The organism is Flavobacterium limnosediminis JC2902, assembly GCF_000498535.1.
Taxonomy (GTDB): domain Bacteria; phylum Bacteroidota; class Bacteroidia; order Flavobacteriales; family Flavobacteriaceae; genus Flavobacterium; species Flavobacterium limnosediminis.
In genome coordinates, this window is sequence record NZ_AVGG01000002.1 from 173,015 (window position 1) to 230,685 (window position 57,671).

Consider the following 57,671-nt stretch of genomic DNA (forward strand, 5'->3'; position numbering starts at 1 on the left):
GGATTAACGGAATGCTGAAACTTGAAGTAGTCGAATTTTGCTCCGATATTTTCAGCAAAACAAGAACCCAAAGACACTATTCTTGAAGTATAATCTATTGGAGAATTACTTTTGGGAATAGGTATTTGGGTTCTGAAGTGCATACTAAGCTTGTTTATTCATACAAACTTAGTGATTATTTTATTTAATAAGTGTATTGGAATACTACTGATCCTCTGCTGGCACTTATTGGATAGTTACCTGAATTATAAGTATACTGAATAACATCATTAACCGAATTTGCTGCCGAAACTCCTGTAGTTGCAATTGTCGTAACATTATTCCTGTTTCCGTTTAAAGCTACGTCATAATACGCTAATTTATCAAAACCGAGTATCCCATTGTATGGAGAATTCTTGGTATCATAAGTATAATTATGGGTTTCTGTAACTGTGCTTCCGTTCACGGTTCTATAGGCTTCCATACGAGTCACTTTTCCATTTGTAAAGAAAACTTTTCTGTTTACCAACTGTGCACTTTGACTCACAACATCTCCTCGGTATCCGTTAACAGAAACCGTTCCGTCACTGTTATAACTGAAAACAGCTCTGTAGGTTACCGCATTAGAAGCATTCACTCTGCGATAATTAATCAGCTGGTTATTTTCATTATACTCGAATAGCTCCTTGGAAGATAACACATTACTTGTATAATAGTCTCTTTGCGTAATTAGATTACCTGTGTATTTATAAATAACATGTCTGCCGTCTGAAGAGTTGACTCTGGTCAGTTTGCTGCCGCTATAAACATAATCGTCCGTAGAAACCGAGGCGCCTGAATTAGTGGTAGCCACTATTCTTTTTACCAATACGGCATACGGATTCAATTTTGAATCGATTTCTGAATCTGAATCAATAGTATCAACAAATTCTTCATTAGAACACGAAGCCAAAAGCGCTATCGCAATCATCCCCAAAACAATACTAAGTCTTTTCATAAATTTTAAGTATTTGATTAAACTTTGGCAAAGGAAGAAAAAAAACTGATGTAAAAGTACTTTTTAACGATTTTTTTTGACTTTAATCGATTAATTATCAATTAGTTATATAAAAATCTTATTAAAAAACAAGCCCCATGCAATCACCCTTACCAAACGGATGCAAATATACCTATCGATTACAAACCAAAGTGATAATGAAAACTTAAATTATTGGTTTTCATACATTTAAAACAAAAAACCCAAAACCGGGCTGGATTTGGGTTTTTGAAATCATTTATTATAAAGTGTTATTCGTAGAAATATTGCGTTGTATATGTTGAGCTGCTATTAGTAGCAGTCGTGGTCATGGAAATAGGAAAGTCGTCGGAATTGTATACGTACTGATTCGAAAAACCAGAAACCAACGTATTAGTCGAGTCATAATAATGGCTCGTTAGAATATTATTAAACATTCCGCCTTCGAATGTCAGCAGTTTACCAAAACCTATAATATTTATAAAAATGTTGTTTTTTGAATCATAAGTATATTCTTGTCTAAAACTCAAATTTCCTTGATAAAACTCCTCCTTTTTAAACACCTCACCGTTAGCATTCATATGATAAACACCATTTCTTCCCACAATGTTTTGATTTGTGAAATCACCGGAGTAATTTTGATACGAAATCGTGCGATCTGAATTGTGTGTAAAAATCTTTTTTGTGGCAGTTAAATCAAGATGATTAAAACTGGTTTCCTCTATCAATCTTTGATAAGTATCATAGACATATTTTACTTCATAATCAATTTGGGGATTATTATTCTGGGAAATATACATTTTGGTAATCAAATTTCCAGTATAGGCAAATGCCCGCAATTGATTTAAAGCTTTTATACTTACAATTTTATTCCCGCTGTAACTATACTCAAATGTATTCCCATTCGCAACGGCTCGCTTCACAAGACTCCCACCATTGGGAACAGATGAACCCGAATCTCCGTCACTTTCACTAGAACAAGAAGCAAACAAAAGCGCCAACGCACTAAAAGCATAAATAAGTTTTCTCATAAAGATTTATTATAAATATTTTTTTACAAAAAAAAGAATTATTTCCGTTATAAAAAAACAAACAGAAACTGTTTTTTTATCTAATAAAAAAGCCCAAATCACTAACGATTTGGGCTTCAAATAAATATAATTAAAAATTTTATTTAACAAATTCAACCGCCTTTTCCAAAGCTTCGGTAATTCCGCCAACATTCTTCCCTCCCGCTGTTGCGAAGAACGGTTGACCTCCCCCGCCACCTTGGATGTATTTCCCTAATTCGCGAACGACCTGTCCGGCGTTTAGGTTTTTCTCCGCCACCAATTCTTTGGAAATGTAGCAAGTTAACATTGGTTTTCCTTCTTCGGCAGTAGCCAATAACAAGAATAGGTTGGTTTCGTCGTTTCCTAATTCGTATGCTAAATCCTTAGCGCCTTCCGGATTCAAATCGACTTGTTTTGCTAAGAATTTCACGCCGTTGATTTCCTGCACTTCCGAAGCCAGTTCCCCCTTCAGGTTTTTCGCTTTTTCTTTCAATAGTTGCTCCAACTGCTTTTTCAGTTTGGCATTTTCATCCTGCAATGAAACAACAGATTTTATTACATCCTGAGGATTTTTCAACGTCTCCTTAATTTCCTTCAGCGTATTTTCCTGAGATGCGTAGAAGTCTTTCACAGCATCATTGGTAATCGCTTCAATACGACGGATTCCGGCAGCAACCGCGCCTTCACTCGTGATTTTGAAATGCCAGATCTCCGCGGTATTCTTCACGTGGATTCCTCCGCACAATTCCATACTCTCTCCGAATTTAATCGCACGCACATTATCACCGTATTTCTCTCCGAATAACGCCATCGCACCTTCTTCAATAGCCTGCGCAAACGGTATGCTTCTTCTTTCGATAAGTGGCAATTGTTCTTGGATTCTTGCATTTACGAAATCTTCTACCTGCTGTAATTCTTCCTCCGTAACTTTTGCGAAATGCGAGAAGTCAAAACGAAGGTAATTTGGCGACACCAACGACCCTTTTTGCTCCACATGCGTTCCCAAAACCGAACGCAATGCCTGATGCAATAAGTGGGTAGCCGAGTGATTGCTCGCACAATTACTTCTTAAATCGGTATTTACTTTTGCAACGAAAGCACCGTTTACGTTTTCCGGTAAGCTTTTCGCAAAATGCAATATCAGGTTGTTTTCTTTTTTCGTATCGACGATTTCGATGGTTTCGTTTGCAGAAACTAAGATTCCTTTGTCTCCCACCTGACCTCCGCCTTCCGGATAGAACGGCGTGTTGTCTAATACAATTTGATATAGTTTACCGTCTTTTTTGGAATCCACTTTCCTGAAACGGGTGATTTTTACATCGTTTTCTGTTTGATCGTAGCCTACGAAAGTTTCCACATTTCCAGGAACCAAAACGGTCCAGTCTTCTGTTGAAACTTCCGAAGCGGCGCGGGAACGTGTTTTTTGCTCCAACATCGCAGCATCAAAACCGGCTTCGTCCAAGCTATACCCTCTTTCTCTTAAAATCAAAGCGGTTAAATCGATTGGAAATCCGAACGTATCATACAATTCGAATGCTTTAGCACCTGATACTTCTTTTCCTTTCGTCTCAGCAACCACATTTTCCAATAACTGCAATCCTTGATCTAAAGTTCTTAAGAAAGACGCTTCTTCTTCTTTAATCACATTCGCCACTAAACTTTTCTGAGCAACAATCTCCGGGAAGAAAGTCCCCATCTGATTCGCCAGTACGTCCACCAATTGATAAATAAATGGCTCTTTGGTATTTAAAAACGTAAATCCGTAACGGATCGCACGGCGCAAAATACGACGGATTACATAACCCGCACCACCGTTTGACGGCAACTGACCGTCGGCAATAGCGAACGCTACCGCACGCACGTGATCTACAATTACACGAATCGCAATATTGGTTTTATTCTGCTCTTCGCTGATATTTTTTATTTCGTTGTTGGTATATTTTTTACCTGTGATTTGCTCTACTTTTTCGATTAGTGGCGTGAACACATCCGTATCGTAATTGGATGTTACACCTTGCATTGCCATACACAGACGCTCGAAGCCCATTCCGGTATCTACGTGTTGTGCCGGTAATTTTTCCAGAGAACCATCAGCCTTACGGTTGAATTCCATGAATACGTTATTCCAGATTTCCACCACCTGCGGATGATCGGCGTTAACCAAATCACGACCGGAAACAGCTGCTCTTTCTTCGGCAGTACGCAAATCGATGTGGATTTCAGAACATGGTCCACATGGTCCTTGGTCACCCATTTCCCAGAAATTGTCTTTCTTGTTCCCAAGGATGATACGGTCTTCTGAAACGTATTGCTTCCAGATATCGAAAGCTTCCTGATCGAAAGGAACATTCTCCGCCGGGTTTCCTTCAAAAACGGAAACGTACAAACGGTCTTTCTCTAATTTTAAAACCTCAGTTAAGAACTCCCAAGCCCAAGCCAAGGCTTCTTTTTTGAAATAATCACCAAACGACCAGTTCCCTAACATTTCGAACATGGTGTGGTGGTAGGTATCAAAACCTACATCCTCCAAGTCGTTGTGCTTTCCTGACACGCGAAGACATTTTTGTGTATCGGCAATTCGGGCGCTTTTTGGTGTTCCGTTTCCTAAGAAAAACTCTTTGAACTGAGCCATTCCGGAATTGTTAAACATCAAAGTCGGGTCGTCTTTTAAAACGATGGGCGCCGAAGGAACGATCAAATGTCCTTTGCTCTCAAAAAAATCAAGGTAAGCCTTACGAATGTCTTGTGATTTCATTTTTATTTTATTTTGCCACGAATTGTACTAACTCGCACTAATTTTCTATTACGATTCCAAAAATCAAAATGGCTTTTCCCCTAGCCCTGATGGGAGAGGAAATCCTGACATTGAGAGATTGCCCTGCAAGCTCTCAATGGCAGATTGGAACGGATAGCAGGAACACGATCCCGATAGCTATCGGGACAAATTGGCCAAATGTTTCGCTTCAAAAAACACTTTGCTTTGAAACATTTTTTAAATTTGTTCGTATAACCCCTACAAGCGGTTAGCCAACACCATTTTATAAGCTGCAAAAATAGTATATTTTAGAACATGTCGAAGGTAAAATATGTTTATGATCCTGAAAAATTAGCCTATCGGAAAATCAAGCCGAAGAAAGGGCGAAAGTTCGGCTATTTTGCTTTGTTTCTGGTGGCTTCGGCGTTATTTGGCTTTTTGTGTTTTGTGGTTTTACTGAACACTTCTTATTTTGAAACACCAAAGGATCGAATCCAGGCGCGTGAGATTGAGAACATGAAAATCAATTACGAAATCCTCAATAAAAAGATTGACCAGCTGAATGAAACCATGGCCAATCTGGAAGATCGGGACAACAACGTGTACCGTGCGTATTTTAACAGTTCGCCGGTAGATCCTGAAAAACGGAAAGGAGAAGGCGAAAATGTACTGAGCTACAAACAACTTCAGGGCTATAACAATTCGGATTTGGTGATTAACACCACGAAACGTTTGGACGTTATTGCGAATCAGTTGGTTTTTCAATCGAAATCATTAGATGAAATCATTACATTAGCCAAAGGAAAAGAAAAATTACTGGCTGCGATTCCGGCGATACAACCGGTAAAAAATGAGCAACTTAAACAAATGGCTTCCGGTTTCGGTTATCGAAGCGATCCTTTTACCAAAGTAAGGAAGTTTCATAAGGGGATGGATTTTTCCGCACGTACGGGAACTCCGATTTTTGCCACCGGCGACGGTGTGGTGGAAAAAGCCGATGCTTCGCTTTCGGGATACGGGAATCACATTGAAATCCGTCATGGTTATGGTTATAAAACGCTTTATGCCCATTTAAGCAAATACAAAACACGACCTGGACAACGTGTAAAACGTGGTGACATCATTGGTTATGTTGGAAGTACCGGCCGAAGTGAAGCGCCACACTTACATTACGAAGTGTACCAGAACGGGAAAGTGGTGAATCCGCTGAATTTTTATTACGGGTCGATTTCGGCCAAAGAATATGTTTTGATTTCACAAATTGCCAACCAAGAGAACCAGTCGTTGGATTAATCTTTTGGATAAAAACAGATTATAGAGAATAGAAAATAGAGAATAGAAAAATAGACGTTGAAACTTTTGACTTTTGACTTTTGACTTTTGACTTTCGACTTTTGACTAAAAAATATGCATTTAGATTTACCTGAAAAAAGATACTACAGCATTGGTGAACTGGCCAAGGCTTTTGATGTAAACGCTTCCCTGATTCGGTTTTGGGATAAAGAATTCGATATTCTGCAACCCAAAAAAAACGCGAAAGGGAATCGTATGTTTACACCCGAAGACGTAAAAAACCTGCAATTGATTTATCATCTGGTGAAAGAACGCGGTTTTACTCTTGATGGTGCTAAAGTACACCTGAAAGAAGGGCAGAAAAAAACGCTGGACAAGTTCGAAATCATTCGCAAACTGGAAGGAATCAAAGTTCAGCTGACAAATATCAAAAATGAGTTATAAGTAACAATTCACAAAACAATCGACTAATACAAAAATCAACTTTAAATTTAAAAAAAATGAGAAAATTTGCACCAATATTAATTATTGTAGCTATTCTGGCCGTTATCGGATTTTGGTACATCGGAATCAAAAACGGTGCTATCCGTGAAAATCAGGCGGTGGGTAAAGAATGGGGTAATGTGGAAACCGCTTACCAAAGAAGAAACGACCTTATCGGAAACTTGGTTAAAACCGTAAAAGGCGCTGCTGATTTCGAAAAAGGAACCTTAACAGCGGTTATCGAAGCAAGAGCGAAAGCGACACAGGTAACCATTGATCCATCGAATGTTACTCCGGAGCAATTGGCGCAATTCAACCAGGCACAAGGCGGTGTTTCATCGGCTTTATCAAGATTATTGGTAACTGTTGAACAATATCCTGATCTGAAAGCGAATGCAAATTTCCTGAAATTACAGGACGAGTTGGCCAGTACGGAAAACCAGATTTTAACTGCGAGAACGCGTTTTAACGAATCGGTTCAGAGTTACAACAACTATATCCTAAAAATCCCGAACAACTGGTTCTTGGGCGAATACAAAGAGAAGCCATTCTTTGATGCAGTGGCTGGCGCTGAAAAACCGGTGGATGTTGAATTTAACTTTGACAAATAAACGATGTCTTTAACTGAAGATTTTCTAACCCCGGAAGACGAAAAGGAAATTGTACACGCGATTTCTTTGGCGGAAAAAAACACATCCGGCGAGATTAGAGTTCATATAGAAGCACATGCAGAAAAACCTCCTATCGAAAGAGCTAAGGAGGTTTTTCACGCATTAGGCATGGACAAAACCGAAGCCAAAAACGGCGTTTTATTTTACGTAGGTGTTCAGGATCATTCTTTTGCCATCCTTGGCGATAAGGGGATTGACGATTTGGTGGAAGATGATTTCTGGGATTGCACCAAAGATTTGGTCATTGGGCATTTTAAAAACAAACAGTTCAGAACAGGCTTGGTAGAAGGAATTCTAAGAGCCGGTGAACGTTTGAAAAAACATTTCCCATACAAAGACGATGACGCCAACGAATTATCAAACGAAATATCCAAAGGTTAAATGACGAACTTCCTATTTAAAACGATGAAAATTCTGGTTGCTGTAACATTTTTGCTACTGCACCAATTAGGGTTTGCTCAATTTGACATTCCTAAAAAACCCGATTTTCAAACCAGTGTATATGATTATGCCAACATTTTGGAAGCGGGACAGAAAAAACAACTGGAAGAGAAACTGGTTCGTTACTCCGATTCAACCACGACACAAATAGTAGTCATCACTATAGAAGACTTAAAAGGTGAAGACATTGGCATTTTAACTCCGAAATGGGCACACGAATGGGGCATTGGTCAGGCTAAGGAAGATAATGGTGTTTTGATTTTACTTTCCAAGAACGACCGCAAAATATGGATTTCACCCGGTTATGGTGTGGAAGACCGATTAACGGCGGGTATTACCGGGGAATTGGTCCGTAACATCATCATTCCCGAATTTAAAGCCGGAAGCTATTACAACGGTTTAGACAAAGGTGCCGATGCCATTTTTGATGTTTTAAAAGGGAAATACAAAGGCGAACGAAAAGCAAACAAGTCTCCTGGTGGCGGAAAAATAATTTTCTTCATCATTATATTCATAATTATCATTGTGATTCTTTCCAAAAACAAACGTGGCGGCGGTGGAAACGGCGGGCGTTTTTCCGGTCCGGATCTGGGCGACATCATCATCCTGAGCAGCTTGGGTCGTGGTGGTTTTGGCGGTTTTGGCGGCGGAAGTTCCGGTGGTGGTTTTGGAGGCGGAGGCTTCGGAGGTGGTTTTGGCGGAGGCGGTTTCTCCGGTGGAGGATCCGGCGGAAGCTGGTAACTTCAGACAGCAGGTTTCAGACTAAACAAACAGATAAAAAAGAGATTGCCTTCCGCAATCTCTTTTTTGTTTCATCCTACTTACCGTACTAAATGTCTTTAAGAACCTATTGTATTATCATTAACACGACACTTCAGCCAATCAGCGTACCTTTAAGAAAAGCTAAAGGTCATGAAAAATTTCGCAATCAAATTGGTGTGGTTTACTACGATTTTCGTGCTCGTCTTTACCGGTTTGTGCCAGACAAATGTACCGTTGCCTTTCATCAGCAGCTTATTTATTTTAGGAAGTGCCCTTTTTTTATACACAGTTTACAAAGTACTTACCGATAAATATGAAACCACAAAAACATTTAAGGATTGGTATGGGGATTTCCCCGAAAAACATTGAGTGACAAAAACCACGCTTATATAAAATTAAATTTCCAAAATTTCACAAATACATTTTAACCCTTAAAAAAAGAGGCTGCCTTTTCAGACAGCCTCTTGTATTTTTAATGGTTCCAATTTCGTGAAGGCTTTTCTTTACCTCCAAATTTTTCAATCTTATAGGTTAAAGAAAACATAGCGTAGCGTTTCAGCACCGTATTTTCCTCATCCCGAATCGTTGTTGCAGATATGGTTCGTACAGCACTTTGATTCTGGTTCAACATATCGTAAACCTTAACTTTTGCCGTGAATTTCTTATTATAAAAACTATAAGACAAACTGGTATTCCATAAATAGAAATCCTTTTTAAAACCATCCGAGATATTCGAATTGTAAGTATATCCGAAATCATTTCCGAAAACCCAGTTCTTAGGCCAGTAATTCGTCGTTTGTATATTAAAACGGTGGATCCTGTTAACCGTCGAGCTAATGGAATAATTAGTATAATTCGTTTCGTTATAGGTAAAATTATACGACGGGGCAATGGTTAGCAATTCACCGTAGTCATAGTTAAAAAACACTCTTGGTGTTAAACGCAAGGCTTTTGCATCATACATTTCAGTATCAGTAAATCCTTTTGAGAACCCTAAATTAGAACTGATTCCGGCTCCAAATCGGTATTTATGCGCTTCCTTTTTAATACTTTTACTCCAATTCGCGCCAAACCAAGAGGAATAAGTATCAGAAACATTCGCATAGGTCGTGGCACGCTGACCTCCTTGACCGTATACAGTTGAAGAAACAATCTGACTTTCATAAAAATTCCCCCCTGCATAAATATAATATCCGGTACGACTAGGATAATCATAGTCGTTAAAATTGAAATACACGCGATGGCTTTTATTCAGATTCAAATCAGGATTACCAAAAAAAGTATTGAGCGGATTGGCCATATCCAAAACCGGCAACACTTGACTCGCAGTTGGGAAATCGTATTCGAAGTTATAATTCATCCAAATCTGTTTCGACTTATTCAGCTTATAATTTAAATGCATACTCCCGTAAGGAATCATGTATTTCTTATTCAAATCGGTAGTACTCCCAAGGTAGAAAGAATGATTGTCAAACTGAGAAATGGCAGTCCCTCCCGATAAATTAAAATTAAAATTCTTCTTTCCAATCGCAATTCCGGCATTGGGACGAGCCGTTTTTATAAACGAGGACATGAAGTTTGTCAGCTCCGCATTAGGATCCGAATACGACCCGGAAACCGAATCAAAATCATAAGCTTTACGGTCTTCGGACGATTTTTTCCATTCGTACCCCAGCCCTAAATTTATACTTAACGAATCAGCCACCGGCTCTGAATAGCTAATGTCAAAATTATAATTATCCCTTAAATTCCGGTTATCTTTTTGCTGATCGCGAATATCATCAGGTTCAATTCCTACATGGTAAATGGTAGAAGATATGTTAGTGGAAAGGATTTCATCTTTATTATTTTCATTATCAAAAGAAGCATTTATATAGCGTCCTTTTCGTTTGAACGATTTATTAAAATTGATGGAATTATTAAAACTGTTTCCGTCGCTTTCATTAAAAATATTCGAAGAACTTTCGTTTAAAAGTGTATTAGCCTCGTCTGTTGAAAACTGAAATGAATTGTTTCGGTCTTTTCCGTGTGATTTCGAAAACCGGGGAATAAAAACCAAAGAGGCTGTCGAATCGATTTTATATTCAAATTCAAAATTTAAATTATGACCGAAACGATCGGAAGTTGTCTGCGAAGTTGCATCCGTAATAATTCCACCGGAAGGCAGGAAATTCGCTTGCTTGACACGGCTGTTATTTTTGGTGTGCTGATCGGAAAAAAAGTAGTTCCCGGAAGATTCAAAATTTTTAACCAATTCGTCTGAATAATTAATCCCAACTAAATCGGATTGTGTGATTCCGTTCCCCCCTCCAAAACTCATTCCGTTCACACCGAAAGAACCATTATCGTTATAGTACATGGAGCGGCTGCGGCCCCCTCCCATATTATCAAAGATCTCATCCATGGAAAACCCGATGGAATTAATATTATTGGAAGATGCCAAAACACTTATTTTTCGTTTATCCTTAAAATAATTGACTAATCCACTGGCCTCATAACGGTCATCCGTCCCGTATCCGCCCATGAATTTACCAAAAAGTCCTTTGTTCTTATCTTCGTCTATGGTTAAGTTTATAGTGGCCTTATCGGAACTGGAGGCTTGACCGGAAAGTTCTTCCTTTTTGGTTTTGAGATCCGATACCTGTATTTTATTGATGATATCCGACGGAAGATTCTGCAAAGCTACTTTTCCGTCCTTGTCAAAAAACGGTTTCCCGTTTACCATAATCTGGGTCACTTCCTTTCCGTTCACGGTGATTTTGCCTTCCGGATCTATCTCCACGCCGGGCAATTGTTTCAGCAATGTTTCCACATTGGTATCGGGCCGAACCTTAAAAGAAGCCGCATTAAACTCCAACGTATCTTTTTTAATACGAATAGGTGGTGCTTCGGCCTTAATAACAACCTCATTCAGCATTTTGGATTGTTCTTTTAAAGTAATCACTCCAAAATCGGTTGCTTTTAAAAGCTCGTTCAGGCTTTGTTTATGCGCCTCAAAACCTTCCATAGAAACTTTTAGAAAAACAGGCTGTGTAATCTTTTTAACGGCTAAAGAGAAGTTCCCGTTTTTATCGGTAATCGTATAATCCACCAGTGTTGAATCTTTGGCCTGCGAAAGATAAACCGTAACGGATTCCATAGGAAGTTTGGTAGCTTCTTCAATAATTTTTCCTTTGATATGAAAGGAATTCTGAGAAAAAGAACACACTGAAAACAGTGCAAGAACGAAAGTAAAAAAATGTTTAGGCATCAATAAAAAAATTGCGGTTAAAATGATTTCTCATTATAACCGCAAATTAAAGTTTTTATTATGTAAGAATTTTATTTGTTATGTAAATTTTAACACTCTATTTCTGTCTGAAGTAAATATCGATCGGCACTCCGGTAAAATTGTAGATCTGACGCAATTGGTTTTCAATAAAACGTTTGTACGGATCTTTCACATACTGCGGCAGGTTAGCAAAAAACACGAACTGAGGCGTTGGTGTCGGCAACTGCATACAATACTTAATTTTCACATATTTTCCTTTCAGTGCCGGTGGCGGTGTACGCTCGATAATCGGCAACATGGTCTCGTTGAATTTTGATGTGGAAATACGCTGTTTTCTGTTTTCAAAAACTTCAACTGCCGTTTCCAAAGCTTTCAATAAACGTTGTTTGGTTAAAGCAGATACGAAAAGAATCGGCACATCGGTAAACGGCTGCAATTCTTCACGGATTTTTGCCTCATAATCACGGGTTGACATGGTATCTTTTTCCACTAAATCCCACTTGTTCACCAAAATCACGATTCCTTTACGGTTTTTCTCGGCTAACCAGAAAATGCTCTGATCCTGTCCTTCAAAACCACGGGTTGCGTCAATCATAAGGATACACACATCCGAATGCTCAATGGCACGCACCGAACGCATTACGGAATAAAATTCTAAATCCTCTTTCACTTTCGCTTTTCTTCGGATTCCGGCGGTATCCACCAAATTGAATTCGAATCCGAAACGGTTGTATTTCGTATCAATCGCGTCACGCGTAGTTCCGGCAATATCGGTAACCACGAAACGGTCTTCACCAATTAAGGCATTAATGAATGATGATTTTCCGGCATTAGGACGACCTACCACACAAAAACGCGGTAACGGATTTTCCTCTTCCACCGCATCCGGCATTTCCGGCAAAGCTTCAACCAAAGCATCTAAAAGTTCTCCTGTTCCGCTTCCGTTCATTCCGGCAATGGTGAAATATTCCCCTAAACCTAAATTATAGAATTCGATTGCGTCTTTTTCACGCATCGCATTATCCACTTTGTTTACCGCCAATAAAATCGGCTTGGTCACTTTTCGAAGCAATTTGGCTACTTCCTCATCCATCGGCGTAATGCCTTCTTCCACATCCACCACAAAAATGATGGCATCGGCTTCATCAATGGCCAATTCTACCTGACGACGGATTTCGCCTTCAAAAATATCATCCGAACCTTTAACATAACCGCCGGTATCGATAACCGAAAACTCCTTTCCGTTCCATTCGCTTTTTCCGTAATTACGGTCACGGGTTACACCGCTCACCGAGTCAACGATAGCTTCTCTTCTTTGGATTAACCTGTTAAAAAAGGTTGATTTCCCTACATTCGGACGTCCTACAATGGCTACGATATTATTCATTTTCTGCTAATTTGGTGCAAAGTTAGATTATTTATTTGATATGAAGCTTGTTCCCGCTATCCGCTGTATCTTTTTGCCACTCGCCACCCTGCTTAAAACGGGTTCGGCTAAGGCAAAAAGGATGCCGCTTCTCCCGATAGCTATCGGGACGGGGCTATTTCAGCTTTTCAGCTCCAGTTTATTTTTGATTGTATCCGAAACGACGCAATTGAAACGCATTGCTTCTCCAGTCTTTGTTGACTTTCACGAACATTTCGATGTGAATCTGTTTTCCGAAGAATTTCTCCAGATCCTGACGGGCTTCTACTCCCACTCTTTTAATTGCCGATCCTTTGTGTCCGATGATGATTCCTTTCTGCGTATCACGTTCCACCATGATTACCGATTTAATTCGGATGATATCCTCGTCTTCGATAAATTCTTCGGTTTCGATTTCTACGGCATACGGAATTTCCTTGTCGTAATGCAAAAGGATTTTTTCGCGGATGGTTTCATTTACGAAGAAACGTTCCGGTTTATCGGTTAAAGCATCTTTCGGATAATACGCCGGCGATTCCGGAAGCAGTTCCAGGATTCGGTTAAAAACTTCTTTCACGTTGAAGTTCTCTAAAGCGGAAATCGGGAAAAGTTCGGCATTCGGCACTTTTTCTTTCCACAAGTTCACTTGCTCTTCCAATTGTTCCTGATTGGATTTGTCGATTTTATTCAACAATAACAACACCGGAATTTTGGAATGGATTATTTTATTAAAAAAAGCTTCGTCTTTCAGTTCTTTTTCGCCAACCTCTACCATATATATCAACACATCGGCATCTTCAAACGCTGATTTTACAAAATCCATCATCGAATTTTGCAATTCATAAGCGGGTTTGATGATACCCGGAGTATCTGAAAACAAGACCTGAAAATCCTCTCCGTTCACAATTCCGAGGATACGGTGACGGGTGGTTTGCGCTTTAGAAGTAATGATCGACAGGCGTTCCCCGACGAAAGCATTCATTAAAGTCGACTTCCCAACATTTGGATTTCCGATGATGTTTACAAAACCTGCTTTGTGTGACATAGTAAATAATTTAGCCTACAAAGGTAGTCATATCAGGTGAATATGCAGAAATAAAAAAAGTTTTTGTTGTTTTTGTTGCACGAACGGAATTTCGGTGTACCTTTGCACTCGAAACATCGCGGGATAGAGCAGTAGGCAGCTCGTCGGGCTCATAACCCGAAGGTCACAGGTTCGAGTCCTGTTCCCGCTACTAAGAATTTATTGAAATTACAACCGTACATCGCGGGATAGAGCAGTAGGCAGCTCGTCGGGCTCATAACCCGAAGGTCACAGGTTCGAGTCCTGTTCCCGCTACTAAGAAGAGAATCATTTTGGTTCTCTTTTTTTTTAAATAAACCGAAGTGACGTATTTCTTGCATTTCAAGATTTATCCCACTGTTAATCAAAACGTTTCACTAAAGAATTGCTTTAATTTTTTAATTATGAACACAAAAAAAATTGCTGAATACCGAAAATTATTGGATGTTACAAAAACTGCAACATTAAAAGAACTGAAAACGATTTACAGAAATAGCATGAAGGAAGACCATCCGGATACTATTGCCGATCCTGTTGAGCGTTTGGCAGCGGAAGAAAGAAGCAAACAAATCATTGAAGCATACCACTTTTTAGTAAGCATCGCACCGGAAACTCAAGAAAAGGACAAAGACGAATACATCAAAACCACAACAACTTCCAACATTTTAGAATTCTATATGGACAATGGGGTTTTGTATATCAGTTTCTTGGACGGAAATCAGTTTGAGTATTTTGGTGTTCCTAAAAACACTTATATCAAAATGATCAATGCGGAATCACCGAACCGTTTTGCAAAACGTCATATATTTAATGAATTCACTTACCGCAGCGCCAGTAAATTAGTGGCTGCAGAATAACGATTTTCAATTACAATATAAAAACCATCAACGAAAGTTGGTGGTTTTTTTATAGTCGTTTATTTCCGAAAAACTTAAAGTTTTCAACCTTTTAAAGACCGGAAACTTTAAAAAACCGTAGTTGAATTTTATTCATTTCTCCCCTTCACGAACGCTGGTTACATATCGGTATCATTAATTCTTCAGAAATCCGTCATTATTCCCGCCACAACCTAACAACCAAGCGCTAATTACACTATCTTCGAAAAAAATGACAATGTCGATAGAACGCAGGGTGAAATTGGTTGAAGAATTATTCGACAAACTGGAACTCGAAATCACCGAGTTTAAAACACAAACCAAATTAGGGTGCAATGCCGGCTGCGGAAAATGCTGCAACAACCCCACTATTGAAGCATCCCCGACAGAGTTCTTGCCCTACGCCTTTCATCTTTTTTTAAACGGCAAAGCCGAAAAGGTCCTGAACGAAATCAACAATCTGGAAACCGCCATCTGCTACAACTATACGCCTCTTTCTGTTTTAGATTCCAGCAAAGGCAATTGCAGCAGTTACCCACACCGCGCCTTAATCTGTCGCCTTTTTGGTTTCGGAGCGAGCAGTGATAAATACGGACAACTTCGGCTAGCTACCTGCAAAATAATCAAGGAAGAGCAGCAAACGAATTACGATAATTCTACAAACGCCATCAATAATGGGCTCTATGTTCCGGTTTTCACCGATTACTACATGAATCTTTCCCAAATCGATTTCCGGCTGGGAAACATCATTGTCCCCATCAACAAAGCAATGCAACTTGCCATCGAAGAAGTTTTGCAGTATTACGCATACCGACCGATGCCGACTGGTTTTGATCATTGTGCTTAACGAAATCCCCTTTTAAAAAAACGCATCATTTTTCAATGGTTTTCACTGGAAAAACCAATGCTTTTTTGTTCCGTGTATTTTTGTTAAATTTGAAAACAACCAAAAACAAAATATTTTATGGAATTCAACTTCGTAGCAGTATTGGTGGCCGCTCTGGTTACTTTGCTTGTCGGGTTTGTATGGTACAACCCTAAAGTTTTCGGAACCATCTGGATGAACGAATCCGGAATGACCGAAGAAAAAGCCAAACAAGGAAATATGTTGAAAATTTTCGGCTTAACCATTTTCTACTCCTTCATGCTTGCCTTTATAATGCCAGCTCTTACGGTTCATCAAATGGGCGCATTAGGTATGATTGGCGGACCGGAATTTGTTAACAAAGCACTTCCTTCTTATGCTGCATTTATGGCCGATTACGGGGATACTTTCCGCACCTACCAGCACGGGGCCCTTCACGGATTCATGTCCGGTGTTTTCTTAGCATTACCAATTACCTGTATTAACGGTTTATTTGAACAAAAATCATGGAAATACATGCTGATCAATGCCGGTTACTGGATAGTCTCAATGACGATTATGGGCGCTGTCGTTTGCCGATGGATCTAAAAATTAACATTTTATTATATCGTAATCGCTCTACATTTGTGGAGCGATTTTTTTCTTTGTGAAACAGTCTTACCATTATAAAATCTATTCTTCCGTTGCAGAACTCCCTGAATCATGGGACACCTTGTCTGTTTCCAACATTTTCCTTTCGGGAGATTATTTGAAAGTGATGGATAATTCGGCACCAAAGAACATGATTTGCCATTACATCGGATTATTTAAAGACGATGAACTGACAGGCATTGCGCTTTCCCAATTTCTGGACCTGAATCTGGTGAGTTCTTTTGGGGAACGCGACACGTGCATTAAAACATCAGTCCGCAATTTCGTATTCCGAAACTTCACTTCACATGTTTTATTTGTGGGCAACAACATGCTCACAGGTCAGAACGCCTATATTTTTTCAGAAAATTTACCCGCAAAAGAAGGCATTTCACTGCTGCATAAGGCGGTAAAAGAACTCCAAACCAACTTTAAAAAGCAGGGTAAAAAAATCCACCTTACCACTTTTAAGGATTTCTTTACCGATGAAAAAGTTGTTTTAGAGGCTTCCGAATTCCATTCGTTTTACAAATTCTCGACCCAGCCCAACATGATTTTCCCGATAGCAGAAAACTGGAAATCCGAAGACGATTATGTGGCAGCGCTGAGTAAAAAATACCGCGATCAATACAAAAGAGCACATAAGAAACTGGACGGTATTGAAAAGCGGAAAATGCCCTTAGCGGAAATTGAGCAACACAACGCAACGATTCACAACTTATACATGAATGTGGCCCGAAATGCGCCGTTCAACACTTTCTTCTTAGCGGAGAACCATTTTTACGAACTAAAAAAACAACTGGGACACAACTTCCTTTTTTACGGCTATTTCCTCGAAGACAAACTCATCGGTTTTAACACCCTTATTAAAAACGGAGCCACCATTGATACTTATTTTCTTGGGTATGACGACGAACACCAGCGCGAAATGATGGTGTACCTGAACATGCTGTACGATATGATTAAGTATTCGATCAAGAAACAATACAAGGAAATTATTTTTGCCCGAACGGCTTTGGAAATCAAAAGTTCTGTGGGCGCCAAACCTCATGAAATGGTAGGCTTCATACAACATTCCAATCCGTTGATTAACCGGTTTGCTGGGAAAATTTTCAAATCGCTTGAGCCGGAAACGGTATGGCAGGAACGGAATCCTTTTAAGTAGTAGTCAGTTTACAGTCGCGGTCTCAGTTTACAGTCTCAATCACAGCCACAGCGCATAACTAAAAAACCTCGATGAAAACCTAAAGCGGTTAACTCGCCCTGATTCATCGGCATCTTTCAGACCTGACAGGTTTTTAAAACCTGTCAGGTCTGAACAAAAACCTTCAAAGAATGCCTAAAGTGATTAACTAGCCCCGATGGGAGAGGAAATCCTTTTTATTGGGAGATTGCTTCGCAAGCTCCCAATAAAAAGATTGGAACGGACAGCGGGAAAAGGGTTTATTCTCCTCCCGAACGTTTCGCTTCAAAAATCATTAAAGGGCATCAATTTCACCCTGTACTTTTTCCCAGTCTTCCAACAACTGGTCTAAATCTTTCTTTTTCTTCTCGTAGGCCGCAAAAAACTTTGCGTCTTCAATATGTTTGTCGTAATTCGACGCCAAGGCTTTATCGTCGTTCTGAATGTCTTTTTCCAATTGCTGGATCTGACTTTCTATTTTACTTAATCGGTTTTGAAGCGACTTGTTTCTTTTCTGCTCTTCGTAAGACAGTGACTTGTCCTGTTTTTGGGTTTCCTTCACCACATCTTTCTTCTCTACTTCTCGCATGTTTTCCATTTTGCGTTGTTCCAAGAAGAAATTGATATCGCCCAGATATTCTTTGATCTTCTGATCTTTGAATTCGTATACGATATTTGACATACCCTGAAGGAAGTCACGGTCGTGAGACACCAGCAGCAAAGTCCCTTCATATTGCTGTAAAGCAGCTTTTAAGACGTTTTTAGACTTAATATCCAAGTGATTCGTCGGCTCATCCATCACAAGCACATTGATGGGCTGTAACAACAATTTACACAACGCCAAACGGTTTCTTTCGCCTCCGGAAAGCACTTTTACCTTTTTCTCAACATCGTCTCCTCGGAACAGGAACGAGCCTAACATGTCGCGCACTTTCGAACGATTGGAGTCGGTTGCGGCTTCCACCATGGTTTCCAATAACGTGATTTCGCCGTCAAGATATTCCGCCTGATTTTGGGCAAAGTAACCCAATTGGACATTGTGCCCTAATTTTATGTTTCCGCCGTATTCGAATTCGTTTACGATAGCTTTCATAAAAGTAGACTTCCCTTGTCCGTTCTGACCTACGAAAGCGATTTTGCTTCCGCGTTCCACCAACAGGTTGATATCTTTTAAAATCGTTTTCTCACCATAAGCTTTGGTTACCTGTTCGGCTTCCACCACCACACGTCCGGGCGTAACGGAAACCGGGAACGAAATGTTCATTACCGAGTTATCATCTTCGTCCACTTCGATACGCTCGACCTTATCCAATTTCTTGATTAAGGATTGCGCCATGGAAGCCTTGGAAGCTTTGGCACGGAATTTCTCGATTAACTTTTCGGTTTCTTCGATTTTCTTAGCCTGATTTTTTTGTGTCGCCAATTGCTTTTCACGGATTTCCTGACGCAAGACCAAATATTGTGAATACGGTTTATTGAAATCGTATGCCTTACCCAAAGAAATTTCAATAGTTCGGTTAGTTACATTGTCCAGGAACATTTTATCGTGGGAAACAATCACCACAACTCCGGGGAACGTGCGCAGAAAACCTTCCAACCAGATGATACTTTCAATATCCAGGTGGTTCGTTGGCTCATCCAGCAATAATATATCGTTACTTTGAAGTAATAATTTTGCCAATTCGATACGCATACGCCAACCTCCCGAAAACGTATCGGTCTGGTTGTTGAACTCTTCGCGTTTGAAACCTAATCCTAAAAGAATTTTTTCGGTTTCACCTACGTAATTGTATCCCCCTAAAATTTCATAATGATGAGTAACATCGCTTAATTGTTCGATCAGTTCTGAATAACTTTCACTTTCGTAATCGGTTCTTGTAGCCAGCTGATGGTTGATTTCATCGATTTTGAGTTCGGCGTGTTTGATTTCTTCGAAAGCCTGATAGGCTTCTTCCAAAACCGTTCTGCCTTTTACAAAATCGATATCCTGACGAAGAAAACCTATTTTCACTTCTTTCTCTGTGGCAATACTTCCGGAATCCGGCTGAATGTCACGCGAAAGAATTTTAAGCATAGTAGATTTTCCGGCTCCGTTTTTACCAACAAGACCAACTCTATCCCCTGCACCCAAACGAAATGTTACTTCTTCGAAAAGATAAGTACCACCAAAAGAAACCGATAAATTGTGTATATTAAGCATAATTGTGACGAATGTTACATAGGTAAATTCTTAAATGAATTACCTTTACATAAAATTTTATGCAAATGTTAAAAAAAGGATCCAAATTAAACAGCATTTTAACAGGAAGTTGTCCAAAATGCCAGGAAGAAAGCATGTATTTGGATAAAAATCCGTATCATTTATCAAATGCCCTCAAAATGCATGAAACCTGCGGTCATTGTGGTACCCGTTATAAAATAGAACCTTCCTTTTTTTATGGCGCCATGTATGTGAGTTACGGAGTTGGTATTGCCTTTGGAGTTGCTTCTTTTATAATTACACATTTGTTCCTTGGCGCTAATCTGAAAACTTCCTTTATCGCCATAATTGCCACCTTGATATCCCTCATGCCAGTGATTATGCGATTATCCCGAAATATCTGGATCAACATCTTCATCCATTACGACAAGAACTGGAAAAGCGACAAGTAATCACCTCTTCCTTTTATCGAATCGTTTGATGTCAATTTGAATATCCAGCGGAACATTATTCTCTATATTTTCGAAAAGGTCTTTCGCTAATGAAGGTCCGAGCATTACGCCTCGCGTTCCAAGTCCGTTAAGAATATGCAATCTACCGAATTCTGCATGCGTACCAACTAATGGGCGGCGATCTTTAACAGTAGGTCGAACGCCGGCAAAATGATTTACGATTTCGAAATCACAATCGATTAACTCTTTTAGGTTCTCTATCAGTTCATTTTTTCCTTCTTCTGTTGGCGTATCGGTTTTATCATCCCAGTTATAAGTTGCCCCTACTTTAAACAAATCGTTCCCGATAGGCAGGATGAAAATGCTTGATTTAAGAACCACGTCCAGATTTAAATCCGGCGCTTTAATAATAAGTAGCTCCCCTTTGGTACCATCTAACGGCAATTGATTAAAATACGGATTGTGCTGTAGCCCAAAACCTTCTGCAAAAATTACATGTTTCGCTTCAATGTTTTTATACATTACAGAATCAGCTAAAATTTCAAGCTGAGAATAATCAAAAGTCTCGTTTAAAATCAGATTATTGGATTGCAGATAATCACCATACGAACTTATAAAAACTGCTGTGTCCACATAACCGGTATGCAACACTTCACCAAAACCAAAATCGGAGGAAATGGATTGATATTTCTTTTGGATAATCCGTGTGGATAGGAACGGAGAAAGACTGGGTTTGTCGGCAGCCTGAAACCAATTGTTTTGCTCTTCGATGGAAGCGAATTTTCGATAGACCGGTATTTTATAATCGAAAGTTACGTTTAGACGTTTTTCAACATTAGCATAGAAAGGCAGACCATATTCCAATTGCTGCGTCGCTTGCCAGACCTGACTGAACCTTTTTAAGATAACAGGATTGTACAATCCTCCTGCCACCTTGGAAGACGACGAAGAAAAATCTTCTACCACAAGAAATGACTTTCCGTTTTGAAAAGCAGTTTCAGCAAAACAAATTCCGGCGATACCGGATCCAACAATTAAATAATCTATCATGGTACAAAAATAAAAAACTCCCACCGTAATGGTGAGAGTTTTTATATAATTAAAAAGATTTTACTACTAGTAGTTCCACATGTCCTGTTCGAAGTTGCGGATTTTCTCTTTTACACGCTCAGATTCCAATAACTGCATCTGAGAATTTTCTTTCATGTACTCTTCAATTTTTCTATCTCCATATACATTCTCTTCCTTGTAAATTACAGCGCTGAAGCGTCGTGCATTTAATAAGTGGTCGAAAGTAAGCGGCAAAGCTGAATTTTTGTCATTGAAAGCTTTTGCTTCATGTAACACATCTCTTATTGACGGGAAATAAATCCAGAACAATTCGATTACGTCGGCGTTTTCATTACCAATCTCTCTCGCTTCCGGAGCCACTGGACAGATACCCAACATTCTGTATTTCAATTCACCTTGTCTTTTATCAAAATACCAGTAACCTTTAATTTTATACCCTGAAATATCGATTCCCGTTAATTCTCTTTTGTCGATATACTGTAGATCCAAAACTTTCGTTGGAGTACCAGGAACAGTCTCTGTTACCCATTTCCCATCCACTTTTTTTCTTACAGTTTTAGGCTTTGGCATATAGTCATCATAATAAGTATTAATCTCATCACGACCTGCCTGTGTAGTATCGATGTAAGTAAAAGAAGAAGCCATATCTTTCAGAGTCTTCTTGGTATTAAAGTAGTCATCCGTATACACTTCAGTTATTCTACCGTTCTTAATACCTTTCAAAAGAACATCAAACAAAGAACGTCTGTCGCTACCTATGTTTACCGAATCAATTGGATAATACATCGGAAAGTTAACTCTTTCGTCAAGGTCAATGATTTCCCAAATTGCCTTACCCATTAAGATATCACGATCGTGCACATATCCATAAGGAAGCGGTTTATCATTATCGGCATTCATTTGCGCAGCAGTTTTCTTTCCGATTTCATCAGGAGTTTTAGCATTCAGCAAGTTAGACTGTGCGAATGATGTATAACTTCCTGCTACTGCAAAAAATACTACTAAAAGGTTTCTCAATTTCATGTTCTAAAATTAAAGTTATTTAAGTTATTGTACTTAAATTATTATTGAATTTCGTAAACTACTGGAGAAACTCTAGGAGGCATGATCCCAGAAACACCAATAATCTTAGTTTTAATATCAGAGATAGTTATAACATCACCTCTACCTGCTTTAGCCATAGCCGCTTTACACTGAGCGTTAACTCTATCACCATTTACAATAACTGCAGCCTGTCCAGGTGCTTTGAAAGTAAACTGTGTAACTTGATATGTCAAGTCATATGCAAAATCATCAAGTTTAGCGGAAATCTGAGACACTTCTAAACGTCCTTTTGCACCTTTTGCAGCTCCAGTTTGTCCACCAATTGCACCCATTGGAGCAGGAATATTCTTGATACGGAACGCCTTTTTGTCAGAAACTGTTTTACCATCAGGCAATTTACCAGTAACATTAACAACAACCTCAGTACCTGAACCAGGTGTCAAGTTGTACTGACCTGGTTTACCAGCTTTAGATAAACCTGGAGCCGAAGCATTTACTTTATCATCAGAAATACCAGCAAATGAAATTGTCATTGGATTAGCTAAACCTCTGTACACAACATTCATTTTATCAGCAGAAATGTTAGCTGAGTTTGGTCTTGGTACTACAACGTATTTTTCTTTGAACTCTACTGGAATAGATTTTCCATCCTCGATAAATGTAAATTTACCAGAGATTTCTTTTTCACCTACACCACCAGCAGTAGCATTGAATACTGCCTGACCGTTTTCGATTTTTGAACTAGCACCGTTAACGTTGAAAGAGTTTGGAACCGTTGATTCGTCATAACGACCTAATACTACTTTTCCTTTTACAGCCTCTCCTTGGAAAACAACCGATTTCTCGAAAACAACAATTGCTTTATAGTTTGACATCGAAGCAGCTTGTGCTGTAGTGTTACCGATTAAAGCATTGTAAATATCCTGCTCTGTTTTTTTGATATCACTTTGAATCGCTGATAACTTCGTTAAAGAAGCAACTGCCGGGAACCCTTTAAAGTGGTAATCCAAAAACAACTTAGTTACGTTTTCTTTGTCTTTTACATCAGCTGTGCTGAATTTAGCATTTACATCTTTAAGGATAGGCTGATATTTAACATCTTTTCCGATAACTCCAGCAATCCCACTTTTGAATTTATCAAAAGCAGCGATGATTTCTTTTCCTTTTTTAGAATAACCGTCTCCGCTAAACCAAGCTTCGTCAATCTTATCACCTTTATCCATTGATTCGTATGGCAATTTACCATCCGCTTCTTTTTCAATATCTTTGGTGATATCATTTTTCAACGCCTGAATGAAGTCGTTGAATTCTTTTACGATAGGTTTGATTTCTTTTGCTTTTGCAAACGGCGCACCGAACTGCGCAGCATTTTCTCCAGCTTTACTCTCCAACTGACCGTATAAACTTCCGTTATATTCGTCAGAGAATTTATTAACCCCTTCGAATTTTTCATTCATCAAACCGAAAGCCGTTAATACTTCTTTTGACATATTTAATGCCAACATCGCGATGAAAACCAAGTACATTAGGTTAATCATCTTCTGTCTAGGACTTAATTTTCCTCCTGCCATTTTCTAATTAGTTTTTAAAAAAGTTAATAATTTTGAAACTAATTAGCCTCTGTTACTCATTGCAGAAAGCATTCCGCCGTATACATTATTTAATGAAGATAAATTTGCAGTCAACGATTGCATTTGATCTTTTAATTTTAAGTTGTTCTCAGCAACTTCTTTATTGATTTCAGCGTTACGAGTAGCACTTTCCAACTGTACTTTATACATACCGTTTAAAGTTTCTAACTGCGTAGCAGCCATACCCATTTCTTCTGCATATTTCTTCTGAGAAGCGATTGCATCTACAGTAGGAGCCATGTTTTTAGCAGCACCTTCGAAGTTTTTAATGCTGTTACCTAAGCTAGCCATTAACTCACCGTCAATTTTAGCTTCTTTCAACATTGAATCTAATTTTTGAGATAATAAACCTTGAGCTTCAGTTGGGTTTTCAACTTTTTTAGCATCTCTCTTTTTAGCTTCACCACCTGCTAATTCAGGATAAACTAAAGTCCAGTCTAATTCTGTTTCAGTTTCGAAAGCTGATAAACCGAAGATAAGAGCCTCAGTTCCCAAACCGATGATAAGGAAAGTACCAGCACCTGGCCAGTGCATAATTTTGAATAATGCTCCGATAATTACTACTGCTGCCCCCATACCGTAGGCGAAACTCATCACTTTTTTTGGAATTAATGCCATAATAAATAAATTTTAGTTAGTTAAGTTAATATAAAAATTGGTTAATTTTTGAAGTTATTTTTGGTTTTTGGTATTACTTGTTCCCATGTAATCCTGAACCGTTCTGAAACCGATATACGATCTTGCAGAATCCGCATATTCATAATCACGTGTACTCACCTGCAAGAAATACGCAACATCTTTCCAAGAACCTCCACGAGTTACTTTACGCATATTAGATAGATCCGGCACATTCGGATTCATTGTAGAAACATACTCATAAGCTGCTGGATCATAAGATGAATCCGTCCACTCCGCTACGTTACCCGCCATGTTATACAAGTTATATTCGTTTGGCTCGTATGATTTTGCCTCTACAGTATACAATGCACCGTCGGCAGCATAATCTCCACGATTTGGTTTGAAGTTAGCCAAGAAACAACCTCTGTCATTTTTAGCATACGGACCTCCCCAAGGATATGTTCCAGACTCTAAACCACCTCTCGCAGAATACTCCCACTCAGCCTCTGTAGGCAAACGGAATGAATTCACCTGATCTCTTCCTTTTTTCTTTTTAATATAGGTATTCTTATTCATGGTTCTCCAAGCACAAAACGCTTTTGCCTGTTTCCATGAAACCCCAACTACAGGATAATCCCCGTAAGCCTGGTGCCAGAAATAGTCATTATGCATTGGCTCATTATAAGAATACGCAAAATCTTTGATCCAAACTGTAGTATCAGGATAAATCTCGATATTTTCAGTTTTCATATACTTACTTCTCTTAGTTCTGCTATTTCCTACAGACTTATCTTTAGCCGCCGCCTGAATATCCATCCAAGTATAACGGAATTTCAATTTAGAAACATCAAATGTTCTCAATCCGTTATATGACTCAGTAGCCGGCAAATACAATGAATCCATCACTTCTACATAGTGCTCATCCGGATATTTCTGAACGTCATTATGCAATTTCACCTTTCTGTTCAAACGTCTCCCTGCATAAGGATCTTCATCCGTACCTACACTATAGTAGTTTTCATACATATACTTATCATATGCTGACATTTTCGCAGGATCCTGATCTTTAAATGCAAAATCCCCAATACTTCCGCCTTTTCCACCGTCCCCGCCAGGTTTCTGACCTTGTTCATCGGCAAGAATAGCCAATCTTGTTCTGGTAGTTGAATCTTTTACCCATTCTACGAACTGACGGTATTCACTATTTGTAATTTCCGTTTCATCCATGTAGAATGAACGCACAGTAACAGTTTTAGTAGGCGCATCCTGAACATTAGCTAAATCATCATCTGATTTACCCATAATAAATGCACCACCTGGAACCAAAGTCATACCAAACGGCTTCTCTGGATGCCATTTTCTTCCTTTAACTCCTACTAGTTCACCTCTGTCGTTTTTATGACAACTACTAAAGAACAATGAAACAAGTGCTGTAAACGCTATGAACTTCTTCATATAAATCTGGGTTAATTATATTTACATTTTTAAGGGCGTAAACCTATCTATTTATTTTCTAAAAAACAATTTTTTCCCTAAAAAAAACTTAAAAAAATAAAATTGTTCCAAAATAAACAGGCTAATCGCCATCCATTTTGATTATACTAAATTTTTCTTCTGGGCTTTCCACCATCTTTCAGGTATTTCCTGATTGGTTGCCCCCAGATAATCTTCATAAGTACATGGTAATAACGTACTTCTTCTTAATTTATTGTTAAGCCCTGACAAAAAAGGTATCTCTATCCACCATCTTTCGGTTTTATCACTCTTGAAAAAAATTAATTCTTCATCTTCAAGAGGAACGATATACTTTAAATAATCTTCCTTAACACCAAACGGATATTCTTTCGAACGGTAATGAAACCCTTCTATAAAATACCATAAAACCTGTGCTGCTAACACAGATTCCGCCTCAGAACCTCCATGATTAAAAACTCCAAACGAAGTAACCTTATCACTGATACCGGAATAGCGCGAAAGTACACAAATTTCTTTTCCGTTGAATCCATTAGGGTTAAATTTTGCAAAATTTCCTGAATCGGCCGATTTTACTGAGGTTAAATCCACCGAAACCAGATCCGCATCCCTGAAAACCGGCTCTGCTATAGCCGGATTACTACAAATTTCACCTAAGCGAAATGCATCAAAATACAATTTTTCAATCAAATCAATTTCTTCCTGTGAATTGAAATACGTCTGATATCCAATATTACTATAATTAAACAGATTATTCGGCTCTTCCACAATCATGCTGGACAAAAAAGAATTCGCCGGCACACCGTCTTCCTTCGCAAAATCGAATTTACTGTCAACCGAAACAACATTTACCATCTGCTCCAACTGGTCGTAAGCACGATACATGGCATAGGTCAAATCCTGTGAACCTCCTATCACAACAGGTACCACCTTATTTTTAATTAAATATGCCACCGCATTTTTCAGTACATAATACGTATCGTCCAATGAATTTCCGGGAGCTATATTTCCCAAATCCACAATCTGCGCTTCCCAATTGCCCGGAAACAGACTGTAAAATTCTCTTCGGATATGCGCTAAATCAGCCTCATAAATTCCTTCACCCAACCCTCTGTTTTCCATCACGCCGATAATAGCTATTGACGCTTTTTCGATATTCGGAAAATCGGTCTCCGAGTGAAAAACAACCTTTTTACCCAAGGCCTGGGGTGTCAGTCCCTGAACGAACTCAAAAAAATCGGAATCCAGTGGTTGAAAAAAATCAAATACCATATCTATTTCTTTTTAGCCGGTGCTTTTTTAGTTGCCGTTTTTTTAGCTGCAGTTTTCTTTGCAGGCGCTTTTTTCTCAATCAACTCCTTCACTTGTTCCAATGTCATTGCTGCCGCATCCACATCCTTACTTAGCTCTATTTTTATTTTTCCTTTGGTGATTACCGAACGGCCCCAGCGTGCTTTTTCCACACGGATACCTTCTTCCTCCCAATTATGAATTACCTTATCAATCTCTTTCTGAAGCTTATCTTCAATCAGTTCCTCCACATCGGATTGTGAAAGATTATCGAAATTGTATTTTTTACTAACATTGATAAACAATCCGTTCCATTTGATGAAAGGACCGAAACGACCAACACCTTTTTGAACCGGCTCATTCTTATAAGTAGCGATCGGTGCATCAGCTTTCGCTTTCTCGTCAATCAGCTCCTGAGCTCTTTCCATGGTAACATCCAAAGGCTCCTCTCCTCTCGGCAGGGAAATAAAAACACTTCCGTGGCGTACATACGGACCGAAACGCCCGTTACTCACTTCCACTTCTTCTTCTTTATAGGTTCCTAATACTTTTGGTAGTAAAAACAGATTCAACGCTTCTTCCAAAGTAATGTTACCGATATTCTGTTCCGTACGCAAACTTGCGAATTGTTTGTTCTCGTCGTCGATATCACCAATTTGTGCCATCGGTCCGAATTTACCCAAACGAACACTCACCTGCTTTCCTGTTTTTGGATCTTTCCCTAAGATTCGTTCTCCGCTTTCTCTCTCGGCATTCTCCTCCACATTCTTAACTGTCGGATGAAAATGCTTGTAGAAATCGTTCATCATTTGCGCCCATTCAATATTTCCTTCGGCGATTTCATCAAAGTCCTGTTCTACTTTTGCCGTGAAGTTATAATCCAATATGCTGTCAAAATTCTTCACTAAGAAGTCGGTAACAATGGTTCCGATATCGGTCGGCACTAACTTCCCTTTATCCGAACCCGTATTTTCTTTCAGATGCTTCTCCTCAAGCTTCCCTGATTGAAGTACCAACTGTGTATATTTTCTTTCCTGACCTTCCAGATTCCCTTTCTCAACATAATTTCTGTTGATGATGGTAGAAATGGTTGGCGCATAGGTTGATGGACGGCCGATTCCTAACTCCTCCAACTTTTTAACCAAAGAAGCTTCGGTATAACGAGCGGCTGGACGTGTATATCTTTCCGTTGCCGTGATGTAATTGTTTTGCAATCTCTCGTTTATCTTCATTGCCGGTAACATTCCTTCCTGTTCGTCATCATCTTCATCATTCCCTTCCAAATACACTTTAAGGAAACCTTCGAATTTGATTACCTCACCTGTTGCCGCAAATAATTCGCTATGATTGTTTGCTTCGATTTTTACGTTGGTACGCTCCAATTCGGCATCGCTCATTTGGGATGCCACGGTTCTTTTCCAGATCAGATCGTACAAACGCGCCTGATCCCTGTCGATATTTACCGTGTGACGTGTCATATCTGTCGGACGGATTGCCTCGTGTGCTTCCTGCGCTCCTTTGCTTTTGTTGGTAAACGTTCTCGGTTTTGAAAACTCTTTACCGTAAGACGCAATGATTTCCGCCTGAGCCGCATCCATTGCTTCTTTAGAAAGATTCACACTGTCCGTTCTCATATACGTAATAAGTCCGGCCTCGTACAAACGTTGTGCTAACTGCATGGTGATTCCAACTGGCAAATACAATTTACGCGCCGCTTCCTGTTGTAAGGTTGACGTGGTAAAAGGCGCTGCGGGTGTTTTTTTGGTAGGTTTTGTTTCCAGATCCGCTACCTTATATATAGAACCGATATTTTGGTTTAAAAAATCTTCGGCTTCCTGCTTCGTATTGAAGTTCTTCGGTAATTTCGCTTTGAAGGCTCTTCCCGCTTCGTTTGTGAATTCTGCCACAACCGAATAAGAAGCTACCGGTTTAAAATTCTGGATTTCGCGTTCGCGTTCCACAATCAATCGCACCGCAACTGACTGCACACGACCGGCAGACAGTCCGCCTTTGATCTTGCGCCATAAAACCGGAGACAACTCGTAACCTACCAAACGATCCAATACCCTTCTCGCCTGTTGTGCGTTTACCAAGTTATAATCAATCCCTCGCGGGTTTTCGATGGCTTTCTGAATGGCGGTTTTCGTGATTTCGTGAAAAACGATACGTTTGGTTTTATTCGGATCCAATTTTAATTCTTCCGCCAAGTGCCATGAAATAGCCTCTCCCTCGCGGTCCTCATCGGAAGCCAACCAAACCATATCGGCAGCTTTAGATAACGTTTTCAGTTTACTCACCAAGGCTTTTTTATCCGGGGAAACTTCATATTTGGGTTTGAACCCATTCTCCACATCTACCCCAATTTCTTTCGAAGGCAGATCGGCGATGTGTCCGTAGCTTGATTCTACCTGATACTCGCTTCCCAAAAACTTCTCTATTGTTTTCGCCTTTGCCGGTGACTCAACGATCACTAAATTCTTTGCCATTTACTTTTTATTTATGTCGCAAAAGTATAGGATTTTTTTAAATATAGCGTTTTTGCACATTTTAAAAGTAAAATTTGTCGTTGAGCGGTCGCTTTCGAATTCTATTAATACGCTGACGGAATTATATATTACCGGAGTTTCGGCAATGTTTTATTCGCTTAAAAAAATATCAAAAAATCACACCTTATATATATAGGTGTAATTTTAAAATGCTTTCGGACTGCTTCGGAGTGGTTTACACGGACTGAAATGGAACCTGCACCGACTTTTTTCACACCTGACAGGTTTTAAAAACGCCAAGTGGATATGCAAATAAAAACTACAGTTTAAGTTAAGTGCCATTATTGCACATATATAATATCTGCATGTCCGGCAGAAATTCATTCTCTTTTATGAATACCAATAATAAACACCAAAAAAAACTTCTATTTCGTTGCACATCAAACAGCAAAGTTTAAATTTGTTAATAGCACAAAAAAATTGACCAGATTTCATTTAAAACCACGTAATGAATCGAGAAGAGCAGTTAACCAAATTAAAACAAAACCCTGAGTGGGACGTCATCATTATTGGTGGTGGCGCATCCGGATTGGGAATTGCGCTCGATTCCGCCAGCAGAGGCTACAAAACGGTTTTGGTTGAAGCAGTTGATTTTGCCAAAGGCACTTCCAGCAGAAGCACAAAATTAGCGCATGGAGGAATTCGTTATTTAGAACAACTGGACATTGCTCTGATACGCGAAGCTTTAAAAGAAAGAGAACTGATGTTAAAAAACGCCGGCCATCTTGTGAGAAGTCAGTCCTTCGTCATTCCCATATACAGCCGCCTGAAGGGTTATTATTTCTCCACAGGTTTAAAAATATATGACTTACTCGCCGGCAAAACCTGTTTCGGAAGTTCGCAATCAATATCCAAAGAGAAAACAATCGAATTACTTCCAACAATAACACAAGAAGGTTTACAAGGCGGGATTCTTTATCATGACGGACAGTTTGACGACGCTCTTTTCGCCATAAATCTTGCCCGCACCGCCATTGAAAAAGGCGCTTGTCTTTTAAATTACACCAAAGCCATCAGTATCCTAAAAAACGAGGAACATCAAATTACAGGCATCGAAACAGAGGATCAGGAAACGGGTGAGAAATACAGCCTCAAAAGTAAAACGGTAATCAACGCAACCGGAGTATTTACGAATGACATTATGAGCCTGGACAGTTCAAAAAACAGAAAGTTCGTAATTCCAAGTCAGGGAATCCATCTGGTTTTTGACAAATCGTTCTTGCCGAGTGAAAATGCAATGTTAATTCCGAAAACCCGTGATGGCAGAGTTCTTTTCATGGTCCCCTGGCACGATAAAATAATTGTGGGCACAACAGACACCCCTGTTGACAAACCAAGCTTAGAACCTAAACCTCTGGAAACAGAAATCAATTTCATTCTGGAAACTGCCCAAATTTTTTTGACAAAAAAACCACAACGAAGTGATGTTCTGTCTGTTTTTGCGGGATTAAGACCTTTGGCTTTGCCTAAAAAAGAAGGACAAGAACCAAAAGAAATATCCCGAAACCATCAGATTATTGTTTCCGACTCCGGTTTAATTTCGGTTATTGGAGGCAAATGGACTACGTATCGCAAAATTGCAGAAGATGTGGTGGACAAAGTAATCGAGATTCACCATTTACCAAAAGTTGAATGCAAAACCCGGACCATACCGATTCACGGCCACACAACCATTGCAGAATCCGAACAAAAAAATCACTTGTCTGTCTATGGCACCGATATACCGGAACTTTTAAAATTGCAGGAAAACGAGCCTGAACTAAAAGAAAAATTACACCCTAATTATCCTTATACTTTATCAGAAGTGGTTTGGGCCATACGAAACGAAATGGCCAGAACGGTGGAAGACATTTTAGCAAGAAGGCTTCGATTGCTTTTTTTAGACGCCCGGGCCGCTATCGAGTGCGCTGAAAAAGTCGCTCACCTCCTATCCAAAGAACTAAACCAAAACACGGACTGGAAACAAAAACAAATTGCCGACTTTGAAAAAGTCGCCCAAGGTTATCTCCTGCACTAAGTCCTTTAGCAGAACCTATTACATCATACCTTACTATAGCTTCAAAACAATCAAACAGCAGGCTCCCAAAACTTTTGTTAAACAAATCTGCCATCTTGTCAGAAAATAAAATTTAGTACTATCTTTGCTCAAAGATTTTTACACTTTTGAGTGCTATATGGAAAAGGAAATTGATGAGAAAAAACAAGGTACCAGCCTGGTTTTAGAACAAAAAGAAGAGAATACGAAAAAACTTTTTATTGAAAGTTACGGTTGTGCGATGAATTTTTCGGACAGTGAAATCGTAGCTTCCATTTTAACCGAACAAGGATACAACACCACCCAAAATCTGGAAGAAGCCGATTTGGTTTTGGTAAATACCTGCTCAATTCGCGATAAAGCAGAACAAACCGTTCGCAAGCGTCTGGAAAAATACAATGCCGTTAAACGCAGTATCAATCCAGGCATGAAAGTGGGCGTTTTGGGCTGTATGGCCGAGCGTTTGAAAAGTCAGTTCCTTGAAGAGGAAAAAATTGTGGACATGGTTGTAGGACCGGATGCTTACAAAGATTTACCGAATCTTCTGAAAGAAGTCGAAGAAGGCCGCGATGCAATTAACGTAATTTTATCGAAAGACGAAACCTATGGCGATATTTCGCCGGTACGTTTGCAGAGTAACGGCATCAATGCTTTTGTATCCATCACGCGTGGATGCGATAACATGTGTACGTTTTGCGTCGTTCCGTTTACACGCGGACGTGAGCGCAGCCGTGAACCGCAATCCATTTTAGAGGAAATCAAAGATTTATGGGAAAGAGGTTTTAAAGAAGTGTGTCTGTTAGGACAAAACGTCGATAGTTACCTTTGGTACGGAGGCGGTCTTAAAAAAGATTACGACAAAGCGACCGAAATGCAGAAAGCGACGGCGGTGGATTTTGCACAGTTATTAGATATGTGTGCGATTCAGTTTCCGAAGATGCGTTTTCGTTTTTCGACTTCGAATCCGCAGGACATGCACGAGGAAGTGTTGCATGTTATCGCGAAACACCATAACATCTGCAACTACATTCACTTGCCGGTACAATCAGGAAGTACACGTATATTAAAAGAAATGAACCGTCAGCACACCCGTGAAGAATACATGGCTTTGGTAGATAAAATCAAGGCGATTATTCCGGGATGTTCGATTTCACAGGATATGATTACCGGTTTCCCAACTGAAACAGAAGAAGACCACCAAGACACGCTAAGTCTGATGGAATATGTGGAATACGACTTCGGTTATATGTTTGCGTATTCCGAAAGACCGGGAACTTTGGCAGCCAGAAAGATGGAAGACGATGTTCCGGAGGAAGTTAAAAAACGTCGCTTACAGGAAGTCGTTGATTTGCAACAGGAATTGAGCTATAAAAGAACCTCCCGTTTCCTGAACCAAACCGTTGAAGTACTGATTGAAAAGGAATCTAAAAAATCGGATGCGCACTGGAGCGGAAGAAATTCTGAAAATATGGTAACGGTTTTCCCGAAAGGCAATTACAAGGCAGGTGACTTCGTAATGGTAAAAATAAACGATTGCACCACAGCGACTTTGATTGGAGAAGCGGTTGGTTATTCGGAAATGCAATAATCATTAGCCACAAATTACACAAATTAGCACAAATTAATTGGAATGTCATTTTACAAACAGGATGAAAATTATAAGATTATCGGAATTTGTATGGAGGTCCATCGAATTTTAGGTAGTGGCCTTTTAGAAATTGTCTACAAAGATGCCTTGGAATTAGAATTTAAAGAAAACAACATTCCGTTTGAAAGGGAAAAAGAATTTACTATTGAATACAAAGGAGTTGTACTTCCCCATAAATTTTATGCCGATTTTGTGGTTTATGATGAAATCATTTTAGAGATAAAATCATCCAAAGAGATTGCAAACGAACATATTGCACAAACATTAAATTATATGAAATTAGCAGATAGTCAATTAGGAATTATAGCTAACTTTCAGGGTAAATCATTACAACATAAAAGATTAGTTCTATAAGAAATTCAAACAAACTTTCAATAAGTTGAGTAATTAGTGAAAATCCGTGTAATTTGTGGCAAAAAAAGAAATTATAATCAGCCTCGATTTACACAAATAAGAACAACTTATTAATCTTTCACAATTAAAAAGTTCAAATAATCTAGGGTATTAGCAAAAATTTTTGCAATTCAGAAAACATGGAATCAGTTCAAGCCATAAAACAACGATTTGAGATTATCGGGAACGACCCGAAACTCAACCGTGCGATTGAAAAAGCCATTCAGGTCGCCCCAACCGACATTTCGGTATTGGTTACCGGAGAAAGTGGTGTGGGTAAAGAAAGCATTCCGAAAATCATCCATTCGCTTTCGCACAGAAAACATGCTAAATATATAGCGGTAAACTGCGGAGCAATTCCGGAAGGAACTATCGACAGTGAATTATTCGGACACGAAAAAGGATCGTTTACCGGCGCTACGGGTGCCCGTGAAGGGTATTTTGAAGTGGCTGATGGTGGTACCATATTTCTGGATGAAGTAGGCGAATTACCGTTAACCACCCAAGTACGCTTGTTACGTGTGCTGGAAAACGGTGAGTTCATAAAAGTAGGGTCTTCACAGGTACAAAAAACCAATGTTCGTATCGTGGCTGCAACCAACATGAACATGATTGACGCCATTGAAAAAGGAAAATTCCGTGAGGACCTGTATTATCGTTTGAGTACGGTAGAACTAAGTCTGCCGCCACTTCGGGAACGCAAAGACGATATTCATTTGCTGTTCCGGAAATTTGCTTCGGATTTCGCGCATAAATACAAAATGCCGCCCATCAAACTGGATGACAATGCCATTCAGTACTTAACAAAATACCGTTGGAGCGGAAATATTCGTCAGTTGCGTAATGCTGCTGAACAGATTTCGGTACTGGAAACCAACCGCGACATTAATCTTGCTACGCTTCAGTCCTATTTACCGGCAGAGGGCAGTAATTTACCATCGGTAATCGGAACAAAAAAAGCGGAAAGTGATTTCAGTTCGGAGCGAGAGATTTTATATAAGATTCTTTTCGACATGAAAAGCGATCTGAACGACCTGAAAAAGCTCACCCTTGAATTGATGCAGAGTGGCAATGCCAAGAATGTTCAGGAAACCAACAAGCACCTTATCCAACGTATTTACGGACAGAAAGAAGACAGCGAAATTCCGTTTGAAGAACCTTCGTTAGCCGCTATTCCGGTTCAGAATCAAAACCTTCAGGAAGAATTTGAAGATGAAGACGATGATCAAAATTACCTTTTTGCCGAGGCTGTGGAAGAAGAAGATTCCCTGCGTCTGGATGAAAAAGAAATCGAATTAATCAAAAAGGCACTGGAACGTAACAAAGGAAAACGAAAGGCAGCGGCCGATGAATTGGGAATTTCGGAAAGAACACTGTATAGAAAGATAAAACAATTCGATTTATAGTATATTTGGATTTTAAAATCAGATGAAACACTTACAATATATATTTGCAGTAACAATACTGTTTTTTTTCAGCGGTTGTTCGGTTTACAACTTTACCGGAACCGGAAAAATTGACGCCAAAACCTTTCAGGTGAACTACTTTCAGAACAATGCAGCTTTGGTTGAACCGGGAATTGAACGTACTTTCACGATAGAACTTCAGGAACTGATACAAAATCAGACCAATCTGAGTCTAACGAACTCAGGAGGCGATTTGGTTTATGAAGGCGAAATCAGGGAATACCGAATTACACCGATGACAGCCACTGCCGATCAGCAAGCCGCTCAAAACCGACTTTCCATCACCGTGAATGTACGTTTCGTAAACAAGAAAAATTCGGATGATGATTTTGAAAAACCATTTTCTTTCTATTATGATTTCCCTGCCAACGAGCAATTGGTCGGCTCAAGATTAACAGAAGCACTGGATGAGATTTTCGAGAGGATCACACAGGATATCTTTAATGCCTCCTTGGCAAAATGGTAAAAATAGTCTGCAGTATTTGGTAATTAGTTAGCCGTTTTAAGTATCTTTAAAAATCTGATTTTATCTGAACACTGAACACTGAACACTGAACACTGAACACTGAACACTGAACACTGAAAACTGAAACATTAAACTTTTGAACGTAACCGATTTAACATACCTGATCAGTAAACCCGACTCCCTGAAAGCAAGGCAGATCGTCGAACTGGAAACAGTTTTGAATGAGTTCCCTTATTTCCAGTCGGTCAGAGCCATTTATCTGAAAGGGCTTCACAATCAAAAAAGTTTCCGTTACAATCAGGAACTAAAAAAAACAGCGGCGTATACCACTGATCGAAGTGTTCTATTTGAATTTATCACGTCTGAAAATTTCATCTCCATTCAAAAGGCTTTTTGGGAAGAAAAAGAAGCCGCTATAAACGACATTATTGTGAATCAATACAAAATTGTCGTTTCGGAAAACATTGAAGTGCATCCCAAAATCAATCCTTTGGAGCAATCCATCCTTTCTTCCATACAAATTGCCGAACCGGAAGCGGCCTCTGAAACAGTTTCGAGTGAACCAACTCCAGTTGAAGAGAAAAAACCCGAAACCGTTGAGGAAAAACTCGAAATAGGAAAGCCATTGGAATTCTCCGAACAGGAAAAACATTCGTTCCAGGAATGGCTTCAATTGGCAAAAATCACTCCGATTGAAAGAGAAAACGAACCTCAGGAGACAGAATCTGACAATGAAAAAAAGAAAAAACTGGAATTAATCGACAAGTTTATCGAAAGCAATCCAAAAATAATTTCAGTTAAAAACGCGCCTGTAACCCCTATAAATATTGAGAAATCCACACAGGACAACTCCTATTTGATGACCGAAACCTTAGCCAAAGTTTACCTGGAACAGAAAAAATATCAGAAAGCCATACAAGCTTATGAAATATTAATTTTGAAATATCCGGAAAAAAGTAGTTTCTTTGCAGACCGAATTTCGGATATTAGACTTTTACAACAAAACAATAATTAAAGAATTATAATATGTTTTCAATTTTTTTAGTGTTAATCACAATCGTATGTTTTTTACTTGTAGTGGTAGTTATGGTTCAAAACCCTAAAGGAGGAGGATTATCTTCTTCTATCGGAGGATCTCAAATGATGGGTGGCGTTCAAAAAACAAATGATTTCCTTGACAAAAGTACTTGGACATTAGCCGGTTTATTAATCGCTTTAATCTTATTATCAAGTTTAAGCTTTACAGGAAACCTTGGTGATAGCGGTTCAAAAATTATTGACAACAATGCTACTGCTCCAGTTGCTGCGCCGGCACCGGCTGCACCAGCAACTCCGGAAGCTGCAAAACAAGAAGCTCCGGCTGCTACTGATGCTGCTCAACCGGCCGCTACAGAAGAAGCCGCAAAATAATCATCTGAAAAATACTTTTAAAATGCCAGCCTGTCAGTGCTGGCATTTTTTATTTGGTAAATTTGTCAGTTTAAAAGCATTGGCATAATTTCTGAAAAAAAAGAAAACATCAAAAAATTAATAACATAAAAAAATATAATTATGGCATTAACCATTAAACCGCTTTCAGACCGAGTTCTTGTAGAACCAATGGCAGCAGAAACACAAACTGCCTCCGGAATCTTCATCCCAGACACCGCAAAAGAAAAACCTCAAAAAGGGACAGTTGTTGCTGTAGGAAACGGAACAAAAGATCATACGATGACTGTAAAAGTTGGTGATACTGTTCTATACGGAAAATATGCCGGAACCGATTTGAAATTTGAAGGCAAAGATTACCTGATTATGCGTGAGGACGACATTCTTGCAATTATTTAATCCAAAACAACCAAATAACGAATCAACAAATACACATAAAATGGCAAAAGATATAAAATTCGACATTGAAGCACGCGACGGTTTAAAACGTGGTGTGGATGCATTGGCAAATGCGGTAAAAGTTACTTTAGGTCCAAAAGGACGTAACGTAATCATCAGTAAATCCTTTGGAGCACCAACCGTTACCAAAGACGGTGTTTCGGTTGCGAAAGAAATCGAATTGAAAGACACCCTTGAAAACATGGGTGCACAAATGGTAAAAGAAGTAGCATCGAAAACCAACGATTTAGCGGGTGACGGAACTACAACCGCAACCGTTTTAGCACAGGCCATCGTTAAAGAAGGTTTGAAAAACGTAGCGGCCGGAGCCAATCCGATGGATTTAAAACGCGGTATCGACAAAGCGGTTGAAGCTATTGTAGCCGACTTACAGAAACAAGCGAAGGAAGTAGGCAGTTCTACAGACAAAATCAAACAGGTAGCTTCTATTTCGGCGAATAACGACGATGTTATCGGTGAACTTATTGCTATGGCTTTCGGAAAAGTTGGTAAAGAAGGTGTAATCACTGTGGAAGAAGCAAAAGGAACCGATACTTACGTAGATGTGGTGGAAGGAATGCAATTCGACAGAGGTTATCTATCCCCTTATTTCGTAACAAACCCGGAAAAAATGGAAGCGGAATTGGAAAATCCGTACATCTTATTATACGACAAAAAAGTATCCTCTTTAAAAGAATTACTTCCGATATTGGAACCGGTAGCACAATCCGGAAAACCATTGTTAATCATTGCTGAAGATGTAGACGGCGAAGCCCTTTCCACTTTGGTGGTTAACAAATTGCGCGGTGCCTTGAAAATCGCTGCCGTTAAAGCACCTGGATTCGGAGACCGAAGAAAAGCCATGCTGGAAGACATTGCCATCTTAACAGGAGGAACTGTTATTTCTGAAGAAAGAGGCTTCACATTGGAGCACACAACTTTAGAGATGTTAGGAACGTGCAAACGCGTTACCATCGACAAAGACAACACGACTGTAGTAAGCGGAAGCGGAGATCACGAAATGATTAAAAATCGTGTGAACCAAATCAAAGCGCAAATGGAAACTTCAACTTCCGAATACGACAAGGAAAAATTACAGGAACGTTTGGCAAAATTAGCCGGAGGTGTGGCTGTTCTTTACGTTGGTGCTGCTTCAGAAGTGGAAATGAAAGAGAAAAAAGACCGTGTGGACGACGCTTTACATGCAACCCGTGCGGCTGTTGAAGAAGGAATCGTTGCCGGCGGTGGTGTTGCCTTATTAAGAGCTAAAAAAGTATTAGATCAAATCAAGGCCGACAATGCTGATGAAGCAACAGGAATCCAGATTGTATCCCGTGCTGTCGAAGCGCCATTAAGAACCATCGTTGAAAATGCTGGTTTGGAAGGTTCCGTGGTTGTGGCAAAAGTGGCTGAAGGAAAAGATGACTTCGGATATAATGCCAAAACCGACGAATATGTAGACATGTTGAAAGCTGGAATCATCGATCCTAAAAAAGTAACTCGTGTAGCACTGGAAAATGCGGCATCGGTAGCAGGAATGATTTTAACCACCGAATGCGCCCTAGTTGAAATCAAGGAAGAAAACGCAGGTGGCGGAATGCCAATGGGTGGCGGAATGCCCGGCATGATGTAATCTTCAAAAAAGATATTTTTTTCAATACTGCCTGAAGTAAAATTCAGGCAGTATTTTTTTTATCACAGAAAGATAAAACCTACATAAAAATCTATATCTTAGCAAGACAAAACCTACATGCTATGAAACTTAAAGAAATACTTCCGCTATTTCTAACCCTTTTATTACAAAACCTTAGCTTTTCTCAGGCAGAAACCGGTCAAAGCAGTGAAAAAACAGGAAACGCACTTACAGAATATTTCAAACTGGACAGAGAAAACATTCATCTTCACCTGAACAAAAATGTTTTCCTGACAAATGATGAAATTTGGTTTAAGGGGTACATCATCGAAAAAAAAAGCAAAAAACCGTATTTACCTACGACGAATGTTCTCATTGCATTGCACGATGAAAAAGGAACCAAAATCAAAACCTGTTTATTTTATGCCGATAACGGTATTTTTGAAGGAAACATTAAACCAGACGAGAATCTAAGTACCGGCACATATTACCTTCAGGCGTACACCAATTACATGAATAATTTCGCGGAAGATGAGTCTTCGGTTTTCGAACTTAAAATCATCAATCCGAATGACGGTAAAACAATCCCCAACACCAATACCATCAACTACAACACGGTAACCACGGAATTCTTCCCGGAAAGCAGTGTGTTTTTAGAGGGAACATCCAACACGATTGCAATCAAAATCACCGATTGCAGCGGGAACGGCATAAGCGTAAAGGATGGGGAAATTATCGACCCTAAGGGAGTCATTATTACAAATTTCAGTACCAATGAATTGGGTTACGGGAAATTTGAAATCGTTCAGACAAAAAACCTACTATATAAGGCCGTTTTTAAAATTAACGATACCAAAACCGAGAAATTCCTACCAATGCCATCAGCTGCGGGGATAACTTTTTCAGCTAACAATTACACTTTTGAAGACAAAACTACTTTAAAGATCAAAACCAACACGAACAGTCTGGCCCAATACACGAACGAACCTATAACGCTTGTTATCCAACAGAATAATTACAGTTCCTTCTTCCCTTTTTCACTCACAAAAAACAGTACGGAACAATTATTCACTTTGCCGAATGAAAATTTCAAACCCGGAATCAATGCACTTTATCTGGTGGATAAAAATCATAAAAAAATTGCCGAAAGGATACTATTTAAACCTTTAAATTTTGACCGTAATATAGACCTGAAAGTCATTCGGAAACAAAATGATTCCATTCTTATCGGCGGTACCGGTGCAATCCGATCAGGAACGCTGAGCATTTCTGTTCTACCAAACGACACCAAGTCAATAACTGACAAGAAAACAATCTACAGTTCGCTATTGTTAGACAACCAATTAAACGAAAAAACCACAAATGAAAATTATTATCTTTCCGATTTTTCAAAAAAGAAACACTACGAACTGGATACTTATCTGATTTGTCAAAAATCGAAATACAATTGGCAAAACATCCTAAACACACCACCTAAGGAAAACTTTGATTTTGACAGCGGATTAACCATTAAGGGAACCATCAATATTCCTGTCAAAGATAAGGCCTCCAAAGTGCAGATGAGTTCATTGACATCCGGGCTGGAAGAAGTCTCTTTAATCAACGATAAAAATGAATTTTATTTTAAAAACATTTTAGTCTCCGATTCGACTCTGGTTCATTTTTCATTATTGGACAAAAAAGGACAAATTTCCGAAACAAAATTAGTTACCCAGGTTTTAAACAACAACAGACCTTTCATAAAACCTTTTAAAAGTGAACAAAAAAAATGCCTTTTAACATTTTCGAACGATGCGAAAACTTCCGATTATTCGTTTCCAAAGATTAATCCTGCCATTCAATTGGACAGCATGAGTATCGTTGTGAAAAAAAAAGGACCGAAACTTACACATGCAAAACGTTTCAACAACGACATGGCAAAGGGTTTTAAAATTTTGGAAGCTGAGTCCGACAGAGACATTTTACAATTTATTGCCGCAAACGGATATATTGTTTCTATTGAATACGATACGGTACGAATTTTAGGCATTAAACCCACTTCTTGGAAAGGCTCAAAAATGCCTAAAATATACTGGGACGATGTACCTGTTTTAGACTTCAATATACTTCGTAACTACTCTCTGCGATATGTTGATGAAATTTACGTAAACAAAGACGGGTATGGTGGCGGAATGGATGATTGCAACGGTATAATTCGAATTTATACAAAAAAGACAATGTTTAAAAGTTCTAAGTTAAAAATCCATTCGCAATCTTTTTTAGTCAAAAATGGATTTCATAAAATCAACCGCTATATAAATCCGAAGTACACCAATTATACCGATGACGGATTTATAAACTTCGGAACAATTCATTGGGATCCCGATGTTGGCACGGACGAAAAGGGATCCTTCAGATTTACCATTCCGAATTGCTCCCTAAAAACCGTTAAGGTAGTCATTGAAGGAATATCCTCAGACGGGCATTTAATTTCAGAAACAAAAAATATTGAAATCCCGTAAATACTTCTGGGAAAGAAATCAGAAAGAAATGAGGAGACAGAGTGCCCGGCATGATGTAATCTTTAAAAAATAATTTTTTGTTATAAAACTGTCTGGAGTAAAATTCAGGCAGTTTTTTTATATCTTCGCGAGATAATACTTACACTAAATGAAATTTAGAAAAACACTTCTTATACTCTCTATGCTGGCGTTACAAAACACGGCGTTTTCTCAGGCAGAAAAAGGCAATATTACAGATAAAATAAGCGATGCCTTTACTGAGTATTTCAAAATGGACAGGGAAAACATCCACCTTCACCTGAACAAAAATGTATTCCTTCCAAAAGATGAAATTTGGTTTAAAGGATACATCATCGAAAAGAAAAGTAAAAAACCTTATTTGCCCACTACAAATGTTAACATTGCATTGTACGACGAAAAAGGAACCAAAATCAAAACCTATTTGTTTTATGCCGATAACAGTATTTTTGAAGGAAACATCAAAGTAGACGAGAATCTGAGTACCGGCACTTATTACCTTCAGGTGTACACCAACTACATGAATAATTTTGCGGAGGATGAGTCTTCGGTTTTCGAACTTAAAATCATCAATCCGAATGACGGTAAAACAATCCCCAACACCGATACCATCAACTACAATACCATAACTACGGAATTCTTCCCGGAAAGTACCGTGTTCTTGGAAGGAACATCCAACACTGTTGCAATCAGGATTGCCGATTGCAACGGAAACGGCCTAAGCGTAAAGGACGGGGAAATCATCGACCCACAGGGAGTCACTATTACAAATTTCAGCACTAATGACTTGGGTTATGGTAAATTTGAAATCGTTCAGACAAAAAATGTATTGTATAAGGCCGTCTTTAAAATTAACGATACGAAAACCGAAAAAATCCTGCCGATTCCAACAGCTACAGGAATAGCTTTTTCAACCAATAATTACACTTTTGGGAACAAAACGACGATAAAGGTAAAAACAAACACTGCCAGTTTAGCTGAATATAAAAACGAACCTCTGACACTCGTTATACAACAGGATGATTTTACATCTTATGTTCCCTTTTCATTCAAAGAAAACAGCACGGAACAATTATTGGCTTTGCCAAATGAAAATTTCATGGATGGTGTAAACGCGATTTATTTAGTTGATAAAAACCAGAAAAAAATTGCAGAAAGAATCATTTACAAGCCTTGGAAGTTTGATCGTAACATCGGTCTTAAAATTATAAAAAAACAAAACGACTCCCTCTTTATCAGCGGAACAAGCACGATACTGTCAGGTACGTTGAGCATTTCTGTCTTACCAAACGACACCAAGTCCTTAAGCGACAAGAAAACGATGTACAATTCCTTTCTTTTGGACAACCAGTTAAGTGAAAAATCCACACACGGAAATTATTTCCTTTCCAATTTTTCAAAGAGAAAACATTATGAATTAGACACTTACCTGATGTGCCAAAAGTCAAAATATAATTGGCAAAACATACTAACCACAGCACCTAAAGAAAAATTTGATTTTGACAGCGGATTAACCATTAAGGGGACCATCAATATTCCAGTAAAAGACAAAGCTTCTAAAGTACAGATGAGCTCGTTGACATCAGGACTGAGTGAAGTCTCATTAATAAACGACAAAAACGAATTCTATTTTAAAAACATTTTGGTTTCCGATTCCACCTTGGTTCATTTTTCACTTCTAAACAAAAAAGACCAGATGTATGAACTAAAATCGGCATCCCAGATTTTAAACAATAACCGACTTTTCATCAAACCTTTTAAAAACAACTTAAAAGACTGTCCTCTTGCAGTTACTGCAAATCCGAACACATCGGACTATTCTTTTCCTAAGATTGCCAATACCATCCAATTGGACAGCGTAAGCATTGTTGCAAAAACTAAAGGACCGAAACTTACTAATGTAAAACGTTTCAACAACTCGATGTCGAAAGGCTATAAAATTTCTGATGCTGATTGGTCCAGAGATATTCTGCAATTTATAGCCGCGAACGGATACGATGTTAGCTACGATGGTGGTTCAGCGAAAATTTTAGGACGAAGAGTTACCTCTTTCCTAGGATCAAAAAGCCCTGCCGTTTATATGGACGATGTTCCTGTCTCCGACTTTAATCAGCTCATTGGCTACAACCTTAAATTTGTGGATGAAATCTACATAAATAAAAGCGGCTATGGCGGCGGTATGGATGCATCCAACGGGATTATCCGTATTTACACCAAAAAGACAATCGGCGGAAATTCAAAAACAAAAATCAATTCGCAATCTTTCCTTATAAAAAATGGTTTCGAAAAAACAAAACAATTTGTAAATCCGAAATACACTAGCTACAACAACGAAGGATTTATAAATTTCGGAACAATTCATTGGGAACCTTATGTTGAAACGGACGAAAACGGAATATTCAATTTTTCAATTCCAAATTACTATCTGAAATCCCTTAAAGTAGTTATCGAAGGAATATCCTCCGACGGACAATTAATATCCGAGACAAAAATTATCGAGATACCGTAAAAACAAAAGCCGTTCAGAAATTCTGAACGGCTTTTTAATTAACGAACGCAACAACTTACAAATCAAAATTGGTTACATAAGAAAGGCGCAGTGTTGGATTGCTTTCCTGGATCGTATTCGGATAATTCCAGATATACTGATGAATGAAGCACAATTGCACCTGATGATGCTTATTGAAATTGTATCCTAAACCGGCAATTAACCGGTTCTGATTTAAAAATGTCTTTCCTGCATTGGCACCAATGTTCACGAAAACCTCATCGCCTGCTATAGCAGAGAGTTTCGTCACGCCATTGGAAGCCACCAAAGGATAAGTAGCTAAAAACATATACCGAAGTCGGTTTCTGTAGTCATAATGATCTACCTCATAATCACCTTCATTATTTTTAACCGCTACACCCACGAATCGGTTCTCATCCCTCAAACGGTGCGTAAATTTGAAATTGCCGGAATTAGCAACATAAGTACCCTGAACCCAAACATGATCTTCAGGAATTTCCGTTTTATTCATAGCCGGATCACCGTATACATATGTGTTATAATGCGAATATCCTACGCTGCCTATGAAAGTTTTGGTTAACTGATAATCAAATGATGGTCTGATGAACCACTGTTGTTTTTCAGATAATCCATTAGCATACCGCATGGTGGTTTCAAATGAAAATGACGTTTTTTTACTCAACATGTTTTTACCGAAATAATGAAACCAAATATCATTATTGTGCGATTTAACCTGAGCCTCGGAACTTTGAGGCATAATGAAAGCCAGCAGCCCCAAAAGGACTACCAAATATCTTCCTGTTCTCATATCTTTTCTTTTAGTTAGTTGCCAATTTTCTTCCGGCGAATTTATGATTTGAAAGCGGCTTGTGTTTTTCCAATCCTTTGATTTTTACCGTCCCGTCGTCATGGCTTTCGTACTCGTTTTTAAAAAGATGCAAAATTACCCATAACGGAATGATATACAAGTATATTTTTTTATTAGTAGCAATACAAAAACATATACATTTTCAATAACAAAAGTCATCAAACGAGCACAATCCACCAGAAACGATGATTTTTACGACACTGAAAGTCACACACTTTTTTCACACTAAAAAAAAAGCCTCAGCAGTTTGAGGCGATTTTATACTTTGTGAAAATTTACTTTCTATCATACTGACAACATTCGTGAAGTTTGTTATACGACTCTTCGGGGCTTTTAACATCCTTGGTGTCGTGTCCCGCATTTGCTACTGCTTTTTCCACATCCATTGCTGAGCACTTCTGTTCATTAAAAACCAAATGCAAAATCTGATCATCGGAATGCCAAACCGCCGATTTTACTCCGGGAACAGAATACGCCGCTTTTTCGATACGTTTTTTACACATCTCGCAGTTGCCTTTCACCTCTACATCGTATTTGGCATTTTTGCTTTTCTTTTCCTGAGCCTGTACTGCGAATCCGAAAAGAGAAACCAACAGTATCATTAGCATATTTTTCATAATGTCTTATTTTTTATAATTTGTAACTTATTTAATTTTAAATCGGATTCCGGCATAATACATTTGTCCGAAAACAGGCGCATATATCATTGAGCTATCAAAATATGGGCCAAACGGATTATCTGCCCCTAAGATAGCATTTTTTTGTTGATAATCTCCAATGTTCTCCCCTCCCACATAGACTTCAAACACGCTTGAGAAAGTTCGGGTAACCTGAGCATTCATGACCGAAAACGGATTCGAGAATTCATTCAGTTTATAGGGTTCCGGATTGGTCGACGTATTTGGCAAACGCTGTTTCCCCATCCAGTTGTAAGTAAAATCGAATTTCCATTGTTTTCCTTTTTCCTTGATATGGGTTTCGTAAGCCAGATTGGTAAAAAACCGGTGTCTTGCCTGTAACGGGCGTTCCAAAGTACCTGACAGATAATCGGTTTTGATATCGTAGAATTTATATGCCGTACGAACCGACAGATGTGTCATCAGATCAACGTTAAAATCAATTTGCAAACTGTTTGCATACGACTTCCCGTCTAAATTGTGAAAAACGACTTCCTGCGGACTCTTATCAACATCTACTACCGCCTGATTCTGGAAATCCGTTCGGTAGTAATCCAGCGTTACTTCCGCTTTTTTACCAAACAACTGGAATCCCTGCATAAAGCTCAGTCCGTAATTCCAGGCAATTTCGGGATCCAATCCGTAGATATTTCCGTTAGCATTGGTTACCGAGAAAATTCTTGAACTGGCGAAAAGGTTTTGGTTTTCTGCAAAAATATTAGCGCTGCGTTTTCCTCTTCCCGCCGAAACCCGCAATACTGCTTTCTTCCACGGATTATAACGCACGTGAACCCTTGGCGTGAAAAAAGCACCCAAACGGTTGTGCATATCAAAACGAGCTCCGGCCACCAAACTAAAATTATCAGTGTTATCATAGGTGTACTCGAAAAATGCGCCTAAGGAATTGTCTCTTCGGCTCACATCCATTGGCGTTCCCACCGTTACAAATTCGTTGTAATCATCGGAAGTAAAATTTAATCCGGTGGCGAATTTATTCAGCGTGTTAGTGATAATCGAATTAAAAATCAGGTTGGAATAGAAACTGTTTTGCTGAATATTGTATTGGTTTAAACCGAAATACGATTCCTGACTGTGATAGTTAAACGAGTTTTGAAAACCGATACTCTGCCAAGGCATATCCGGAAAAACGTACCCTAATTTAGAAGAAACCTCCATTTTTTCGGTGTTGATTTCGGATCCCCAGGCATTGGTAGTTCCTCTGTCGGTATCCGGATCGAACGCTACCTGACCCGCTTGTTTCTCGTCCTTCATGTAACGGACATTCAGGAAGCTTACCCAACCTTTTTCCAGATTGTTGTACTGCCAACGGTTCATGATGTTGATCTGATTTCCCAGCGGATTGTCCAAAAATCCGTCGTCGTTCATATCCTTTTTGGAGGCGCGGGTACTACCGTGAACAAACAAGCTGCTGCTTAGTTTATCGGTGAATTTTTTGTTGAAATGTGTATTCAGTTCGAAACGACTGTCGGTTGAACCGTACGCGTTTAAGTAAAACGGAATGTCGTTAGCGGGTTTGATCAACTCGGTGTTAATCTGTCCCGAAATACTCTCGTAGCCGTTTACCACACTTCCCGCTCCTTTTGTAATCTGGATACTTTCTACCCAGGTTCCCGGGATAAAAGACAGTCCATAGGCTTGGGAAGCACCTCGAACCGAAGGAATATTTTCTTCGGCAATTAAAATGTACGGACTGGTTAATCCCAACATTTTAATTTGTTTGCTACCGGAAACGGCATCCGAGAAATTCACATCGATGGACGGATTGGTTTCGAAACTTTCCGAAAGGTTACAACAGGCTGCCTTTAGCAGTTCTTTACTGCTCATCGTGGTTACATTGGCCGTTTTTACATAGGATTTCTGAAGCGAGTTTCGCTTGGTGGTTACCACTACTTCATCCAGACTTTTATTAGGCTGCAACTGTACTTTGATTTCCTTTGGCTCGTGAACCATCAGCGAAATACTTTGATACCCCATATAACTCACGGTTATTTCGTGGCTTCCCGGATTCATCGGCAGGCTGAAAAATCCGTTATCGTCTGTAGCCGTTCCTTTTTCGGTTCCCTTCCAGATTACTGAAGCCCCGGATAAAGGATTATTTTTTTCGTCGGTTACGGTTCCCGACACGTTTTCCTGAGCGAATACAGCATTGGCTGACAGCATAAGGAAAACCATAATATATTTATACATGATTTTGATTTTAATGTTTCAATAGGAATTGGTTCCGATTAAATCGGAAAATCTGAAAACATTAAAATCTGTCGTAGAAGAGGTATTGGCAATAGAGTTTGTAGAGTGGCGGCGCATTACTGTCGCAATAAAACGACGGAGTATCGCTTTTTAAATTATTTTCCGCAAGATTAATCAGCGCTTCCGGTGCTTTCCATCCTTCAACGAAAGTAAAAACCCCTAAATCTAACTGAAAACTTTTTACGATTACTTCATCGGAAAGTGATTTTTTCAAATCAACTTTACTGTTGGAACAGCAGGTATCATGCTCATCGGAAGAAGCACAACACGTTTCCTGTTTTTCAATTTCCTTTACTTCGCAGGGTTCCGATTTTTTGTAGTCCAATGAAATTTCGGCCAATTCACCGCCGCAATAATGCACATTGAACGCCAGTCCGACATTGGAAACCAATATCAGCATAGCTAAAACAAAACTAATGTGCTTATTTATTTTCATTTTGTTAAAATCAGATCAAAAGTAAGGCTTTTTTTGAATTTCAAAACAAAAATTACTGTTAATTGATTTCAACTATCTGACCCTGATAGGGAATCTCGCAATTTACGTCGTATCTGGTTTCGATTTTGTCTCTCAGGGCAACCAATGCTTCGGTTTCGCCATGAACCAGGAAAACCGTTTTGGGTTTTTCGTCGAGTTGGGAAAGCCAGTTTAGCAGATCATCCTGATCACCGTGTGCCGAAAGCCCTTCTATTTCAACAATTTTAGCCGCTACCGGATAATATTTTCCATACATTTTGATTTCTTTTTCGCCGTCTAGCAATTTTCTTCCGCGGGTACCTTCTGCCTGAAAACCGACAATAATCACCGTGGTTTCCGGACGGATGATATACCGTTCCAGATAACTCAGAACACGACCGCCGGTAATCATTCCGCTTGCCGCAATTACCACTTTAGGCTGATCGTCATAAATAGCGGCAATGGTGTCTTCATATTCGGTTATCATTGAAAAAATCGCACACATTTCCCGGCAATCCTCCAGTTTTAATTTGTGCCATTCTTTGTTATCCTCAAAAATATCGATGACTTTAATTCCCATCGGCGTATCGATGATGTAAGGCATATCCGGAATTTCACCTGCTTTTTTAAGTTGCCAGATAAGGTACATGATGGCCTGCGCGCGTTCCACGGCAAAACTCGGAATCACCACATTCCCTCCTTTTTCAAAAGCTTCGTTGATGTGTTGTTTTAATTCTTCTCTAGGATCATTATCAGGATGAAGTTTATCACCATACGTACTTTCCAGAAAAACATAGTCCGCTGTTTTTGGCTTTTCCGGAGCGTACATTAGATCGTCGTTATCCCTTCCAATGTCTCCTGAAAAAACTAATTTTTTACCTTCGATAGTCAATTCAATGGAACAAGCCCCTAAAATATGTCCGGCAGAAAAGTAGCACGCGGAAATTTCGGCATCCAGATCGAAAACCGTATCCACATTAATCACTCTGAAAAACGGCACGACTTCCTCAGCCTGTTTTACCGTATATAAAGGTTCGGCCGGTATGTGTTTGGAATAATGTTCCTGATTGGCCTTTTCTGCCTCTTCCTCCTGAATTTTGGCACTGTCCATCAGAATCAGCCTCGAAATTGCTTTTGTCGGACTGGTGCAGAAAATCTTGCCTTCAAAACCCTGCTTGACTAACAGCGGGAGCCAGCCACAATGATCGAGATGGCCGTGGGTGAGCAACACAAAATCGATGGTCGAGGGCAAAACCGGCAGCGGTTCCCAATTGTGTTGCCGCATTTCTTTGTTGCCCTGAAACAAGCCACAATCGATTAGAATGCGAATTCCTTTTGATTCGATTAAGGTTTTGGAACCGGTTACCGTTCCGGCCGCTCCTAAAAACTGTATTTTCATTTTCGGAAGATTTTAAAGAATTAATCACACAAATCGGAAGCTTCCCTGATAATGTTTTTAATTCGGTTTCGATTAATACCCATTTGATTCAAAATATCTATGCCTTTGATCAGTTCCCTAGCCAAAAGCATTTTTTTTGAGAGCAGCATTTCCTTCTCAACCTGTGTTAAACTAGTGAGGCACGTTAGCGGAAACAATCCTTTTTGATTGATGCGGAATTTTAAACTTTCTTTTGAAGGATAGTCCCAACTGATCATTTTTAGTCCGGAACAAATACCAAACTGAAGGGCTTCGGAAGTAAATCGGTTATTTGTAATCACGATACACTCCGAAATCTGGTCGTTTCGGGTAAACAAATCGTATCGGTTTTCCCTGAGATCATTAAATCGCGATAAAATATACATCGGAATTTTAACGTCTGATTTCACATCATTGTTGCTGTGAAATTTACATTCGATCATGGCAACCGTATTGTTCTTTTTGATGAGAACATCCAGTTCATGAGAAACACACCGCCCGTCAAGAATAAGATTAACTTTGGTTTGACAGCCTTCTGAAGCGAAGAGCAGTGCAATGAATTCTTCAAAGAAAAAACCTGCGGGCCCCAACAATTGAATCGCCGATTTCAGATTATAGCGGGCCGCTTGCACTTTTGAAGATTTTTTAAGCATCTGAAATGCCAGTTTATAAATCTTGCGCGTGGGCATGCCGTCATAAATTTCACTTTCAATACTTTCGAGAATTTCATCGATTCTCTCTTTTTTAGCACCTGAATCCTGTAGTGAACGTCTTAGTTTTTCTTTATCGAAATATACGATTTCCCCAGATTGTTTTACAACTTTCATAATTTCAGACCTTTGCATAAAGGTACGATTTTTTTTCAGCTGTTTTTTTTCTGATAATAAAATGCGGGAAGAAAGATTACCAAAAACAAAGGCTGAATCAGAAAACGCCTTATATAAAACAGCAGCATGTAATCGGGTTTTTCGGAAAAGTTCAGGGTCCCGAAGAACATCACAATCAGTACCACAAAGAAAATTAGATACAGAATGGTTGCAAATTTTGTAAGCGCGACATCCCTGAACACAACATAAATTACTGCAACCGAAAGTGCCGAATTCAGAAAATAACGCAAAAACAATCCAAAAAACAACGGAACGGACTTATAGTCGGGTAACATTGCGTTTTGAAATTCGGCTTTGAAAAATAAAAGAAAAGGGTCGTAAAACAAATTTTGTTCCAACAGACGAACCATCGCCAAGAGCAAAACTAAAACAAGAACCCAAATGAATTTGGTTTTATTTCTTCGGATTTCTTTGAGCATAACCTGAAAATTTTTGAATCCACAAAACCCACAAAATAAAAACTACGGCATAAATAAATAACGGAAAAATAACGCCGTGAAGCAGATGCTCATATTCCGGAAAATCGTATAACAGCATTGCCAGAAACACAATCCGAAACACATTCAGCACATGAATAATCAGACAACCTGCCAGGATATAAGAAATCGTTTTGATCCATTTGGAGGAAAAGGCAACTATAAAAGCGGTAAAAAGAATCATAATGCTTACCGCATTGCATCCTTCGATAACACGGGCAATATATTTGTTTTTATAATAGAGTTGGACAAACTGGCCCGGTTTATCTTCGATTGTATACGAATCTTCATTAAAAAACTGCAACACAACTTCCGTGTTCCGAGCAACGACTTTCGTGATTTCATCTGCCCCAATTGACCTGTAGCTATCCAGATAACCTTTATAAACAAAAGTCATCAGCAAATACGAAAAGAAAAACTTTGCCAGAAAAACAAAAAAAGGTTTGTATTGCAAAAAGAGCTTTCTCACTGGAATGATTTTAACAAAAATATAAAAATAAAGACAGCGCAATTAAATACTTTTGCATAAAACAAAAAAACATGACCTTTCAGGAATTACAACCAAAAGTTATCGGACTATTGTCTCAGAGTGATGTTTCACGTGATGAAAAATTAAAAAATCTATGCCAGCTGTTAAGCAACAATATCAGTTATTATGACTGGGTAGGTTTTTATTTTGCCGATCACGAAACCAGGACACTGCATCTCGGACCTTATGTTGGTGCCGAAACCGACCATACCGTTATTCCGTTCGGAAAAGGGATTTGCGGTCAGGTGGCGGTTTCCAACGAGAATTTCGTTGTTCCCGACGTCTCGGCACAGGACAACTACATTGCCTGCAGTTTTACGGTAAAATCCGAAATCGTGGTTCCTCTTTTTGTGAACGGAAAAAATATTGGACAGATTGACATCGACAGTCATGTCATTGATCCCTTCACAAAAGCCGACGAACTTTTTTTAGAGTTTGTTAATCAAGAGGTTGCAAAACTTTTTTAAGTCGTTTTTTAAAAAAATTCACAATTTGTGATTTATAATTAATAATTATTTTCTATTTTTGCGCCACGTTTTAGGATAGTCCTATTTCGTTACATAATAATCATTTAAAGAATATTTGCATGTACTTAACTAAAGAAGTTAAATCAGACATCTTCGCTAAACACGGAGGCGCAGCAGCTAACACTGGTTCTGCAGAAGGTCAAATCGCGTTATTCACTTTCAGAATTTCACACTTGACTGAGCACTTGAAAAAAAATCGTCATGATTACAACACTGAGCGCTCATTGGTTTTATTAGTAGGAAAAAGAAGAAGCCTTCTTGACTACTTAAAGAAAAAAGATATCAACAGATATCGTGCGATTATCAAAGAATTAAACATCAGAAAATAATCAGAAGAAAGAGGTGCCCGCGCGCCTCTTTTTGTTTTGTATATTTTAACAGAAAAAGTTTGGTTTTTCATTGGGTATTAGACAACTACAACAACACAACAACAACACAACTAAGACCCATTGTTTAATTAAGAATTACATTTTATGATTCCTAAAGTATTCCAAGAAATTATCGATTTAGGAGATGGAAGAAGCATCTCAATCGAAACAGGGAAATTAGCCAAACAAGCTGACGGCTCAGTAGTTGTTCGTATGGGCGACGCCATGTTACTTGCAACTGCTGTTTCTGCCAGAACTTCAAATCCGGGCGTAGATTTTTTACCGTTAACAGTAGATTACCGTGAAAAATTTGCTGCCGCAGGTCGTTTCCCGGGTGGTTTCTTCAAAAGAGAAGCACGTCCGAGTGACAGCGAAGTATTAACCATGCGTCTTGTGGACCGCGTGTTACGCCCGCTTTTCCCAGACGATTATCATGCGGAAACACAGGTGATGATTCAGTTGATGTCGCATGACGAGAACATCATGCCAGATGCATTGGCTGGTTTAGCAGCATCTGCCGCATTAGCAGTTTCAGACATTCCTTTTTACAATTTAATTTCGGAAGTGCGTGTAGCGCGTATCGACGGTAAATTTGTAATCAACCCGAGCAGAGAAGAATTGGAGCTATCCGACATCGATATGATGATTGGTGCTTCTATGGATTCTGTCGCCATGGTGGAAGGTGAGATGAAAGAAATCTCAGAAGCCGAAATGGTGGAAGCAATCAAATTCGCACACGAAGCCATCAAAGTTCAGATTCAGGCACAAGAGCGCTTAAGAGCCGCTGTCGGAACTCCTGCATACCGAGAATATGAAGGCGAAAAAGAAGATGAGACCATTTACGCTAAAGTAAAAGCTGCCGCTTACGACAAATGCTATGCAATTGCGAAAGAAGCTTCTGGAAAAAGCGAAAGAAGTGAAAAATTCGCTGCCGTAAAAGAAGAAGTTAAAGCTTTATTCACAGAAGAAGAATTAGCTGAAAACGGAGATTTGGTATCGAAATATTTTTCCAAAACCAATAAAGAAGCAGTTCGTAACGTAATCCTTGAATTAGGTCTGCGTTTGGACGGAAGAAAAACAACCGAAATCAGACCTATCTGGTGTGAAACAGATTATTTACCTTCTGTACACGGTTCGTCTTTATTCACAAGAGGAGAAACACAAGCATTAGCTACGGTTACTTTGGGAACTTCAAGAGAAGCAAACCAAATCGACTCTCCTTCAGAACAAGGTGAAGAACGTTTCTATTTACACTATAACTTCCCTCCATTCTCAACGGGTGAAGCAAAACCTTTAAGAGGAACTTCACGTAGAGAGGTAGGTCACGGAAACTTGGCACAACGTGCTTTGAAAAACATGATTCCTGCTGATTGCCCTTATACAATCCGTATTGTTTCTGAAGTATTGGAATCTAACGGTTCTTCTTCAATGGCAACGGTTTGTGCCGGTACAATGGCGTTAATGGATGCCGGAGTTCAAATGACAAAACCAGTTTCCGGAATTGCTATGGGACTGATCACAGACGGACAAAAATTCGCTGTATTGTCAGATATTTTAGGTGATGAAGATCACTTGGGAGATATGGACTTTAAAGTTACCGGTACTGCAGATGGAATCACCGCTTGTCAAATGGACATCAAAATTGATGGTTTACGTTATGACATTATGGAACAAGCCTTAGGTCAGGCTCGCGACGGTCGTTTACATATTTTAGGTAAAATTACCGAAACAATTGCCACACCAAGAGTTGATGTTAAGAAACACGCTCCAAAAATCATCACACGTACTATTCCAGGAAACTTCATCGGAGCCTTAATCGGTCCGGGTGGAAAAGTTATCCAGGAATTACAAAAAGCTACGGGAACTACTATTGTTATTAACGAAGTAGACGAGCAAGGTGTTGTTGAAATTTTAGGAACAAATCCTGATGGAATTGCAGCGGTATTGGCCAAAATCGACTCTATCATTTTCAAGCCTGTAATGGGTGAATCATACGAAGTAAAAGTAATCAAAATGCTTGATTTCGGAGCGGTTGTGGAATATACGGCAGCACCAGGAAATGAGGTATTACTTCACGTATCGGAATTGGCATGGGAACGTACCGAAAACGTTGCCGATGTGGTTAAAATGGGCGATGTCTTCATGGTAAAATACCTTGGCGTAGATCCGAAAACAAGAAAAGAGAAAGTTTCTAAGAAGGCATTATTGCCGAGACCTCCACGTGAGGAGAAAAAAGAAGCTCCTAAACAACAAGGTTAATTTTTTATTAAAATTAATTCATAGGAATCCCTGTTTCATTTTTTTGAAACAGGGATTTTCTTTTTTGTTAATTTAAAAGTAAGATTTTTCTAAAATATTTTAACTTTTAACATTTTCGTACAAAATTTTTCTTTATCCTTGCGTAAGAATTATCCAGTATTTACAAAAGGTATATTTTTAGATGAAAACCAAACAAAAGGCATTTAACCGTAAAGGTTTAATCCTCCCTATTATATTTTTCTGGGTCTTGAATTACACACAAGCCCAAACTTCTGAAGAAACATTGTCAAAATCTTTTGATCTGGCCATCGGGAAGGAAAGCCTGGAGATCAATAACGGCACCATACATATAAATGAATTCCGGATTTTAAACAACAAACACCGCTATTACCCTACCGACAAGTTCGAAGCCGGCACCGTTACCTACAACAACCAAAATTACTACGATGTAGCCATTAAATACGACATCTATAAAGACGCAATTATTTACCGCCCCCAGGCATCAGATGCCGTCAGCCTGAATTTGATTCAGGATAAAGTAACATCTTTCAGTATCAACAATAAAAAATTCGTTTATCTGCACAGTCTTTCTCTTCCTTTAGCACAACTGAAAACGGGGTATTATGAAGAAAATGTATTGGGAAAAAAGTTCATTTTTTACATCAGACACCACAGAGACAAAAGAGAGGTGCTGAAAGGCTCATCGGTATTTCACGAATTTGACGACAATTACGAATACTTTATCAAGAAAGAAGGGAATTTTCATAAAATAAGCACAAAAAAAGACATTATCAAACTGTTCCCGGAATACAAAAGAAAGATAAACGATTTCTATTTCTCCTCAAAAAAATTACTAAAAACAGACGAACCGCTGTTTTATGAAAAATTGATGACCTACCTCAATAATGCAACGGAAAACTACGCTGACTAACCCAATGAAAAAGATTCTTTTTACGCTATTAATTACACTCTTACATCAAATTGCGGTTGCTCAGGTTGAAGAAAAGAAATTTTCATTTACCCTCAATGCTGTTCCACTTGAAAAAGTGATAGAAACCATTGAACAGGAATCCGGCTACACCTTTTATTTTGACGAAGACTGGATAAGAAATTACCCGGAACCGGTTACTATGCAATTGACTGATGTTACTTTGGAAACCGCATTGAACACAATATTTCAGAATACCGCTCTGAATTATTATGTTTCTGATAAAAAAATAATTCTGACAAAAAACAGTGTGATTTATGACAAATTACCCGAGAATTATTTTAACACCGATAAAACCAAAACACAAGACAATAACACAATCGTTATCCAGGGAGTCCCCTTGTTTCAAAAAGAACTTACTGAACAGGATAAGAAAAAAGATGCTAAAGTCAATTATATCGGTAAAGAAAATAAAACTTCAAAAGGGAAAACCTTTCAGTTGTCCGGCTATGTAAAAGAGGCTAAAACAGGAAAACCGGTTGCTGAAGTAATCATTCGAACAAAAAACAACGAAGCCACGGCCATTACGGATACACAGGGATTCTACACCATAACATTACCCGAGGGATTAAACATCATCGAAACCGATAACTTCCTGTACGGAAAAGAAATCCGCAAAGTAGTCCTGTACAACAATGGTAAAATGGATTTGTCAGTTTCTGAAAACATCAATCAACTTAAAGAAGTAATCGTAAAGGGTAAGAAAAGCGAAACCCTGAAAAGTGCCAACACCGGCGTAACGTCCATCGATGTGGAAGGCATGAAAAACATTCCGATGGTATTGGGCGAAAGGGACATTTTCAAAGTCGCCACCACCATACCGGGGATAAAAACTGCAGGTGAAGGTTCCGCAGGATTTAACGTAAGGGGAGGAAAGACCGATCAAAACCTGGTTCTTCTTGACAATGGCGTTATTTATAACCCTGCGCATTTCTTCGGCTTCTTTTCGGCCATTAATCCGTTCACAATCGGAAGTGCCGACATTTACAAAGGAAGCATTCCGGCGGAATTCGGAGGACGACTCGCTTCTGTTTTCGACATCAAAACCAAAAACGGAAATGTGACCAAATTATCCGGAGAAGGCGGTATCGGCCCGGTAACGAGCAATCTTACCGTTAGCACCCCTATCGTTAAAGAAAAATCGAGTCTACTCGTTGGCGTAAGGGCTACGTATTCCGATTGGATCTTAAAAACGCTGGATGAAAAATCCCTGCAAAACAGTGAAGCTGCCTTTTATGATGGCGTCCTGAAATACAGTCACAAATTAAACGCAAAAAACGACATCGAAGCAACTGCTTACTACAGTCATGACAAGTTCAGCGTTTCATCCGACTCATTATACAAATACAA

The 57,671-nt window shown here is 39.1% G+C and carries 51 protein-coding genes and 2 tRNA genes (2 of these 53 running past the window's edge); 29 read left to right on the top strand and 24 right to left on the bottom strand.

Translation table 11 applies throughout. The annotated features are described in order from the left end of the window. From FLJC2902T_RS03520 to alaS, 4 genes are all read right to left on the bottom strand, one after another. Positions 1-143, bottom strand: the start of a protein-coding gene (locus FLJC2902T_RS03520) for a GSCFA domain-containing protein (RefSeq protein ID WP_035677034.1). The gene continues 808 nt to the left of window position 1, outside the view; only the first 143 of its 951 coding nucleotides appear in the window; the start codon lies at positions 141-143; its stop codon lies beyond the left edge, outside the window. Between the two features lie 41 nt (positions 144-184). Then, complete coding sequence (locus tag FLJC2902T_RS03525; protein WP_023578405.1) at positions 185-976, bottom strand: hypothetical protein; 792 nt, start codon at positions 974-976, stop codon at positions 185-187. Between the two features lie 290 nt (positions 977-1,266). Continuing rightward, positions 1,267-2,025: a hypothetical protein gene (locus FLJC2902T_RS03530; RefSeq protein WP_023578406.1), complete on the bottom strand. Its 759-nt coding sequence runs from the start codon at positions 2,023-2,025 to the stop codon at positions 1,267-1,269. Positions 2,026-2,164: 139 nt separating this feature from the next. Continuing rightward, a complete protein-coding gene (gene alaS / locus FLJC2902T_RS03535) occupies positions 2,165-4,801 on the bottom strand; it encodes an alanine--tRNA ligase (protein WP_023578407.1) in 2,637 nt (878 codons plus the stop codon). A 315-nt stretch (positions 4,802-5,116) separates the two neighbouring features. Between alaS and FLJC2902T_RS03545 the strand changes: the two genes are divergently transcribed. From FLJC2902T_RS03545 to FLJC2902T_RS03570, 6 genes are all read left to right on the top strand, one after another. Then, entirely contained in the window at positions 5,117-6,094 is a 978-nt protein-coding gene (locus FLJC2902T_RS03545; RefSeq protein ID WP_023578408.1) for a M23 family metallopeptidase, read from the top strand. 114 nt (positions 6,095-6,208) lie between these two features. After that, positions 6,209-6,538 (top strand): MerR family transcriptional regulator, encoded by a 330-nt coding sequence (locus tag FLJC2902T_RS03550; protein WP_023578409.1) that lies wholly within the window; start codon positions 6,209-6,211, stop codon positions 6,536-6,538. Between the two features lie 56 nt (positions 6,539-6,594). Then, positions 6,595-7,188 carry a LemA family protein gene (locus FLJC2902T_RS03555; protein WP_023578410.1) on the top strand — a complete coding sequence of 198 codons (594 nt, stop codon included), beginning with the start codon at positions 6,595-6,597 and terminating at the stop codon, positions 7,186-7,188. 3 nt (positions 7,189-7,191) lie between these two features. Beyond that, complete coding sequence (locus FLJC2902T_RS03560; protein WP_023578411.1) at positions 7,192-7,629, top strand: TPM domain-containing protein; 438 nt, start codon at positions 7,192-7,194, stop codon at positions 7,627-7,629. A gap of 24 nt (positions 7,630-7,653) precedes the next feature. Then, entirely contained in the window at positions 7,654-8,430 is a 777-nt protein-coding gene (locus FLJC2902T_RS03565; protein WP_023578412.1) for a TPM domain-containing protein, read from the top strand. 171 nt (positions 8,431-8,601) lie between these two features. Continuing rightward, positions 8,602-8,820: a hypothetical protein gene (locus tag FLJC2902T_RS03570; protein ID WP_023578413.1), complete on the top strand. Its 219-nt coding sequence runs from the start codon at positions 8,602-8,604 to the stop codon at positions 8,818-8,820. Between the two features lie 103 nt (positions 8,821-8,923). Here FLJC2902T_RS03570 and FLJC2902T_RS03575 read toward each other — a convergent pair whose 3' ends face one another. From FLJC2902T_RS03575 to era, 3 genes are all read right to left on the bottom strand, one after another. Continuing rightward, positions 8,924-11,701 carry an outer membrane beta-barrel protein gene (locus tag FLJC2902T_RS03575; RefSeq protein ID WP_023578414.1) on the bottom strand — a complete coding sequence of 926 codons (2,778 nt, stop codon included), beginning with the start codon at positions 11,699-11,701 and terminating at the stop codon, positions 8,924-8,926. Positions 11,702-11,798: 97 nt separating this feature from the next. Continuing rightward, entirely contained in the window at positions 11,799-13,109 is a 1,311-nt protein-coding gene (der, locus tag FLJC2902T_RS03580; protein ID WP_023578415.1) for a ribosome biogenesis GTPase Der, read from the bottom strand. Positions 13,110-13,287: 178 nt separating this feature from the next. Then, complete coding sequence (era, locus tag FLJC2902T_RS03585) at positions 13,288-14,172, bottom strand: GTPase Era (protein ID WP_023578416.1); 885 nt, start codon at positions 14,170-14,172, stop codon at positions 13,288-13,290. A 117-nt stretch (positions 14,173-14,289) separates the two neighbouring features. Here era and FLJC2902T_RS03590 point away from each other — a divergent pair. The 6 genes from FLJC2902T_RS03590 to FLJC2902T_RS03615 all read left to right on the top strand — a co-directional run bounded on the left by FLJC2902T_RS03590 (position 14,290) and on the right by FLJC2902T_RS03615 (position 17,725). Continuing rightward, a tRNA-Met gene (locus tag FLJC2902T_RS03590) sits at positions 14,290-14,362 on the top strand. Positions 14,363-14,393: 31 nt separating this feature from the next. Further along, positions 14,394-14,466 (top strand) — tRNA-Met (locus FLJC2902T_RS03595). 128 nt (positions 14,467-14,594) lie between these two features. Beyond that, a complete protein-coding gene (locus FLJC2902T_RS03600; protein WP_023578417.1) occupies positions 14,595-15,047 on the top strand; it encodes a KTSC domain-containing protein in 453 nt (150 codons plus the stop codon). A gap of 250 nt (positions 15,048-15,297) precedes the next feature. Then, entirely contained in the window at positions 15,298-15,912 is a 615-nt protein-coding gene (locus FLJC2902T_RS03605) for a YkgJ family cysteine cluster protein (protein ID WP_316929377.1), read from the top strand. Positions 15,913-16,029: 117 nt separating this feature from the next. Beyond that, on the top strand, positions 16,030-16,518 hold the full coding sequence (locus FLJC2902T_RS03610; RefSeq protein WP_023578419.1) for a DUF1761 domain-containing protein: 489 nt from the start codon (positions 16,030-16,032) through the stop codon (positions 16,516-16,518). 58 nt (positions 16,519-16,576) lie between these two features. After that, a complete protein-coding gene (locus tag FLJC2902T_RS03615; RefSeq protein WP_023578420.1) occupies positions 16,577-17,725 on the top strand; it encodes a GNAT family N-acetyltransferase in 1,149 nt (382 codons plus the stop codon). A gap of 313 nt (positions 17,726-18,038) precedes the next feature. Here FLJC2902T_RS03615 and FLJC2902T_RS03620 read toward each other — a convergent pair whose 3' ends face one another. Further along, on the bottom strand, positions 18,039-19,943 hold the full coding sequence (locus FLJC2902T_RS03620; protein ID WP_023578421.1) for an ABC-F family ATP-binding cassette domain-containing protein: 1,905 nt from the start codon (positions 19,941-19,943) through the stop codon (positions 18,039-18,041). A 65-nt stretch (positions 19,944-20,008) separates the two neighbouring features. Here FLJC2902T_RS03620 and FLJC2902T_RS03625 point away from each other — a divergent pair, with 65 nt between their 5' ends. Continuing rightward, the gene (locus FLJC2902T_RS03625; protein WP_023578422.1) at positions 20,009-20,395 is read left to right on the top strand and encodes a DUF983 domain-containing protein; all 387 of its coding nucleotides are present in this window, start codon (positions 20,009-20,011) and stop codon (positions 20,393-20,395) included. On the opposite strand, the gene FLJC2902T_RS03630 is transcribed toward FLJC2902T_RS03625, so the two are convergent. The 7 genes from FLJC2902T_RS03630 to topA form a co-directional block, all read right to left on the bottom strand. Beyond that, positions 20,396-21,445: an NAD(P)/FAD-dependent oxidoreductase gene (locus FLJC2902T_RS03630; RefSeq protein WP_023578423.1), complete on the bottom strand. Its 1,050-nt coding sequence runs from the start codon at positions 21,443-21,445 to the stop codon at positions 20,396-20,398. Positions 21,446-21,511: 66 nt separating this feature from the next. Continuing rightward, entirely contained in the window at positions 21,512-22,489 is a 978-nt protein-coding gene (porN, locus tag FLJC2902T_RS03635) for a type IX secretion system ring subunit PorN/GldN (RefSeq protein WP_035677043.1), read from the bottom strand. A 41-nt stretch (positions 22,490-22,530) separates the two neighbouring features. Continuing rightward, the gene (porM, locus tag FLJC2902T_RS03640; RefSeq protein ID WP_023578425.1) at positions 22,531-24,081 is read right to left on the bottom strand and encodes a type IX secretion system motor protein PorM/GldM; all 1,551 of its coding nucleotides are present in this window, start codon (positions 24,079-24,081) and stop codon (positions 22,531-22,533) included. Between the two features lie 42 nt (positions 24,082-24,123). Next, on the bottom strand, positions 24,124-24,759 hold the full coding sequence (gene porL, locus FLJC2902T_RS03645) for a type IX secretion system motor protein PorL/GldL (RefSeq protein ID WP_023578426.1): 636 nt from the start codon (positions 24,757-24,759) through the stop codon (positions 24,124-24,126). A 54-nt stretch (positions 24,760-24,813) separates the two neighbouring features. Further along, the gene (gene porK / locus FLJC2902T_RS03650) at positions 24,814-26,214 is read right to left on the bottom strand and encodes a T9SS ring complex lipoprotein PorK/GldK (RefSeq protein WP_035677046.1); all 1,401 of its coding nucleotides are present in this window, start codon (positions 26,212-26,214) and stop codon (positions 24,814-24,816) included. Positions 26,215-26,355: 141 nt separating this feature from the next. Then, positions 26,356-27,504, bottom strand: a complete 1,149-nt coding sequence (locus FLJC2902T_RS03655) for a formimidoylglutamase (RefSeq protein WP_023578428.1) — start codon at positions 27,502-27,504, stop codon at positions 26,356-26,358. A gap of 2 nt (positions 27,505-27,506) precedes the next feature. Beyond that, positions 27,507-30,008, bottom strand: a complete 2,502-nt coding sequence (topA, locus tag FLJC2902T_RS03660) for a type I DNA topoisomerase (RefSeq protein WP_023578429.1) — start codon at positions 30,006-30,008, stop codon at positions 27,507-27,509. Positions 30,009-30,516: 508 nt separating this feature from the next. Between topA and FLJC2902T_RS03670 the strand changes: the two genes are divergently transcribed. The 11 genes from FLJC2902T_RS03670 (at position 30,517) to FLJC2902T_RS03720 (ending at position 44,603) form a co-directional block, all read left to right on the top strand. Then, the gene (locus FLJC2902T_RS03670) at positions 30,517-32,085 is read left to right on the top strand and encodes a glycerol-3-phosphate dehydrogenase/oxidase (RefSeq protein WP_023578431.1); all 1,569 of its coding nucleotides are present in this window, start codon (positions 30,517-30,519) and stop codon (positions 32,083-32,085) included. A gap of 157 nt (positions 32,086-32,242) precedes the next feature. Continuing rightward, positions 32,243-33,691, top strand: a complete 1,449-nt coding sequence (miaB, locus tag FLJC2902T_RS03675) for a tRNA (N6-isopentenyl adenosine(37)-C2)-methylthiotransferase MiaB (RefSeq protein ID WP_023578432.1) — start codon at positions 32,243-32,245, stop codon at positions 33,689-33,691. A 42-nt stretch (positions 33,692-33,733) separates the two neighbouring features. Next, a complete protein-coding gene (locus FLJC2902T_RS03680) occupies positions 33,734-34,105 on the top strand; it encodes a GxxExxY protein (RefSeq protein ID WP_023578433.1) in 372 nt (123 codons plus the stop codon). Positions 34,106-34,284: 179 nt separating this feature from the next. Beyond that, positions 34,285-35,550, top strand: coding sequence for a sigma-54 interaction domain-containing protein (locus FLJC2902T_RS03685; protein ID WP_023578434.1), 1,266 nt, complete (start codon positions 34,285-34,287; stop codon positions 35,548-35,550). 22 nt (positions 35,551-35,572) lie between these two features. Beyond that, complete coding sequence (locus FLJC2902T_RS03690) at positions 35,573-36,076, top strand: LptE family protein (protein ID WP_023578435.1); 504 nt, start codon at positions 35,573-35,575, stop codon at positions 36,074-36,076. A 136-nt stretch (positions 36,077-36,212) separates the two neighbouring features. Beyond that, positions 36,213-37,091, top strand: a complete 879-nt coding sequence (locus FLJC2902T_RS03695; protein ID WP_023578436.1) for a tetratricopeptide repeat protein — start codon at positions 36,213-36,215, stop codon at positions 37,089-37,091. A gap of 11 nt (positions 37,092-37,102) precedes the next feature. After that, positions 37,103-37,486 (top strand): preprotein translocase subunit SecG, encoded by a 384-nt coding sequence (gene secG, locus FLJC2902T_RS03700; protein ID WP_035677050.1) that lies wholly within the window; start codon positions 37,103-37,105, stop codon positions 37,484-37,486. A gap of 141 nt (positions 37,487-37,627) precedes the next feature. Continuing rightward, positions 37,628-37,903, top strand: coding sequence for a co-chaperone GroES (locus FLJC2902T_RS03705; RefSeq protein WP_023578438.1), 276 nt, complete (start codon positions 37,628-37,630; stop codon positions 37,901-37,903). Positions 37,904-37,943: 40 nt separating this feature from the next. Next, a complete protein-coding gene (gene groL / locus FLJC2902T_RS03710; RefSeq protein WP_023578439.1) occupies positions 37,944-39,575 on the top strand; it encodes a chaperonin GroEL in 1,632 nt (543 codons plus the stop codon). Positions 39,576-39,697: 122 nt separating this feature from the next. After that, positions 39,698-42,076 carry a hypothetical protein gene (locus FLJC2902T_RS03715; protein ID WP_023578440.1) on the top strand — a complete coding sequence of 793 codons (2,379 nt, stop codon included), beginning with the start codon at positions 39,698-39,700 and terminating at the stop codon, positions 42,074-42,076. 148 nt (positions 42,077-42,224) lie between these two features. Then, positions 42,225-44,603: a hypothetical protein gene (locus FLJC2902T_RS03720; RefSeq protein ID WP_155958851.1), complete on the top strand. Its 2,379-nt coding sequence runs from the start codon at positions 42,225-42,227 to the stop codon at positions 44,601-44,603. Between the two features lie 55 nt (positions 44,604-44,658). On the opposite strand, the gene FLJC2902T_RS03725 is transcribed toward FLJC2902T_RS03720, so the two are convergent. The 9 genes from FLJC2902T_RS03725 to xrtF form a co-directional block, all read right to left on the bottom strand. After that, the gene (locus FLJC2902T_RS03725; RefSeq protein WP_023578442.1) at positions 44,659-45,411 is read right to left on the bottom strand and encodes a DUF2490 domain-containing protein; all 753 of its coding nucleotides are present in this window, start codon (positions 45,409-45,411) and stop codon (positions 44,659-44,661) included. A 10-nt stretch (positions 45,412-45,421) separates the two neighbouring features. Continuing rightward, positions 45,422-45,571, bottom strand: coding sequence for a hypothetical protein (locus tag FLJC2902T_RS16205; RefSeq protein WP_023578443.1), 150 nt, complete (start codon positions 45,569-45,571; stop codon positions 45,422-45,424). A 175-nt stretch (positions 45,572-45,746) separates the two neighbouring features. Continuing rightward, positions 45,747-46,088 (bottom strand): heavy-metal-associated domain-containing protein, encoded by a 342-nt coding sequence (locus FLJC2902T_RS03730; RefSeq protein WP_023578444.1) that lies wholly within the window; start codon positions 46,086-46,088, stop codon positions 45,747-45,749. Positions 46,089-46,115: 27 nt separating this feature from the next. Then, positions 46,116-48,356, bottom strand: a complete 2,241-nt coding sequence (locus FLJC2902T_RS03735) for a TonB-dependent receptor (RefSeq protein ID WP_035677051.1) — start codon at positions 48,354-48,356, stop codon at positions 46,116-46,118. Between the two features lie 61 nt (positions 48,357-48,417). Beyond that, positions 48,418-48,852, bottom strand: a complete 435-nt coding sequence (locus FLJC2902T_RS03740; RefSeq protein WP_023578446.1) for an HYC_CC_PP family protein — start codon at positions 48,850-48,852, stop codon at positions 48,418-48,420. A gap of 58 nt (positions 48,853-48,910) precedes the next feature. Further along, positions 48,911-50,269 (bottom strand): MBL fold metallo-hydrolase RNA specificity domain-containing protein, encoded by a 1,359-nt coding sequence (locus FLJC2902T_RS03745; protein WP_023578447.1) that lies wholly within the window; start codon positions 50,267-50,269, stop codon positions 48,911-48,913. 20 nt (positions 50,270-50,289) lie between these two features. After that, the gene (locus FLJC2902T_RS03750) at positions 50,290-51,114 is read right to left on the bottom strand and encodes an ATP cone domain-containing protein (RefSeq protein WP_023578448.1); all 825 of its coding nucleotides are present in this window, start codon (positions 51,112-51,114) and stop codon (positions 50,290-50,292) included. Between the two features lie 35 nt (positions 51,115-51,149). Further along, positions 51,150-51,593, bottom strand: coding sequence for an exosortase F system-associated membrane protein (locus FLJC2902T_RS03755; RefSeq protein WP_035677057.1), 444 nt, complete (start codon positions 51,591-51,593; stop codon positions 51,150-51,152). Further along, positions 51,568-52,119, bottom strand: a complete 552-nt coding sequence (gene xrtF / locus FLJC2902T_RS03760; RefSeq protein ID WP_023578449.1) for an exosortase family protein XrtF — start codon at positions 52,117-52,119, stop codon at positions 51,568-51,570. The genes FLJC2902T_RS03755 and xrtF overlap by 26 nt, the downstream gene beginning before the upstream one ends. 71 nt (positions 52,120-52,190) lie before the next feature. Between xrtF and FLJC2902T_RS03765 the strand changes: the two genes are divergently transcribed. From FLJC2902T_RS03765 to FLJC2902T_RS03785, 5 genes are all read left to right on the top strand, one after another. Next, positions 52,191-52,646 (top strand): GAF domain-containing protein, encoded by a 456-nt coding sequence (locus tag FLJC2902T_RS03765; protein ID WP_023578450.1) that lies wholly within the window; start codon positions 52,191-52,193, stop codon positions 52,644-52,646. A gap of 119 nt (positions 52,647-52,765) precedes the next feature. Continuing rightward, positions 52,766-53,035: a 30S ribosomal protein S15 gene (gene rpsO, locus FLJC2902T_RS03770; protein WP_023578451.1), complete on the top strand. Its 270-nt coding sequence runs from the start codon at positions 52,766-52,768 to the stop codon at positions 53,033-53,035. A 144-nt stretch (positions 53,036-53,179) separates the two neighbouring features. Beyond that, complete coding sequence (locus FLJC2902T_RS03775) at positions 53,180-55,333, top strand: polyribonucleotide nucleotidyltransferase (RefSeq protein ID WP_023578452.1); 2,154 nt, start codon at positions 53,180-53,182, stop codon at positions 55,331-55,333. A 181-nt stretch (positions 55,334-55,514) separates the two neighbouring features. Then, a complete protein-coding gene (locus tag FLJC2902T_RS03780; protein ID WP_023578453.1) occupies positions 55,515-56,264 on the top strand; it encodes a hypothetical protein in 750 nt (249 codons plus the stop codon). A 4-nt stretch (positions 56,265-56,268) separates the two neighbouring features. Further along, a protein-coding gene (locus tag FLJC2902T_RS03785) for a TonB-dependent receptor (protein WP_023578454.1) crosses the window boundary here: on the top strand, positions 56,269-57,671 show its 5' portion. The gene runs 1,378 nt beyond the window's last position; the window shows 1,403 of its 2,781 coding nt (coding positions 1-1,403); it begins with the start codon at positions 56,269-56,271; its stop codon lies off the right edge, out of view.

Excerpts from the sequence above, each read along its gene's own strand:
- FLJC2902T_RS03525 (WP_023578405.1), bottom strand. The coding sequence starts at position 976 with ATGAAAAGACTTAGTATTGTTTTGGGGATGATTGCGATAGCGCTTTTG.
- FLJC2902T_RS03530 (WP_023578406.1), bottom strand. The coding sequence starts at position 2,025 with ATGAGAAAACTTATTTATGCTTTTAGTGCGTTGGCGCTTTTGTTTGCT.
- alaS (WP_023578407.1), bottom strand. The coding sequence starts at position 4,801 with ATGAAATCACAAGACATTCGTAAGGCTTACCTTGATTTTTTTGAGAGC.
- FLJC2902T_RS03545 (WP_023578408.1), top strand. The coding sequence starts at position 5,117 with ATGTCGAAGGTAAAATATGTTTATGATCCTGAAAAATTAGCCTATCGG.
- FLJC2902T_RS03550 (WP_023578409.1), top strand. The coding sequence starts at position 6,209 with ATGCATTTAGATTTACCTGAAAAAAGATACTACAGCATTGGTGAACTG.
- FLJC2902T_RS03555 (WP_023578410.1), top strand. The coding sequence starts at position 6,595 with ATGAGAAAATTTGCACCAATATTAATTATTGTAGCTATTCTGGCCGTT.
- FLJC2902T_RS03560 (WP_023578411.1), top strand. The coding sequence starts at position 7,192 with ATGTCTTTAACTGAAGATTTTCTAACCCCGGAAGACGAAAAGGAAATT.
- FLJC2902T_RS03565 (WP_023578412.1), top strand. The coding sequence starts at position 7,654 with ATGAAAATTCTGGTTGCTGTAACATTTTTGCTACTGCACCAATTAGGG.
- FLJC2902T_RS03570 (WP_023578413.1), top strand. The coding sequence starts at position 8,602 with ATGAAAAATTTCGCAATCAAATTGGTGTGGTTTACTACGATTTTCGTG.
- FLJC2902T_RS03575 (WP_023578414.1), bottom strand. The coding sequence starts at position 11,701 with ATGCCTAAACATTTTTTTACTTTCGTTCTTGCACTGTTTTCAGTGTGT.
- der (WP_023578415.1), bottom strand. The coding sequence starts at position 13,109 with ATGAATAATATCGTAGCCATTGTAGGACGTCCGAATGTAGGGAAATCA.
- era (WP_023578416.1), bottom strand. The coding sequence starts at position 14,172 with ATGTCACACAAAGCAGGTTTTGTAAACATCATCGGAAATCCAAATGTT.
- FLJC2902T_RS03600 (WP_023578417.1), top strand. The coding sequence starts at position 14,595 with ATGAACACAAAAAAAATTGCTGAATACCGAAAATTATTGGATGTTACA.
- FLJC2902T_RS03605 (WP_316929377.1), top strand. The coding sequence starts at position 15,298 with ATGACAATGTCGATAGAACGCAGGGTGAAATTGGTTGAAGAATTATTC.
- FLJC2902T_RS03610 (WP_023578419.1), top strand. The coding sequence starts at position 16,030 with ATGGAATTCAACTTCGTAGCAGTATTGGTGGCCGCTCTGGTTACTTTG.
- FLJC2902T_RS03620 (WP_023578421.1), bottom strand. The coding sequence starts at position 19,943 with ATGCTTAATATACACAATTTATCGGTTTCTTTTGGTGGTACTTATCTT.
- FLJC2902T_RS03625 (WP_023578422.1), top strand. The coding sequence starts at position 20,009 with ATGTTAAAAAAAGGATCCAAATTAAACAGCATTTTAACAGGAAGTTGT.
- FLJC2902T_RS03630 (WP_023578423.1), bottom strand. The coding sequence starts at position 21,445 with ATGATAGATTATTTAATTGTTGGATCCGGTATCGCCGGAATTTGTTTT.
- porN (WP_035677043.1), bottom strand. The coding sequence starts at position 22,489 with ATGAAATTGAGAAACCTTTTAGTAGTATTTTTTGCAGTAGCAGGAAGT.
- porM (WP_023578425.1), bottom strand. The coding sequence starts at position 24,081 with ATGGCAGGAGGAAAATTAAGTCCTAGACAGAAGATGATTAACCTAATG.
- porL (WP_023578426.1), bottom strand. The coding sequence starts at position 24,759 with ATGGCATTAATTCCAAAAAAAGTGATGAGTTTCGCCTACGGTATGGGG.
- porK (WP_035677046.1), bottom strand. The coding sequence starts at position 26,214 with ATGAAGAAGTTCATAGCGTTTACAGCACTTGTTTCATTGTTCTTTAGT.
- FLJC2902T_RS03655 (WP_023578428.1), bottom strand. The coding sequence starts at position 27,504 with ATGGTATTTGATTTTTTTCAACCACTGGATTCCGATTTTTTTGAGTTC.
- topA (WP_023578429.1), bottom strand. The coding sequence starts at position 30,008 with ATGGCAAAGAATTTAGTGATCGTTGAGTCACCGGCAAAGGCGAAAACA.
- FLJC2902T_RS03670 (WP_023578431.1), top strand. The coding sequence starts at position 30,517 with ATGAATCGAGAAGAGCAGTTAACCAAATTAAAACAAAACCCTGAGTGG.
- miaB (WP_023578432.1), top strand. The coding sequence starts at position 32,243 with ATGGAAAAGGAAATTGATGAGAAAAAACAAGGTACCAGCCTGGTTTTA.
- FLJC2902T_RS03680 (WP_023578433.1), top strand. The coding sequence starts at position 33,734 with ATGTCATTTTACAAACAGGATGAAAATTATAAGATTATCGGAATTTGT.
- FLJC2902T_RS03685 (WP_023578434.1), top strand. The coding sequence starts at position 34,285 with ATGGAATCAGTTCAAGCCATAAAACAACGATTTGAGATTATCGGGAAC.
- FLJC2902T_RS03690 (WP_023578435.1), top strand. The coding sequence starts at position 35,573 with ATGAAACACTTACAATATATATTTGCAGTAACAATACTGTTTTTTTTC.
- secG (WP_035677050.1), top strand. The coding sequence starts at position 37,103 with ATGTTTTCAATTTTTTTAGTGTTAATCACAATCGTATGTTTTTTACTT.
- FLJC2902T_RS03705 (WP_023578438.1), top strand. The coding sequence starts at position 37,628 with ATGGCATTAACCATTAAACCGCTTTCAGACCGAGTTCTTGTAGAACCA.
- groL (WP_023578439.1), top strand. The coding sequence starts at position 37,944 with ATGGCAAAAGATATAAAATTCGACATTGAAGCACGCGACGGTTTAAAA.
- FLJC2902T_RS03715 (WP_023578440.1), top strand. The coding sequence starts at position 39,698 with ATGAAACTTAAAGAAATACTTCCGCTATTTCTAACCCTTTTATTACAA.
- FLJC2902T_RS03720 (WP_155958851.1), top strand. The coding sequence starts at position 42,225 with ATGAAATTTAGAAAAACACTTCTTATACTCTCTATGCTGGCGTTACAA.
- FLJC2902T_RS03725 (WP_023578442.1), bottom strand. The coding sequence starts at position 45,411 with ATGAGAACAGGAAGATATTTGGTAGTCCTTTTGGGGCTGCTGGCTTTC.
- FLJC2902T_RS03730 (WP_023578444.1), bottom strand. The coding sequence starts at position 46,088 with ATGAAAAATATGCTAATGATACTGTTGGTTTCTCTTTTCGGATTCGCA.
- FLJC2902T_RS03735 (WP_035677051.1), bottom strand. The coding sequence starts at position 48,356 with ATGTATAAATATATTATGGTTTTCCTTATGCTGTCAGCCAATGCTGTA.
- FLJC2902T_RS03740 (WP_023578446.1), bottom strand. The coding sequence starts at position 48,852 with ATGAAAATAAATAAGCACATTAGTTTTGTTTTAGCTATGCTGATATTG.
- FLJC2902T_RS03745 (WP_023578447.1), bottom strand. The coding sequence starts at position 50,269 with ATGAAAATACAGTTTTTAGGAGCGGCCGGAACGGTAACCGGTTCCAAA.
- FLJC2902T_RS03750 (WP_023578448.1), bottom strand. The coding sequence starts at position 51,114 with ATGAAAGTTGTAAAACAATCTGGGGAAATCGTATATTTCGATAAAGAA.
- FLJC2902T_RS03755 (WP_035677057.1), bottom strand. The coding sequence starts at position 51,593 with ATGCTCAAAGAAATCCGAAGAAATAAAACCAAATTCATTTGGGTTCTT.
- FLJC2902T_RS03765 (WP_023578450.1), top strand. The coding sequence starts at position 52,191 with ATGACCTTTCAGGAATTACAACCAAAAGTTATCGGACTATTGTCTCAG.
- rpsO (WP_023578451.1), top strand. The coding sequence starts at position 52,766 with ATGTACTTAACTAAAGAAGTTAAATCAGACATCTTCGCTAAACACGGA.
- FLJC2902T_RS03775 (WP_023578452.1), top strand. The coding sequence starts at position 53,180 with ATGATTCCTAAAGTATTCCAAGAAATTATCGATTTAGGAGATGGAAGA.
- FLJC2902T_RS03780 (WP_023578453.1), top strand. The coding sequence starts at position 55,515 with ATGAAAACCAAACAAAAGGCATTTAACCGTAAAGGTTTAATCCTCCCT.